The sequence below is a fragment of the Micromonospora sp. H61 genome (assembly GCF_018070325.1).
In the GTDB taxonomy this organism is placed as follows: Bacteria; Actinomycetota; Actinomycetes; order Mycobacteriales; family Micromonosporaceae; genus Micromonospora; species Micromonospora salmantinae.
Map to the genome: position 1 here is coordinate 1 of NZ_JAGPXY010000032.1, position 56,469 is coordinate 56,469.

Consider the following 56,469-nt stretch of genomic DNA (forward strand, 5'->3'; position numbering starts at 1 on the left):
CCGGCGGCTGTCGCGTCGGCGATGCGGGGGGCGTACCACGACCTGGCCGACCTCGGCGCGACGGTGCTCGCGGTGATCGCCAACCGGGTGACCGGGCCGATGACGCTGCCCGACCTGCCGGTCCCCGCGTACGCCATCCCGGAGGTGCCGAGCGTGTCCGCGCCGACGGTGGCCGAGGTGGCGGCGGCGCTCGGCGCCACCCTGCTGGCCGGGGACGACGCCGCGCTCGGTCGCGACGTGCTGGACTTCGTGGTCGGTGCGGCGCACGTGCCGACCCTGCTGGGCCACCTCACCGAGGGCGCCCTGGTGATCACCCCTGGGGACCGGGCCGACCTGCTCGTCGCCGCGAGCGCCGCGCACGTGGCCGGGCAGGTGTCGGTGGCCGGGCTGGTGCTCACCCTCGGCGAGCAGCCCGACCCCAGGGTCATGCGGTTGGTGGAGGGGCTCAACACCGGGTTGGCGGTGCTCTCCGTGCGTCTCGACAGCTACGACACGGTCGCCGCGTCCAGTCGCATCGAGGGCCGGCCCAGCGCGTCCAATCCCCGCAAGGTGGAGGCCGCGCTCGGCGCGTTCGAGCGCTGTGTGGACACCGACGACCTGGCCCGTCGACTGCGGGTCAGCCGGTCGGCACGGGTCACCCCACTGATGTTCGAGAACGAGCTGATCGATCGTGCCCGCTCGAAGCCCCGGCACGTGGTGTTGCCGGAGGGCACCGACGAGCGGATCCTGCGCGCGGCGGAGATCCTGCTACGGCGTGGGGTGGCCGAGCTGACGGTGCTTGGCCGGCCGGACGACATCGCCCGACGCACTCGGGAGCTGGGCATCGACCTCGGCGACGTGCGGGTGGTCGACCCGGGTGCCAGCGAGTGGCGCGACGACTTCGCCGCCGAGTACGCCCGGCTGCGCGCCCACCGGGGCGTCACCGCCGAGTTGGCGCACGACATCGTGGCGCAGCCCAACTACTTCGGCACGCTGATGGTGGCCACCGGCCGCGCCGACGGCATGGTCTCCGGCGCCACGCACACCACCGCCGCGACCATCCGGCCGGCGTTCGAGATCATCCGTACGCTGCCGGACGTCTCGGTGGCCTCCAGCGTCTTCTTCATGCTGCTCGCCGACCGGGTGCTGGTCTACGGCGACTGCGCTGTCAACCGCGACCCGGACGCGGCCCAGCTCGCCGACATCGCGATCTCGTCGGCCGACACCGCCGCCCGGTTCGGCATCGAACCCCGGGTGGCCATGCTGTCGTACTCGACCGGCAGCTCCGGCGCGGGCGCCGACGTGGAGAAGGTCGCCGCGGCCACCGCGCTGGTCCGGGAGCGCCGGCCCGACCTGCTGGTCGAGGGGCCCATCCAGTACGACGCGGCGATTGACCCGGCGGTGGCGGCCACGAAGCTGCCCGACAGCCCCGTCGCCGGGCACGCCACTGTCTTCATCTTCCCGGACCTGAACACCGGCAACAACACGTACAAGGCGGTGCAGCGCTCGGCCGGGGCGGTCGCCGTCGGCCCGGTCATGCAGGGCCTGCGGCGGCCGGTGAACGACCTGTCGCGGGGCGCCACGGTGCCGGACATCGTCAACACCGTGGCGATCACCGCCATCCAGGCGGCCACCGAGGAGGCGTCGTGAGTCGGGTACTGGTGCTCAACTGCGGGTCGTCGTCGGTGAAGTGGCGCCGCTACGACGGTGACCGGGCACTCGACCACGGCACCGTCGAGCGGATCGGTGAGCCCGGTGGCGGCCCGGCGGACCACGCCGAGGCGGTCCGGCAGATCCTGGACGGGCTGGACCTGGCCGGGCTGACGGCGGTCGGACACCGGGTGGTGCACGGTGGCCGGACGTTCAGCGCGCCGGTACTTGTCGACGACGCCGTGCTGGCCGCGATCAAGGATCTGGTGCCGCTCGCCCCACTGCACAACCCGGCCAACCTGGCCGGCATCGAGGTGGCCCGCGCGGCGCTGCCGGACGTCCCGCAGGTCGCCGTCTTCGACACCGCGTTCCACCACACCCTGTCGGAGGCCGCCGCGACGTACGCGATCGACCGGGAAACCGCCGAACGGTACGACATCCGCCGGTACGGCTTCCACGGCACGTCGCACGCGTACGTGTCCCGGCGCACCGCCGAGCTGCTGGGCCGCCCGTACGAGCAGATCAACGCGATCACCCTGCACCTTGGCAACGGGGCCAGCGCCTGCGCGGTGGCGGACGGTCGCAGCGTCGCCACCTCGATGGGCATGTCCCCGTTGCAGGGGCTGGTGATGGGCACCCGCAGCGGCGACGTGGACCCGACCGTGATCTTCCACCTGCGCCGGGAGGGCGGGCTGTCGGTGGACGACATCGACGACCTGCTCAACCACCGCAGCGGCCTGCTCGGGCTGACCGGAGTCAACGACATGCGCGAGGTGCTCGAACGCCGAGCCGCTGGTGACCGGGCGGCGGCGTTGGCCTTCGACGTGTACTGCCGGCGCATCACCGAGTACGTCGGGGCGTACTACGCGCTGCTCGGTCGGGTCGACGCGATCGCCTTCACCGCCGGGGTCGGCGAGCACGCCGCGCCGGTGCGGGCCGCCGCGCTGGGCGGCCTGGGCCGGCTCGGCATCACAGTGGACGACGCCCGCAACAACGGCGAGGGCGACCGGTTGATCTCTCCCGACGGCGCCGAGGTGAGCGTCTGCGTCATCCGCACCGACGAGGAGCGGGAAATCGCCCGGCAGACCCGGGACGTGGTCGGGGCGGCCTGACGCCACTGAGGCGCGCACCCCCGGGAGGCCCGAGGGTGCGCGAGTCGGTGGAGCCCGTTCGGTGCCGGAGCCAGCCAGGCGACTCGATCAGCCGGTCGCCAGCCAGGCCACGAGTGCCACCAGCACCACGACGACCACTGCCGCACCGATGATGAGCGGCAGGCGGGACGGGGCCTCCGTCGACGCCGCAGTCTCCGGCGTCTGGTTGAAGGCGCGGAACGCCTCGGTGTTGCCGCTGGGGTCCGTGTAGTTCTCAGGCATGTCGGTGACCCTAGCGAAGCTGGCCACGCGGCACCGTCCCCGGCCCGCGGCGTCCCAGGGCTGGACCCGGCCGGCGGAGGGGACCCGACCGGGTGGCGGGTGCACCCGAGCCGGACGGCGGGGCCGCTACGCCTGCCCGGGCACCTACCGCGGAACGATGGGGCGGGCCGGCTGATGGCCGTACTGGTGACAGCGCTGCTGGCCGGTTGTGCCCCGGCCACGGCGGTGGCCGGCGGGGCCATCGGGCCGGTGTCGGCGCGTCGGTCGCCCGAGGGGTCGTACGCCGTCGGCGTGCGTACCAATCCCAACGCCGCCTTCCCTCCGCGCCCGCTGGCCGACACCGCACGACGGCGACGCCCGCTCGCCGAACGTGCCGCCTGACACCGGGCGCGCGGCGCTGGGTGAGTCGACGGGCACACCGCGTCGAAGTCCACCGGGCACGTCAGCGGGGCAAGGCACAATCGGATTCATGCCACGTCGCCTCACCCCCGCCCTGCTGGCCAGCGCCGTGCTCATGGCCGGTCTGGTCGGCTGCTCGGCGGACGCCAGGAAGACCGAGGGTCAGCAGGCGCCCGTCGAACCACCACCCGCCGCCACGCCGACACCGCAGGTCCCCGCCGGCAAGGCGCCGCAGCGCGCCTTCGCGGTCGGCGTACGCCAGCTCAAGCTGAACCGGGATGGCCGGGCGCTGCCGACGACGCTCTGGTACCCGGCGGCCGGGCAGTCCGGCGGCGCGGCCAAGCGGGCGGCGACGGCGGTGGAGGGCCGGTTCCCGGTGGTGATGTTCAGTCACGGCCTGGGTGGGCGACCGGACGACTACGCCACGCTGCTGACCCGCTGGGCGGCTGCGGGTTTCGTGGTGGCCGCGCCGACGTTCCCGCACACCTCGCGGGGCGCGGACAACAACGTCCTCGACGTGCTCAACCAGCCCGCCGACGTGTCGTACGCGTTGGACCAGGTGCTGGCGTTGGACGGCAAGGCCGGCGACGCGTTGCGCGGCCGGTTGGACGGCGAGCGGGTGGCCGCGGCCGGGCACTCCGCGGGCGGGGTGACCACCATCGGCCTGTTCACAGCGAGCCGGGACGAGCGGCTGGACGCGGGTGTGGTGTTCGCGGGCACGGCGCTCGGCGTGGGCACCGCGTTCGCCGGTGCGGCCGCACCGCAGCTGTTCGTGCACGGCGAGTTGGACGAGGTGGTCGAGTACGCGGCGGGCAGGGCCGCGTACGACAAGGTGCCCTGGCCGAAGGCGATGCTGAGCCTGCCCAAGGGCGACCACGGGCGGGCGTTGCTCAGCGACGGCGCGACGTTGCGGGTCGTCTCCGACACGTCTGTTGAGTTCCTGCGCTGGTCGCTCTACGGCGACGCCGACGCCAGGAAGCGCATCCCCACCGACGCGACGCGCGGCGACATCGCCACCTTCGACGACCACCTCTGAGGCCCGCCCGCGCCGTGCGCCTTCGCCGCTCCGGCCGCCGCAAGATCGTGCAGTGACCAGGAAGTAGTGGCCTCCCACGACGCGGAGGCCACTACTTCCATGATGTTGCGCGATCTAGCGGCGTGGGGCCCAGGCCCGGCGGCGCGGCGCGGCGATGCAGCGCGCGGTGCGCGTCAGGCGGTGTGGTCGATGACGACCTTGCCGAAGGCGTCGCCGGAGTGCAGTCGGGCGAAGGCGTCCTCGACCCGGCTGAACGGGATGACGCTGTCCACCACCGGGCGCACCTCGTTGTCCGAGCAGAACGCCAGCAGCTCGTACAGCTCGCCGGGCGTGCCCATCGAGGTGCCCAGGATCTCCAGCTGCATGGCGAAGACCCGGCGCAGGTTGACCGACGGCTCGTGCCCGGCGGTCGCGCCGGAGACCACGATCCGGGCCATCGGCGCGGCCGACTTCAGCGAGTGGTCGAAGGTGGCCGCGCCGACCGTCTCGATCACCACGTCCACCCGCTCCGGCAGCCGGGCACCGGGCTCCACGGCGATGGCGCCGAGGGCCGAGATCCGGTCCCGCTTGACGGCGTCGCGGCTGGTCGCGTACACCCGCTTGCCCATCGCGACGGCGAGCGCGACGGCCGCGGTGGCCACGCCGCCGCCCGCACCCTGGACCAGCACGCTGTCGGCGTCCGCGACGCGGCCCTTGGTGGTCAGCATCCGCCACGCGGTCAGCCAGGCCGTGGGCAGGCACGCCGCGTCGGTAGCCGCCATGCCGTCGGGCAGCGGGATCAGATTCGACCGGGGTACGGCCACCCGCTCGGCGAGCGTCCCGGCAAAGTGCTCGGAGAGGATGGAAACCCCGCGCGGGTCACCCGGCGTGACGACCACCGGGTACACGACCACCGGGCGCCCCTCCGGGTCCAGCCCGACCGCGTCGCAGCCGAGGATCATCGGCAGCTGGGCCTCGGTGAGACCCACCCCACGCAGCGACCAGAGGTCGTGGTGGTTGAGCGAGGTGGCCCGCAACTGCACGGTCACCCAGTCGTCGGCCGGAGGGGTCGGCTCGGGCCGCTCGCCGACGGTGAGCGCGGCGAGCGGATCGGCGTCGTCGAAACGGGAGGCAAAGGCAGCACGCATGATCGGCACGGTAACAAGCTGAGCGCTCGTTAAGAAGCCGTGCGCGCAGGCCGACGGCGCAGCGCGCCGCCGGCCGACGCGTGCGCCTAGCGACGGGCGACGCCGTCGCGGCGGGCGGCTTCGGCGACCGCCTCGGCCACGGCCGGCGCGACGCGCGGGTCGAGCGGGGACGGAACGATCGCGTCGGCGGTCAGGGACTCGGCCACCACACCCGCGATGGCGTCCGCGGCGGCGACCTTCATCGCCTCGGTGATCCGGGTGGCACCGGCGTCCAGCGCGCCGCGGAACACACCGGGGAACGCCAGCACGTTGTTGATCTGGTTGGGGTAGTCGCTGCGCCCGGTGGCGACCACCGCGACGTGCCGGGCGGCCACCTCGGGGTGCACCTCGGGGGTCGGGTTCGCCAGCGCGAACACGATCCCGCCGGGTGCCATCCCGGCCACCGCGGCCTCGGGGATCTGCCCGCCGGAGACCCCGACCAGCACGTCCGCGTCGCGCAACGCCTCGGTGATGTCGCCCTGGCGGCCGTCGGCGTTGGTGCTCGCCGCCAGCTCGGCCTTGGTGCCGGTCAGCTCGGTGCGGTGCCGGCCGATGATCCCCTTGGAGTCACAGACCACCACCTGGTCGGGGTTGACGCCCCCGGCGATCAGCATCTTCGTCACGGCCACGCCGGCCGCGCCCGCGCCGCTCACCGCCACCCGCAGGTCACCGAGCTTGCGGTCGAGCAACATCGCGGCGTTGCGCAGCGCGGCAAGCACCACGATGGCGGTGCCGTGCTGGTCGTCGTGGAAGACCGGGATGTCCAGCGCCTCGTCGAGCCGACGCTCGATCTCGAAGCAACGCGGCGCGCTGATGTCCTCCAGGTTGATCCCACCGAACGAGGGCGCCAGCGCCCGCACCACCGCGACGATCTCGTCCACGTCCTGGGTGTCCAGGCACACCGGCACCGCGTCCACCCCGGCGAACTGCTTGAACAGCACCGCCTTGCCCTCCATCACCGGCAGCGCGGCCCGGGGACCGATGTTGCCCAGCCCGAGCACCGCCGAGCCGTCGGTGACCACCGCGACCGTGTGCGACACCCAGGTGTAGTCGTCCACCAGGGCCGGGTCGGCGGCGATCGCCTCACACACCCGGGCCACCCCCGGGGTGTACGCCAGGGAGAGGTCCTCCCGGCTGGTGAGCGGCACGGTCGAGGTGACGGCCATCTTGCCGCCCCGGTGCAGTAGGAAGACGGGATCAGCGGGGTCCACGGTGGACGAAGACATGGTGGTGACTCCAGGATCTGTCGAGCAGATGTGAGGCGGCCGGCCCCGCCGCAAGGTGGGCGGCGAGCGGTGGCACGCGGTGCGGGGGGTCACCCGGGCACTTTCCGAGCATAGTGTCGGCACCACCCCTCGGATGTGAGCAGGGTCATAACTGACGACGAGGCACCCGTCCGGGGCGCGGCCAGTAGCGGGCCACCACCCGTCCTCGTACGTCGGCCACCCCGTACGCCCGGGAGTCATCGGTGATCAGGTCATTGTCGCCACGCAGCCACCAGCCGCCGTCCTGCGGCCGGACCGCACGCTTCACCACCAGCAGATCGGGCCGGGTCCGGAAGACCGCGACCACCACGTCGCCGGCGCGGATCGGGCGGCCACCGGGACGAACCAGCACCGCGTCACCGTGCCGCAGGGTCGGCGCCATGGACGGGCCGGTCACCAGAACGGCGGTCAGCGGCCCGCGCAACCGCGGCACCTCAGCCGGGTGATCGGCGGCCACTGGTTTCACCTCCACCCCGTTCGGGGAGCATTCCCAGGAGTAATGTCGCCTTTGATCATCGCAAACTTCCCATGGAGGATCCCGATGCGACTTCCGCGCATCCTTGCGCCCCGCGTCACCGCGAGCGCTCACTGCGACCTGCCGTGCGGTGTCTACGACCCGGCTCAGGCCCGGATCGAGGCCGAATCGGTCAAAATGATCTGCGAGAAGTACCAGGCGAACACCGACCCGGAGTTCCGCACCCGCGCCGTCATCATCAAGGAGCAGCGCGCCGAGCTGGTCAAGCACCACCTCTGGGTGCTGTGGACGGACTACTTCAAGCCGCCGCACTTCGAGAAGTACCCGAACCTGCACAGCCTGTTCAACGAGGCCACCAAGCTCGCCGGCGCCGGTGGCGTCAAGGGCAGCCTCGACCCGGCCACCGCCGACAAGCTGCTCGCGAAGATCGACGAGATCTCGAAGATCTTCTGGGAGACCAAGAAGGCGTGACCTCCCCGGTCATCCCGACGATCCGGCCGGCACGTCCCGAGGACGTGCCGGCCGTCGTCGCCATGGTGCACGAGTTGGCCGAGTACGAGCGTGCCGCGGAGCAGTGCCACCTCACCACCGAGCAACTGACCTCGGCGCTATTTGCGAGTGCTCCAGGTCGCGGCGTGGCGTCAGACGCGCCGAGCTGGAGCAGTCGTCCGTCCGCTCCAGCGCTCTTCGGTCACGTCGCGGTGGACGCGCACGACGAGCCGGTCGGCTTCGCGCTGTGGTTCCTCAACTTCTCCACCTGGGCCGGCGTGCACGGCATCCACCTGGAGGACCTCTACGTCCGGCCGGCCGCCCGGGGCACCGGAGCCGGTCGGCTGCTGCTCGCCGCGCTGGCCGACATCTGCGTACGACGCGGCTACCAGCGGCTGGAGTGGTGGATGATCGACTGGAATCCGGCCGCCGGCTTCTACGCCTCGATCGGCGCCGAACAGATGAGCGAGTGGGTTCCCTACCGACTCAGCGGCCCCGCGCTCCGCGAGTTGGCCGAGCACGCCACCACCGCCGGCACGCGTACGGACGACTGACCGGGTAGAGTCCCCGACCGGGGGGATGAGGCGTGACTCAACTGACTGGCCAGCCAGCGACCGACGACGACGTGGTGCACCTCACGGTGCCTGCCGACGGCGGTTACCTCGGCGTGCTCCGCACCGCCACCGCCGGTCTCGCTGCCCGGCTGCAGTTCGCGCTCGACGAGATCGAGGATCTACGGATCGCTGTCGACGAGGCGTGCGCCATGCTGCTCGCCATCGCCACCCGCGACGCCGAGTTGGAGTGCCGCTTCGCGGTCACCGAGGACGCGCTGACCGTCGAGGTGACGGTGCCGACCGTGCGCGGTGCCACCCTGCCCGGCGAGTCGTCCTTCGCCTGGAAGGTGCTCACCGCGCTGACCACCTCGGCGTCCGCCACCTCCGCCGACGATCGGGCCACTATCGCGCTGCTCACCCGCCGCTCCGGCGGCTACTGACCGGTTCGACGCACCAGGGCGGTCACTCGAAGCCGAGGGCCCGGGTCGTCGGAGGGCAGATCAGCAGCCAGGCCACGCCCAGGCCGAGCGCCATCAGCGGCACGCCCAGCCAGCCCAGGCCGGCCTGGATCATGAACCACCCGATCGGCAGCAGCATCAGCTGAAGCACGATCGCGGGGGCTCGTGCGCCCGCCTGGCGGCGCAGCAGCGCGCGACCCAGGGCCCAGAGCGCGACGGCCGCCCCGATGGCGAACACTGTCACCAGCAATGCCGCCAGCAGGTCGGTGCGGGTGGCCGTGAGGTCGGCCCAGACCAGCCAGACGGCGATCAGCCCGACGACGGCCGCCTCCGCCCACAGCAGCCGGACCGCCCAGCGGAGCGTGACGGGGATCGGGTCCGAGTCGATGGTCACGCGCGCCACGATACCCGGGCTGCCGGAAGGTACAGTGCCGCCCATGCGGGCCGTCCTGGTGGTCAATCCAAAGGCCACCACCACCAGCGAACGCAGCCGGGACGTGCTCGTCCGGGCGCTGCGCAGCGAAGTCGATCTCAGCGTGCGCTACACCCGTCGGCGTGGACACGCCGTGGCGCTGGCCCGGGAGGCAGCCGCTGAGGGCGTCGACCTGGTCGTCACCCTGGGTGGCGATGGCACTGTGAACGAGGTGGTGAACGGCCTGATGACGGCCGAACCGCCGACTCGCACCGGCGACGCGCCGATGGCCGAGCGACTGCCCGCGCTGGCGACCGTTCCCGGTGGCTCGACAAACGTGTTCGCCCGCGCGGTGGGTCTGCCCCGGGAGTGGCCGGAGGCGACCAGCATGATCCTGGAGGGGCTGCGGCTGGGCCGGAGCCGGACGGTGGGGCTGGGCCTCGCCGACGACCGCTACTTCACCTTCTGCGCCGGCTTCGGCCTGGACGCCGCGGTGATCCACCGGGTGGAGCAGGCCCGGCGGAAGGGGCGGGTCTCCACGCCGTCGCTCTATCTGCGTTCGATCATGAATCAGTACTTCTTCGCCTCGGACCGGCGGCACCCGGCGATCGTCCTGGAGCGGCCGGGCGAGCCGGCGGAGGCCGAGCTGGCCACCGTCATCATCCAGAACACGGCACCGTGGACGTACCTGGGCGACCGGGAGGTCAACCCGAACCCGGCGGCGTCGTTCGATCTCGGGCTGGATGTGCTGGCGTTGCGTCAGCTCCGGGTGGCTAGCACAACACGGACAGTGACGCAATTCCTGTCCCGGCAACCGGATCCGCGCGGCCGGCAGGTGTTACGACTCCATGACACGGCGGAGTTCACGCTGGTCTCCAGCCGTCCGCAGGCGTTCCAGCTGGACGGGGACTATCTCGGCGAGCGGGAGAAAGTCAGATTCACCTCCGTTCCGGCCGCACTGAGAGTAATCTGCTAGGTCTCGGGTACTGCCCTTGGTCGACACGGTGGCCACAACCGATCGACTTGGTCGCCGCCACACCGAGGGGCAGGTGCCGGAAATGTCAGCAATGTCACGCGGACTGTACTATATTGATCCTCGACTGTGGCACGGCGGGTAACCAGGAAAGCGCTGGAACCCGGACAAATGGGTTGTGGGCTTGCTCACCGCCCGGAGTTTTTCCGAGCGTCACCCTTGACATCGCGACTGTTCGTGAAAGTATTCACAAGCGGACTTGAGTTACCGGGACATTGCCTGGATATGCTCGTCAGGTTGAGCTGTTCCAGCAGGTCCCCGGCGCTGAACGCCTGCTCACGCACTGCCGAATGGACGGACGCTAACTGTCACCATCGGCACTGCGGATGCATATAGGAAAAGCACGACAAGCAATTGTTCGCCACCCATCCAGAATGAGGAGTGTTGCCGCCATGGACTGGCGTCACCATAGTGTCTGCCGCGACGAGGACCCGGAGCTGTTCTTCCCGATCGGGACGTCTGGACCGGCTCTGCTGCAGGTCGAGCAGGCCAAGGCCGTCTGCAGGCGCTGCTCCGTGACCGACCAGTGCCTTCAGTGGGCACTCGAGTCTGGTCAGGACGCCGGCGTCTGGGGCGGAATGAGCGAGGAGGAGCGGCGCGCCGTCAAGCGGCGCGGCGGTCTCCGGGTGCTGCGCGCTCACTCCGCCTGATCCCCCACACACAGCTGTACGCCCCGGTGGGTTCGCCCACCGGGGCGTTCTGCTGTCCGGCACCGATCGCGCAGTGTCGGCACGGGTCAGCCCGTAGACGCCAGCACCGGCCGGTCGTCGACCCGACGCAGCACCAACTCGACCAACTCCGGTGCGTCGGTCAGCGGCGCGGCGACCGCCACCGCACCCGCCGCCCCGGCCGCTTCGGTCACCGCGTCGTGGAACAGCCCCGGCGCGAGGAAGTACGCGGACACCGCGACCCGACGCGCGCCGGACGCCCGCAGTCGGGACACCGCCACACCGGCCGCCGGTGGAGCCGCCGACGCGTACGCCACCCGGCAGGGCACCCCGAACTCCACGCCGAGCGCATCGGCGACCCGGCCCACCGACCGCCGCGCCCGCGCGTCCCGGGTGCCCGCCGCGGCCAGCACCAACGCGTCGAAGCGGCCCGGACGCGTCTCACCCAGCCGCCGGCACAGCCCGGCCAGCAGCCCAGGATCGGGCGTGTCGTCCGCCGGGCCGAGCACGTCGGTCACCCGTACCGACAGCGGTGGCCCGGATCGCGCCGCCGCGGCGACCGCCGCCGGAATGTCCACCCGATTGTGGTACGCGGCGGTCAGCAGCAGCGGCACCAGCACCGCCCGGCGATGACCGGCAACGGCCAGGTCGCGCAGCACCTCGGTAGGCCCCGGCTCGGTGTGGTCCAGCCAACTCGCCCACACCGGTGTGCCCGGCCGGGCCGCCGACACCGCCCGAGCCAGCGCCCGGGTGGCATCGGCGGCTCGTGGGTCACGGCTGCCGTGTGCGACAAGCACCACCGGGTCCGCCCCGCCAGCCGCACCGAGGCCGGTCAGGGGCGCCGCCGGGGAGGTCAGACGTGCAGCCCGCACTCGGTCTTCTCGAACATGGCCCACCGGCCGGCCCGCGCGTCCTCGCCGGCCTTCGTACGGCGGGTGCACGGCCAGCAGCCGATCGACCCGTAACCCTGCTTGAACAGCTCGTTGACCGGCACGTTGAAACGGGCGATGTAGGAGTCCACATCCTTCTGCGACCAGGCCGCGATCGGATTGACCTTGACCTTGCCCCGACGCGCGTCGAAGGTCACCACAGGAGTGTTGGCCCGGCTCGGCGACTCGTCGCGGCGCAGACCGGCAGCCCAGGCGTCGTACCCGGTCAGCGCCCGTTCCAGCGGCTCCACCTTGCGCAACTGGCAGCAGTCGTCCGGCGACTTGTTGAACAGCCGGGGGCCGTACTGGCCGTCCTGCTGGCCGACGGTGAGCCGGGGCCGGATCGACCTGACGTTCACCGGCAGCGTCCGGGCAACCTCGTCGCGTACCCGCAGCGTCTCGGGGAAGTGCAGGCCGGTGTCGAGGAAGACCACGTCCACCCCGGGGGCCACCCGGGAGACCAGGTGCGCCAGCACGGCGTCGGCCATCGAGCTGGTCACGCAGAACCGCTCACCGAAGGTCTGCGCCGCCCAGCGGGCGATCTCCAGTGCCGGGGCGCCCTCCAGGTCCCGAGCGGCCTGCTCGGCCAGGGCCCGCAGCTCGTCCGGGTCGCGCCGGGCCGGGTCGGCCGACGTCGAGCCGCCCGGGCCCACCAGGCGCAGGCTCGCGGCCGAGACGAGACTCATGAGGTCACCGCCCGACTCAGCAACCCGGTGAACTTCACCGAGAAGACCCGGGTGCAGGCGTGGCACTCCCAGGCGCCGTGACCCGCCTCGTGCGGCCGTAGGTCCTCCTCGCCGCAGTACGGGCAGTACAGAGGTGCCGCTCGGTTCTCGCTGCTCACCGCAGTTCCTCCTCGTCGACTCTGATCACCCAGTTGGCGAACGTCTCGCCCTCGCTCCGACCGGCCAGGTAGCGACGGGCCAGCCGTTCCACGTAATCCGGAAGTTCGTCGGCGGTGGTCTTCAGGCCGCGAAGCTTGCGGCCGAAACCGGCGGTCTGCCCCTGGGCCATGCCCAGCCCGCCGCCCAGGTGCACCTGGAAACCCTCGACCTGCCGGCCGTCCGGGCCGACCACCAGTTGACCCTTGAGCCCGATGTCGGCCACCTGGGTGCGTGCGCACGCGTTCGGGCAGCCGTTGATGTGGATCGAGATGTCCGCGTCGAAGTCGCGCAGCCGCTGCTCCAGCCGGGCCACCAACTCCTCGCCGCGGGCCTTCGTCTCGACGATGGCGAGCTTGCAGTACTCGATGCCGGTGCACGCCATCGTGCCGCGCCGCCAGGCCGACGGCCGGGCCTCCAGACCGATCCCACGCAGCGCGTCGATCAGCGACTCCGTCCGCTCCGACGGCACGTCGAGCACCAGCAGCTTCTGGTACGGGGTGAGCCGCACCCGGTCGCTGCCGTGCGCCTCGACCACGTCGGCCAACTGGCTGAGCTGCGCGCCGGAGACCCGCCCGACCACCGGAGCGGCGCCCACGTAGTGCCGCCCGTCGGCCTGCTCGTGCACCCCCACGTGGTCGACCGGCTTCGACGGCAGGACCGGCGCCGGGCCGTCGAGCAGCGTACGTCCGAGGTAGTCCTTCTCCAGGACCTCGCGGAAGCGCTCCACGCCCCAGTCGGCCACCAGAAACTTCAACCGGGCCCGGTTGCGCAGTCGGCGGTAGCCGTAGTCGCGGAAGATCCCGACCACCCCGGCCCACACGTCCGGCACCTCGGCCAGCGGCACCCAGACGCCGAGCCGCTTGGCGAGCATCGGGTTGGTGGAGAGGCCCCCGCCGACCCAGACGTCGAAGCCGGGCCCGTGCTCCGGGTGGTCGACACCGAGGAAGGCGATGTCGTTCGACTCGTACGGGGTGTCCACCAACCAGGAGATCGACGTCTTGAACTTGCGGGGCAGGTTGGAGAACTGCTTGTCGCCGACGTACCGGGAGACGATCTCGTCGATCGCCGGGGTCGGGTCGAGCAGCTCGTCGCGGGCCACCCCGGCGACCGGGCTGCCCAGCACGATCCGCGGGCAGTCGCCGCACGCCTCGGTGGTCTGCAAACCGACCGACTCCAGCCGACGCCAGATCTCCGGCATGTCCTCGACCCGGATCCAGTGGTACTGGATGTTCTGCCGGTCGGTGATGTCGGCGGTGTCCCGTGCGAACTCCCGGGAGATGTCCGCGATCACCCGCAGCTGGGCAAGGCTGAGCTGCCCGCCGTCGATGCGGACCCGGAGCATGAAGAACTCGTCCTCCAGCTCGTGCGGCTCCAGCACCGCGGTGCGCCCGCCGTCGATGCCCGCCTTGCGCTGGGTGTAGAGGCCCCACCAGCGGAACCGGCCCCGCAGGTCCTGCGGATCGATCGAGGCGAAGCCACGATGCGCGTAGATGGTCTCGATGCGGGCCCGGACGTTGAGCGGGTCGTCGTCCTTCTTGATCCGCTCGTTGGGGTTGAGCGGCTCGCGGTGGCCGAGCGCCCACTGCCCCTCACCCCGTGGCCGGCGCGGCGCTCGGGTCGGGCGAGCCGTCGGGTCCTCGGAACGGGCCGGGATGCTGCTGACCGCCATCGCGGCGTCCTCCGTTGTCTGCTGTGCCTCGGGATACGCGGGGCGCGGCGGCCGGCCCGGCGAAGCGGGCGGGACAACGGTGTCTTCAGACAGCCGGCGCGGAGCGCGCCCGAGACAGAATGATCGGGCGTCGTCAGTAGGCCGGACAGATCGCGCTGCGCACGCGGCCGTAATCGACGTGGCGACGTGCCACGAAGCGGCGGACGACTGCGGCGGTCATGCGCCCATGCTGCCACACCCCATGGGGGCCGGCCAATGTCCACGTGCTGGATCCCACATCACGGGCCGAACCTCAGCCGACCAGCTGGTCACCAAGGACAGTTCGGGCATGACAGGGAGAGCGCCGGCTGACGCCCACGGAGCGGGTGGCCGTGGCAGGCTCGGCCCGTGGGGCAATTGTCCGAGAGGTCGGCCGGGACGGCGTGGGAGCACCTGCGCCGCCTGCCGGTCTGGCTCCCCCCGGCGCTGTTGACCCTGGCGGTGACAGTGACCGGGCTGGGCTCCGCCCAGCTCTGGCGCGACGAGCTGGCGACGTGGAGCGCTGCCACCCGGTCGCCCGGCGACCTGGCCCGACTGGCCGGCACCATCGACGCCGCCACCGGGCCGTACTACCTGCTGATGCACCTCTGGACGCGGATCTTCGGCGACTCCACGATCGCCCTGCGCGTACCGGCCGTGTTGGCGATGACAGTGACAGCCGGGCTGCTCGCCGTGCTCGGCGCGCGGCTCGTCGATCGACGCGGCGGCCTCTTCGCCGGGCTGCTGTTCGCGGTGCTTCCCGGCACCTCCCGCTACGGGCAGGAGGCTCGCCCGTACGCGCTGGCCACAATGCTCGCCGTGCTCGCCACAGTGCTGCTGGTGACCGCGCTGCGTCGACCGAGCTGGGCCCGCTGGGCCGGTTACGCCGCCACCGTCGCCGCTCTCGGGCTCATCCACCTGATAGCGCTCACACTGCTCGCCGCCCACGCGCTGGTCGTCCTCGTCGCCTGGTGGCGCGGCCCGACCCCGGCCGGCATCGCCACAGCGGCCCAGCCCGACGCCGAGCGGGACCGGCGGGTGTGGCGTTGGCTGGTCGCCGTGGTGCCGGTCGCGTTGCTGGCCGGCCCGCTGCTGGTCAAGGCCCGGACCCAGCAGTCCCGGCAGTTGAACTGGGTCCACCTGGCCCGGCTGGACGACCTGACCGCGCTGCCCGGCGGTGTGGCCCAGAGCAGTGTGGTCGGTGGCCTGCTGGTCGGGGTCGCCGCGCTGGGCGCGGCCCGGCTCGGGCGGCGCGCCCTGCTGCCGGTCAGCGCGGTGCTGCTGCCGGTACTGCTGCTCTTCGCCGCCGGCGCTGTCGTACCGCTGTGGGTGCCCCGGTACCTGGTCTTCGTGGTGCCCTTCGCGTGCCTCCTGGCGGGAGCGGCGCTGGCCGCCGTGGCCGCTCCGGCCGCGCTCGTCGTGGTGGTCCTGGCCGGGCTACTCGGCCTGCCCGACCAGGCCGCGCTGCGACGGACCCACGACTGGCCGCGCAGCGCGCCGGTGGACTATGCGGGGGCGGCCCATGTGATCGCCGACGGCCAACGCCCGGGGGACGCGGTGGTCTACTCGCCCCGGCACAGTTGGCTCTTCCTCGATCTCGGCATCGAGTACCACCTCAGCGACCCACCACGCGACGTGCTGGTCACCGAGGACGAGGTCCGCCGCGGCGACCTGTGGGCCGCCGAGTGCCAGCAGCCAGCACCGTGCCTCGCCGGTACGACACGGGTGTGGCTCGTCGTGTCCGGCCGGCACGCCGAGCCGCTGGCCGCCGTGCCGGGCGCCAAGGGCGACGCGCTACGCGCGCAGTTCACCGTCACCCAGGTCTGGCAGCGACCCGGCCTGACCGTCGCCCTGCTGACCACCCGCCCCGACCGCTGATCGGCACAACGCGGAAGGGGGCTGGGCGGCACGGCGGTCAGGTCTGCGAGCGGCCGTCGTGGGTGTTGCGGGCCAGCGGGACGACCAGCATGGCCTCGGTGCCACCGTTGGCGCCGGCGCGCAGTTCGATGGTGCCGCGCAACTCCCCGGTGATCAGGGCTCGGACGATCTGGAGGCCGAGCCGGCTGCCGCGTTCGGCGTCGAAGTCCGGGGGCAGGCCGCGCCCGTTGTCGGTCACCGAGACGTGCAGCATCTTGCGGAACCGGTGCGCGGAGACCACCACCTCGGGCCGCAGGGACGGGTCCACCTCGGGAGCGGCGACCGGCACCATGCCAGAGGCGGAGGCCACCAGGGCCTCCTCCGCCTCGTCGGCCGGCGGGAAGCCGTGCTCGACGGCGTTGAGCAGCAACTCGTTGAGGACCATCACCAGCGAGGTGGCGATCTCCGCCGGCAGGACGCCGAAGCTGCCCCGCCGACGCATGCCGACGCTCACCTCGGTCGCCGCCACCTCGGTCGCCGCGCTCGCCACCCGGTCGACGATGCCGTCGAACTCCACCGCCTCGTCGCTGGACATCGAGAGTGTCTCGTGCACCAGGGCGATCGAGGCGACCCGACGGACCGATTCCTCAAGCGCGACCCGGGCCTCCGGCATCGCCACCCGGCGGGCCTGCAAGCGCAGCAGCGCGGCCACCGTCTGAAGATTGTTCTTCACCCGGTGGTGGATCTCCCGGATGGTGGCGTCCTTGGTGATCAGCGCCCGGTCCCGGCGACGGACCTCGGTGATGTCCCGGACCAGCACCAACGCTCCGATCGGCACCCCCGCCGGCATCAGCGGCAGCGCCCGGGTGAGCATCGTGGCACCTCGTGCGTCGATCTCCCGGCGGGGTGGCGCCTCACCGCGCAGCGCGGCCAGGATGCCGTTCGAGGCCTCCGTGCCGTCCAGCGGGTCACCGGCCAACCGGCGGTGCAACGCGGCCAGGTCCTCCCCCACCAGGTGCGAGGCGTAGCCCAGTCGGCGGTACGCGGACTGCGCGTTCGGGCTGGCGTAGGTGACCTTGCCGCCGGCGTCGAGCCGGACCAGGCCGTCGCCGACGCGGGGCGCCGAGGTGGTCTCGCCCGGATGCCGCGGCGGCGGGAAGGTGCCGTCCGCGATCATCTGCGCCAGGTCGTCGGCGGTGGTGAGGTAGTTGAGCTCCAGCTGGCTGGGCGTACGCGCGGTGGAGAGGTTGGTGTCCCGCCCCACCACGGCGATCACCTCGCCGGCCTCCCCCTCGGCGGTACGCAGCCGAACCGGGATCGCCTCGTGCCGGGCCGGCACGTCGCCGTACCAGACCGGGTCGCCCTCGCGCCAGATCCGGCCCTGGGAGTACGCCACCCCCAGGTGGGCCACCTCCGGCCCGCCGACGATCCGACCCACCTGGTCGTCCTGGTAGGCGGTCGGTGCGGTGGTCGGGCGCACCTGGGCGACGCAGAGGAACGTGCCGTCGGCGTCGACCGGCACCCAGAGCAGCAGGTCGGCGAAGGACAGATCGGAGAGCAGTTGCCAGTCGCCGGCGATCCGGTGCAGGTGGTCGATGTCGGCCGGACGGAGATGGGTGTGCTCCTCGGCGAGGTCGCGCAGCGTGGACACGGTGACCAGGGTGCCACGCCGCGCCTCACATCGTCGCGGTGACCTTCTTCAACCCGCGCGGCGCGTCCGGGTCCTCGCCTCGGGTGAGCGCCAGGGCCAGCGCCAACCGCTGCATCGGCAGGATGTCCAGCAGCGGGGCGTACCGCTCGTCGACCTCGGGGACGGCCAGCCGGGTGGCGCCCGGCACGTCGGCGGAGCCGACCACCACGACGTCGGCGCGGCGTTCGCCGAGGCGGGGCAGCACCTCACCCATCGACCGGCCGCCGGGGCCGGAGCCGACCACGGCGAGCACCGGGACCTCCGGGTCGGTCATCGCGAGCGGGCCGTGCAGCAGGTCGGCGCCGGAGAAGGCGAGCGCCGGCAGGTACGAGGTCTCCATCAGCTTCAGCGCGGCCTCCCGGGCGGTGGGATAGGCGTACCCCCGGCCGGTGGTGACCAGCTGACGGGCGAACCGGTAGCGCGGGGCGAGCTGGGCCGGGGTGCCGTCGGCCAGGGTGCGGGCGGCCAGCTCGGGCAGTGCGTCGAGCGCCTCCCGTTCGTCCTTCGGAAGCACGCCGTCGCCGGCCCGGATCCCCTCCACCAGCATCAGCAGGGCGAGCAGCTCCGCCGTGTACGTCTTGGTGGCGGCCACCGCCCGTTCGTGCCCGGCGGCGATGTCGACGCTCAGCTCGGCCACGTCGACCAGCGGCGAGTCTGGGGCGTTTGTCACCGCCAGGGTCAGCGCGCCGGAGGCTCGGGCCGCGCGCAGCACCTCGGCCAGGTCGGGCGAGCCGCCACTCTGGCTGACCCCGACGACCAGCGCGTCGGAGAGGTCGGGGCGGGCCCCGAACAGGGTGACGACGCTGGGCGAGGCCAGCCCGGCGGGCAGGCCGAGCCGGATCTCGGTCAGGTAGGCCCCGTAGAGCGCCGCGTGATCGGAGGTGCCCCGCGCGGTGAAGACCACGTGCCGTGGCCGACGTTCGGCGATGACCGCCGCCACCCGGGCGATCTCGGCGGCGTTGGCAGCGGAGAGCAAGCGCGCGTAGCCAGCCGGCTGCTCGTCGATGTCGGCGGCCATTCCAGCCCCTGCACGTGTCACGGAAACCCCTCCCCCTGCGCGGTTGCCGCGCGATTCTTGCTCAGTCTTGCACTTTTGAGCGTATCTCAGCAATCGAACGAGCAGGATTGCGCAGGTGATCACCAGTTGATCTCAATATCAACTAAGCTTTACCCGTTGCACCCGGTCTAACTGCCACGAGAGGACGACGTGCCCGAGGGAACGGACGATCCCGCGCTCTCCGCGACGGAGGAGCTGGCGCTGGCCCGGCTGGCACTCGACGAGGGCGACCTGCACCACGCCGCCGGCCACCTCGCCGGCGCGTTGGCGCGGGCCCCCACCCTGCCGGAGGTGCACGAGACGCTGGCCCGGCTCGCCGTGTCGAGCGGCGGCGGCCTCGACCTCTTCCCGATCAACCACCACACCTTCGTCGGTGCCGTCGTCGCCCGCGCCCACCTCCTCGCTACCGCCGGCCGCCCCGCCGAAGGGCTGGAGCTGCTGGCCGCGGCGACGTCGTACGCGCCCGGCACCGAGTGGGCCGGCGTGCCCTGGGTCACCGCGCCCGAGCTGGCCGAACGACTGGAGCCGGAGCACATCGCCCGCGTCCTCATGCAGGTCTGCGCCGCACTGCCCGACCCGGTGCCGCGGATCGGCCGGGCCCCGCTGACCCCGTACCTCACGCTCGCCCGCAACGCGGCCACAGTGCACCCCGAACACGGCCTGCTGCTGGGCGCGGCGTCCGCGCTGGCCCGGCGCCTCGGCGAGGTCGAGCTGGCGGTCCGCTGGGCCACCCGAGGGGTACGCGCACAGCCCTCGAAGATGGGCGAGGTGTGGCTCGGGTACGCGTACCGCAGCTCGGGCCGGACCCGCGACGGCCTCGCGGCTCTCGGTCGGGCCGTCGAGCTGGACCCCGACGACCTGGCGATCTACGCGGACATCGCCGGCACCCTGGCCGAGATCGGCCGGCTGGACGAGGCGTTGGAGTGGACCGAGCGGGCGCTGGCGCGCGACCCGTCGTTCGATTGCGCGGTGCACACCGCCCACCGCCTGCGGCACCTGCGCGACGGTGACCTCGCCCACCTGGTCGCGCTCGCCGACTTCGTGCGGGACCACCCGGACGACAGCCACGAGCACGGCGACCTGGCCCAGTGCTGCCGAGGTCGGCCCTGGCTCGGCCAACTCACCCCGGCCGGTGGGCCCCTGGTCGACGCGATGCGCCAGGCGGTGGCCGATGACGAACTTGGTCTCGGCGGTGCCGTACGCCTACCCGCCGCCGCCCCGCCGAGCGCGGTCGGGACGGCGATCTCCACCGCCCCCGGGCTGCGGATCGAGGTCGTCGGCGCGCCGGAGCCCGACCCGCGCGAGCCCCGGCGGGAGTCCGCTCAGCGGTTGTGGCACTACGCGGACGCCGTCCCCACGCCCGCGCTGGCGGCGCCCTCGGCGACGGCTGTCGAACGGATCGGGCAGATCGCCCACCCGGCGTGGGCACACCCACCGGCGGCGTACGACGCGGCGGTGGGCCTGGCCGGCCTCGACCTGGGTGACCTGCTCGGTCTGCTGGTGCACCCGCCGGCGGCGCCGGCCAACGCGGTGGGTCGGCTGCTGGCGGCCCACGACCCGTCGGTCTGGGTTCGTGGGGTGCAGGTGTGGGCCTGTCTGGGGTTGCTGCACCACCGCACCGACGAGCCGTGGGAGGGCTCGACCCGGCGCCGGGTGCTGCTCGATCTGATCTGGGGCGTCGAGGACTGGGTCACCGAGGCGGCGCTGTTCGCCCTGGTCACCGCCGCCTGGGTGGACCCCTCGGTGCGGTCGGACGTGGCTCGGGTGGTGGCGGAGCGGCTGGCCGACGCGGCTGCCGTGGCGCGGAGCCGACCGGTCCCGATCGCCGCCTCGCTGGCTCACCTGGCACTCGCCGCCCCGCAGTTGGATCCGGCGACGGCGGCACTGGCCACCGAACTGCTGGCCGCCCACTCCCCCCGGCTTCCCCGCCCCCGCAACCCATTGCGCCGCCTCTGGCAACGCCTGCTCCGCCGCTGACTCCCACCACCCCGCGATCTTGCACTTACTGTCGCCGTTCTGTCGGAAACAGTGCTTATGCACGCGCACAAAGTGCAAGATCGCGGAGGTTCGGGGTCAGGCGACCGGGGCCTTGCCGAGGGCGACCTCGGCGTCCTCCTCCGGGGTGGCCTGCGGCGGCGCCTCGTTCGCGGTGCGCAGCGGGATCTCCTTGATGAACCAGGCGAGCACCGGGATCACGATGGTGAACAGCACCGCCCAGAGGAAGACGTGCGAGATGGCGCCGGAGAGACCACCGAGCACCGCCTCGCGCGCCTGGGCGGGCAGTTCCTTGAGCTTCTCCAGGTCCATCCCGGCACCGGCCTCGCCGCCACCGAAGGCCCGACCGCCCTCGGAGCTGGCCAGCCGGCTGGCGAAGATCGCGCCGAACAGCGAGATGCCGAACGAACCGCCGATCGACCGGAAGAAGGTGGCCGCGCCACTGGCCGCGCCGAGGTCCTTCTGCTCCACGCTGTTCTGCGCGATCAGCATCGACGTCTGCATGAGGAAGCCCATGCCGACGCCGAGCACGATCATGTAGAGCGAGGACATCAGCTTGCTGGTGTCGGTGTCGAGCATGGACAGCAGCGCCATGCCCGCGGTCATCATCACGCCACCGATGATCGGGTACGCCCGGTACCTGCCGTTGCGGGTGATCGCCCGGCCGATGACCAGCGAGACGACCAGCATGCCGAACATCAGGGGCAGCAGCAGCAGGCCACTGTTGGTGGCCGACGCACCCTGCACTGTCTGCTGGTAGAGCGGCAGGAAGTTCATCGCGCCGAACATCGCGAAGCCGAGCAGGAAGCCGATCACCGAGATCAGCGCGAAGTTGCGGTTGGCGAAGAGCGCCAGCGGCAGGATCGGCTCCTGGACGTGATACTCCACCACGGCGAACGCCGCCAACGAGAGGAGGGCCAGCAGGGCCAGGCCGAGGATCGGCAGTGACACCCAGTCGTACTCGTTGCCACCCCAGGTGGTGATGAGCACGATCGCGGTGATGCCGACCGAGAGCAGCCCGGCGCCGAGCCAGTCGATCCGGTGCTCGGTGCGGTACTTCGGCAGGTGCATTGTGGTGATCAGCACGAGCAGCGCGATTCCGCCCAGCGGCAGGTTCACGTAGAACGCCCAGCGCCAGGAGAGGTGGTCGGTGATGAATCCGCCGGCCAGCGGGCCGGCGACCATGGCGATGGCCATGATGCCGGCGATCATGCCCTGGTAGCGCCCGCGCTCGCGGGGCGGGACCAGGTCACCGATGATCGCCATCACGCCGACCATGAGGCCGCCGGCGCCGAGGCCCTGCACGGCCCGGAAGGCGATGAGCTGGACCATGCCGTCCTCTGGGCCGCCGAGCATCCCGGAGCCGGCCATGCCACAGAGGGCGGAGCCGACCAGGAAGACGACGACCGAGGTCAGGAAGACCGACTTGCGGCCGTAGAGGTCACCGAGCTTGCCCCAGATCGGGGTGGAGACGGTGGTGCCCAGGACGTACGCGGTAACCACCCAGGTGAAGTGGTTGAGCCCGCCGAACTCGCCGACGATCCGCGGTAACGCGGTGCTGACGATCATATTGTCGAGCATCGCGAGCATCATCGCGATCATCAGCCCGAACAGCACGACCCGAATGTTGTTGGGTCGCGTGCCGGCCTGGGTTGCCTGAGTCATGGGTAAGCTCCCCCCGAAGATTGCCGTACTTACTTGCCGCCCGGCTAGTCACCTTACTAGCCGCACGGTAAGTTGGGTACAAGCAACGGTCAAGCCATTTGGAGGGTGTGCGTGAGCGAGAGCACAGGCGGCGGAACGCGGGAACGGATCAAGGCCGTCGCGCTCGAGCTCTTCACCGAGCAGGGGTACGAGAAGACCTCGCTCCGGGAGATCGCCGAGCGCCTCAACGTCACCAAGGCCGCGCTCTACTACCACTTCAAGAGCAAGGACGACATCGTCGCCAGCTTCGTCGAGGACCGGCTGGAGGGGATGGACGCACTGATCGCCTGGGCCGCCACCCAGCCCGCCACCCTGGCCACCCGGCGCGAGCTGATCTCCCGGTACGCCGACACGATGTTCGACGGCACTCAGCCGTCGGTGATGCGCTTCTTCGAGCAGAACCAGACCGCGCTCAAGAGCCTCTCCTCCGGGCAGAAGATGCGCGGGCGGATGTTGGAGCTGGCCGACGCGCTCTGCCGGGGCGACGACTCCCCCGCCGCCCAACTGCGCGCCGCGCTGTCAATCTTTGCGGTGCACACGAGCTGGTTCGCGGTCCGCGCGCCGCACATCAGCGACGACGAACGCCGCAAGCTCGCCCTGGAGGTGGCCGACGAACTGCTGGCCGCCATCGGCACGCAGCCCGACGCCTGACCGGGCGTGATCGTGGCGGCCCGGGCTCGTCGGTCGCCGGCTCAGCCGCGCGTCAGCTCCAGCCGAAGGCCGAGCAGGTCCACACCAGGCAGCGGTGACCAGTCCTTTTCCGGCGAACGGACGAAGCCGCGCCGCGAGTAGAGCCGGTGCGCCTGATCGGCCATCCCGGCCCGGACGCAGATCACCACCGCCGTGCAACCCAACCCGGTTGCCCGGTCGACACACGCCTCGACCAGTGCGGCGCCCACACCCCGCCCCTGAGCGCCCGGGTCGACCGCGAGCATCCGGAACTCCGCCTCGCCCGGCCCGGCCAGCTCGGCGAACGGGGTGCCCGGCAGCACGAACGTGACCGAGCCGAGCACCGCCCCGGTCACCTCGTCGACAGCGACCAGCACCTCGCCGCTGGCGGCTCGGGTCGACACGTCGGCCAGCACCTCGCCGTACCCGTGTTCGCCCTTGAGCTGGCCGTCCGCCTCGTACGCGGCCACTGTCACCCGGGCCACCGCCGGGAAATCGGCCGACTCGGCCGAACGGACCCGCAACCCGGTCAAGCGATCACGGCGATCAGGTCACCGTCCTGCACGACGTCGCCCTCGTTGACGACGAGTTGCTGGAGCACACCGTCGGACTCGGCGACGACCGGGATCTCCATCTTCATCGACTCGAGGATCACCAGGGTGTCGCCCTCGGTCACCGTGTCACCCGCCGTGGCGACGACCTTCCAGACGTTGGCCACCATCTCGGCGCGGATCTCCTCGGCCATGTCCAGGCCCTCCCTCTTCGCGACGTGCCTGCCGATGTATCCAATCATGTGTCGACCGGCGATGGGCGGGCAGCGGCGCAGCCGGGATGACAGGCCCGCCCTGGGGAAGGCGGCGGGTGTCGACCGCACTACCATCAGCGGGTCGGACCCGACGCCGGACCGCCGGTGGCCGCATCCGCGCCGAGGTCGTGCGCAGGACGGATCCGACCCATCACGAGGAGGTCAGCATGGCGAAGAAGTCCCGGAAGAAGAAGGCTCGTAAGAAGAGCGCCGCGAACCACGGCAAGCGTCCCAACTCCTGAACGGGTCGACGGGCCGACTGCCCGTCGCCGCTCAGCCGGCCGAGGCCGGGTACACCGGTGGCCCGGGTCGACATCGACCCGGGCCACCGGTCTTGCCAGCTGGTGCCGACGCTCAATCGGCCAGCTCAGACGCTCAGTCGGCCAGCTCACGGGAGTCGCTGGTCTCGAAGACCACCAGCTCGGTGAGCTTGACCCGCAGCCGCTCACGCAGCTGATCCGGCGCGGTCTCGTTGCCGCAGCAACGCGCCACCAGCGCCCGCACCTCCTGCTCCAGCCCGTACTCGCGCAGGCAGGGCCCGCACTCGTCCAGGTGGTGCCGGATCAGCGAGCGACGCTCGTCGGCGCACTCCAGATCCAGGTAGAGATACACCTCCGCGAGCACTTCGCGGCAGTCCGTCTCGTGCGGCTCCCCACAGCTCACGTCACACCTCCCGGCCGGCAGCGGCGGTCGAGCCCTTCGCCGAACGGGCCGCACTGAAGCCCCGCTCGCCGGCGTAACGCTCGAGCAGCTTGCGCAGATTACGACGGCCCCGGTGCAGACGCGACATCACGGTGCCGATCGGCGTGCCCATGATGTCCGCGACCTCCTTGTAGGAGAAGCCCTCGACATCGGTGAGGTAGACGGCCAGGCGGAACTCCTCCGGCAACTGCTGGAGCGCCTCCTTGACGTCACTGTCCGGCAGCCGGTCCAGTGCCTCGGTCTCGGCCGAACGCAACCCGCTGGAGGTGTGCGACTCGGCCTCGGCGAGCTGCCAGTCGGTGATCTCCTCGGTGGGCGCCTGGATCGGCTGGCGCTGCCGCTTGCGGTAGGAGTTGATGTAGGTGTTGGTCAGGATCCGGTAGAGCCAGGCCTTGAGGTTCGTGCCCTGCTCAAACTGGTGGAAGGCCGCGTACGCCTTCAGGTACGTCTCCTGGACCAGGTCCTCGGCATCCGCCGGGTTGCGTGTCATTCGCAGCCCAGCAGCGTAGAGCTGATCGACGAATGGCATCGCGTCCCGCTCGAATCGGGCCCTGCGCTCGTCCGTCTTCTCGGTGGTCAACCGCACATCCCCTCGCGTCGGATGCTTTCCCGCCGAGGATACGCGCACGGACCTGCCCGCAGATTCACTTCCGGCCGGTGTGCCCGTGCTCACCGCACCCACCACGCCCGGTCCCGCCGTCGCGGGCCACTCCGGACCGTCCAGCAGCCGCTTCAGCTGCCGGGCGTCCCGCTCGTCCCGTTCCAGGCTTCGTGTCTCGGTTGGCACCGGTCACCCCCCTCGCAGAAAAGTCGTCCGGGGTTAGTAACGCGAGATGACCACTGGGGCATTCCGGCCGGTCCTCCCCGTTCCTGGTCCCGGCCCCGACGGCGGCCGGCGCTGGGACCAGGAAGGGCCTGGGAGGACTGGTGTCACCGGCCCTGCTTGGGCCGGCGGCACCAACGGATGCAACGACCCGTTCCCGCGCCGGAAACGGTCGCCCCGGCGAGCCGGCCGCGACGGGTCAGCTGGCCGCCCAGCCCTGGGCGGACAGCCAGTCCCGCACGGCGGCGGCGGTACCGGCCGGATCGCGGCGCAGGTCGTGCGTCTCACCGGGACGGCTCACCACCTGCACGGCCGGTCCCGGCTCCGGCGTCCCGAACGGATCCCGGTCGCCGTTGACGACCAACGTCGGCAGGCCGGTGCCCAGTTCGGCGGCGCGCGAGCGTTCCGGCCGGCCGGGCGGGTGCAATGGAAAGGCCAAGGCGACCACGCCCACCGCGCCCACCGCGCGGGCCGTCCGACAGGCCACCCGTGCGCCACTGGACCGCCCACCGACCACCACCGTCGGCACGTCGGCGTGCCGGTCGCGCAGCTCGGCGAGCACCGCCGTCCAGGCCTCGTCGAGGTGACCTGCCGGTGCCGGCGCGCGTCGACCGGCGACCCGGTAGGGCTGCGTCACCCGGACCACCGCCAGGCCGGCCGCCACCGACGCGTCCCGGACCGCGAGCAGGTCGGGCGCGTCGACGCTGCCGCCCGCGCCGTGCCCGAGGACGAGCAGGGCGGTGGCCGGGCGGATCGGCAGGTCGGTGTCGATCCACGCCGGACCGCGCGGGGTGGCGATCTCGTTGCTGGCTGGCACCGGCCTATTCTGCGCCGCCGGACGGGCGTCGGGTGCGAACCGGGCCGCCGATCAGCTCAGCGGGACCAGGGCCAGCAGGCGATCGCGCACCGGCGGGCCCGCGTCGTCGATGGCGTCCGGATCGGGTTCGACCTCGCCGCGCCAGGCGACCAGCATCGCCCGTCGTTCCCGCGGCGTGGTGCCGCCCCACACGCCGTGGCAGTCACCGACGTCGAGGGCCCAGGCCAGGCAGGACCCCTGCACGTCACAACTGCGACACAGCGCGACGGCGGCGTCCGCCGGCTCGTTCGGTGCCGGAAAGAATGTCTCCGGATCGACGCTCTGGCAGGTTCCTCTGGTGCGCCATGCGTCGTCCTGTCGCCGTTCTCGCACGGCCCGCAGCAGTCGCGGATCTCGCCGCGCCGCCGCCACCTCGTGCGGGCGCGGCATACGTGCCCGTGTCATCCACCCACCTCCCCCGTGGGACCGGCAAGAGCTGTGGACGTCGTCCGCCCCGTGCGGACCGACAGCCACTACCGGCGCTGTGTTCTATCGCACTTCACAACACCGGGACAAGGGTCTGCCGGGAACATGACTGAACAGCCAGGAGACGAATCGCGCGGAACCCTGGCAAATCGGCGGCCGACGATGCGCGGCGCCCGTCAGAACAGGGTCAGCTCCTGCGGTGGCACCGTCGGCGCCACCGCCACCCGCGCGGTCAGCTGTGGCCCGTCGTTACGAACGTCTCCCACCGCCGCACCCACCGGGCGGATCTCCAACCCCGCCAACTGCTCCGCCGACGCCGGAGTGAGCAGCCGCCCCGGCTCGTCCGTCGGCGCGAGCCACGACGACCAACGCTCCGGCGGCAGCAGCACCGGCATCCGGTCGTGCACCTCGGCCAGGTCGCCGAGCGCCGCGGTGGTCAGCACGCTGAAGGTGAGCCGGGTCTCTGCGTCGGACTTCCAGAGCGACCAGATGCCGGCCAGCGCGAGCACCGAGCCGTCCCGGGGGGTCATGAAGTACGCCTGTCGCCCGCCGTCGGGCAGCCGGACCCACTCGTACCAGCCGTCGGCCGGGACCAGGCAACGGCGACGGGAGAAGGAACCGGCGTACGCCCGGCTGGTGGCCACGGTCTCCGCCCGCGCGTTGATCATCCGGGCGGCTCCCGAGGCCGACCGGGACCAGTGCGGCAACAGACCCCAGCGACCGACGCAGAGGCTGCGGTGCCCCTCCGGGCTGACCCGGACCAGCGGCACCGGGTCGGTCGGCGCGACGTTGTGGTCCGCCCGCACCAGGCCGTCGGAGTCGTCGGACGACTCGAACAGCGCGCTCAGCTCGCCGGAACTCCGGGTCGTCGCGTACCTGCCGCACATGGGGCACACGCTAACGCGTCGGAGGCCCCGTCGGCTGTCCCGCCAACCGGGAGTACGAGTGCCGGGCCCCGCCGCCCGCCCGCCGACACGGCAGAATGTAACCGTGGGCAACCTGACCGCGACCCGGCCGCCGCAGCCGTGGACCGCACCGACCGCATCCGACCCGGTGGCGGCGACGCTGCGCCTGCCCGGTTCCAAATCGATGACCGCCCGGGCCCTGGTGCTCAGCGCGCTGGCCGCCGGCCCGTCGACGCTGGCCCGGCCACTGCGCGCCCGCGACACCGAGTTGATGGCCGCCGGCCTGCGGGCGATGGGCGCGCACGTCTCGATCAGCGACGACGAGCGCTGGCTGGTCCGACCGCACCCGCTGGCCGGCCCCGCCCACGTCGACGTCGGGCTGGCCGGCACCGTGATGCGGTTCGTGCCACCGGTGGCGGGCCTGGCCGACGGGCAGGTCACCTTCGACGGTGACCCGTACGTGCGCACCCGCCCACTCGGCCCGTTGGTCGGCGCGCTGCGCTCGCTGGGCGTCCGGATCGACGTCACCGGCACCGGCAGCCTGCCGCTGACAGTGCTCGGCACCGGCCGGGTCACCGGCGGCGAGGTCGTGATCGACGCGTCCGCCTCAAGTCAACTCGTCTCCGGGCTGTTGCTGGCCGCCCCGCGCTTCGACAGGGGCGTCGTGGTGCGCCACGTCGGCCCCCCGGTCCCCTCCGCGCCGCACCTGCGGATGACGGTGCGGATGCTGCGGGCCGCCGGCGCGGCGGTCGACGACAGCACCCCCGACGTCTGGGCCGTCGAGCCCGGCCCACTCACCGGGCGCGGCTGGGACATCGAACCGGACCTCTCCGGCGCAGTGCCGTTCTTCGCCGCCGCGATGGTCACCGGCGGCGAGGTCACCTTGCAGGGTTGGCCGCACAGCAGCGCGCAGCCGGTCGAGAAACTCCGCTCGCTGCTACAGCGGATGGGCGGCGAGGTCACCCTCTCCACCAACGGGTTGACCGTCCGTGGCACCGGCGTGGTGCACGGTCTGAGCGCCGACCTCTCCGACGTCGGCGAGCTGACCCTCGTGCTGACCGCGCTGGCCATGCTGGCCGATTCGCCGTCGGTGTTCACCGGCGTCGGGCACATCCGTGGCCACGAGACCGACCGGCTAGCCGCGCTCGCGCGCGAGTTCGGCGGGCTCGGGGCGGACATCACCGAAACACCGGACGGGTTGGAGATCCGGCCCCGACCCCTGCGGGGCGGCATCTTCCGCACCTACCACGACCACCGGATGGCGCACGCCGCCGCGGTGGCCGGGCTGGCGGTTCCGGGCATCGAGGTGGACGACGTGGGGTGTACCTCCAAGACCATGCCCGAGTTCCCGGCACTATGGTCAGCGATGGTGACCGGCAAGAGCTGACGCGAGAAGAGGACAGGTCCTGGCGACCAAACGGCGGGAGTACGACGAGGACGACGTGCGGGTCCGGCCCGGAAAATCGTCGCGCCCGCGTACGCGCACCCGCCCCCAGCACGCCGACGCGGTCGACGGGTTCGTCATCGCCGTCGACCGGGGGCGCTACACCTGCGTGCTCTCCGGGGCCGAACGCGGCGTCGTCGGCGCCGAGCTGCCCACTGTCACCGCCATGCGGGCCCGCGAGTTGGGCCGCAAGTCGGTGGTGGTCGGTGACCGGGTCAGCCTGGTCGGCGACACGTCCGGCGCGGAGGGCGCGCTCGCCCGCATCGTCCGGATCGCCGAACGTCGCTCGGTGCTGCGTCGCACCGCCGACGACGACGAGACCACCGCCGAGGGTCGGCTGGAACGGGTCGTGGTGGCCAACGCGGACCAGTTGGTGATCGTCAGCGCGTTGGCCGACCCACCGCCGCGCACCGGGTTCATCGACCGCTGCCTGGTGGCCGCGTACGACGCGGACGTCGAGCCGCTGCTCTGCCTCACGAAGGCCGACCTGGCCGGGCCGGAGGAGGTGCTCGGCTACTACACCGAGCTGGAGCTGCCGTACGTGCTCAACCGCCCCGACTCCGACCTCGACGCGCTCCGTGCGCTGCTCAGCGGCAAGGTGTCGGTGCTGGTCGGGCACTCCGGCGTGGGCAAGTCGACGCTGGTCAACCGCCTCGTTCCGGACGCGCTGCGCGCGGTCGGCGTGGTCAGCGCGATCGGCCGGGGCCGGCACACCTCGACCAGCGCGGTGGCACTGCGGCTGCCACCGGTGCCCGGGATCGACACCGATCCGGGCTGGATCATCGACACCCCCGGCATCCGCAGCTTCGGGTTGGCGCACGTCTCGGCCGACAGCCTGTTGCACGGCTTTCCGGACCTGGTCGAGGGCACCGTCGACTGCCCACCGAACTGCCCTCACACTGCCGACGAGGCCGACTGTGGGCTGGACGCCTGGGTGGCCGCCGGTAAGGCCGACCCGCGCCGGCTGGCCTCGTACCGTCGGTTGCTCGCCTCCCGGGCCGGCGAGGGTGACTCGCGCGGCGACAGCGACCAGCGCGGCCCCGGCGAGGGTGACCGGCGCGGCCCCGACGAGTGACCCGAAGGGCGTGGGCTAGGTTGCCGGCATGACCGGGTACGCCGACGACCTCGCCCTCGCCCACCTGCTCGCCGACCGGGCCGACGCCATTGCCACGGCCCGGTTCCGCGCGCTCGACCTGCGCGTCGAGGCGAAGCCCGACCTGACCCCGGTCTCCGACGCGGACACCGCGGTGGAGCGGGAGATCCGTGCCCTGCTGGCCGAGCACCGACCGGCCGACGGGCTGCTCGGTGAGGAGTACGGCGCGCAGTCGTCCGCCGACCCGAACGGTCGCCGGTGGATCATCGATCCGATCGACGGCACCAAGAACTTCGTCCGTGGCGTGCCGATCTGGGCCACCCTGATCGCGCTCTACGACGGCGACCGGCCGGCGGTCGGCGTGGTGTCCGCGCCGGCGCTCGGACGACGCTGGTGGGCCAGCGCGGGTGCGGGCGCGTACGCCGGGCCGGGCCCCGCGGCCGGCGAGCGGATCGGCGTGTCAGCGGTGCGGGGGATCGCGGACGCCAGCTTCTGCTACTCGTCGCTGAACGGGTGGGAGGAAGCCGGGCGGCTCGACGCGGTGCTCGACCTCATGCGGGACAGCTGGCGCAACCGGGCGTACGGCGACTTCTACGGCTACATGCTGTTGGCCGAGGGGGCACTGGACGTGATGGCCGAGCCGGAGTTGTCGCTGTGGGACGTGGCGGCGCTGGTTCCGATCGTCACGGAGGCGGGTGGCACGGTCACGGATCTGGCCGGACAACCGGCCCCCACCGGCGCTCCGGGCACCGACAGCAGCGTGGTGGCCACCAACGGTGTGCTGCACGCCGACATCCTCGCCCGCCTCAATCGACCAGCCGAGCGCTGACCCCCGGCAACCTCTATCCTCGCCAGGTGGTCTCCTCCGGTTGGTGCTTTCTCGCGGCGATGATCGTCGCGTACGGCTTCGCCAACCTGCTCCAGTCGGTGGCGGCGGCCCGCACCACTGTCCACCACACCTTCGATCCGGGCCTGCTGCTGCGCCTCGCCGGGCACCGGACGTACCTGGTCGGCCTCGGCTGTCAGATCGGCGGTTTCGTGCTCGCCTTCCTGGCTCGGCGGGACCTGCCGCTGTTCCTCGTGCAGGCCAGCGTGGCCGCCGGGCTCGGGGTGACCGCCATCCTCGGGGTGCTGGTGCTGAAGTGGCGGCTGCCGGCGGCGGAGGTGGTGCTGCTGGCGCTGCTCTTCGCGGGGATCACCGCGCTGGTGCTGTCCGCCCGGCCGGCGCCGTCGAAGCAGCTCGGCACCGCCGGCTCGATCGCCCTGCTGGTGGCGCTGGGCGTGATCGCGGTGCTCGGTTTCTTCGCCGTCCGGCTGCACGGGGCGCCGGGTTCGGTGGCCCTCGGCTCACTGGCCGGGCTGGCGTTCAGCTCGGCCGCGGTCGCCGCCCGACCACTGGCGTCCGCGCCGTCCGCCGAGGCGTTCCTCGCCGACCCGCTGTTCTACCTGCTGATCGCCCACTCGATAGTGGGTCAGCTGCTGCTCGGTCTGGCCATGCAGCGCGGCTCGACGACCGCCGCTGTCGCCGCGATGGACGCCGCCGGCGCGGTGCCGGCCGCGATCGTCGGCCTGCTGCTGCTCAACGACAAGATCTGGCCGGGGCGGGAGTGGCTGGCCGCTGTCGGCTTTCTGGTCACCCTGGCCGCGGTGATCGGCCTGACCCGGTACGCCGAACCGCAGCAACACCGTTCGGTGGCACGCCGTCGGGACCCCGCGATGGTCGGTGCCGGCCGGCCGGGCTGACCGTCCGGCACCGCGCCACTGCAGAGGTGTCGCGGCACCGCCGACTCAGGCCTCGACCGGCTTGCGGCGGCTCACCACCCGTTCGTAGAGGCGCTCCAACGCACCGGCGGTCCGCTCCCAGGTGTAGCTGCTGCGCACCCGGTCCACCGCGGCGTGCCCGTACGCGAACCGGCCGGCGTTGTCGGCGAGCAGCCGGCGCATCGACACTCCGAGTGCCCGTACGTCACCTGGGGGAACCAGGCGGCCGGTGACCTCGTCGACGACGGCGTCCGCCAGGCCGCCCATCGCGTAGCCGATCACCGGCACCCCGCAGGCCATCGCCTCCAGCGAGACCCGCCCGGCCGAGGAGTAGTGCGGCGTGCAGGCGACCACGTCCGCCGACCGGTACCAGGTGGCCATCTGGTCGTGCGGCACCGCTCCGACGAGCCGTACCTGGTCGACGACGCCGAGCTGTTCGGCCAGCTCGCGCAGCCGTCGCGCCTCGGCGTGGTTGGCCAACTGGTCGGCCGACGGCCCACCGGCGATCACCAGCTCGGCGTCACCGACCAACCGCATCGCCCGGATCAGGTCCTCCTGGCCGTGCCCGGCGGACAGCGAGCCCACCGAGAGGATGCGGGGCCGCTGCTCGCGGGGTGCTGCCTCGCCGTCGGGGTGGAACAGGTCGATGTCGACGCCGGCCGGCACCAACGCGACAGAGCTGCGTTGCAGACCCATCCGGGTCAGCTCGTCGACCTCGTCGTTGGACTGGGCCACGGCGATGTCGACCGCCCGGGTCAACGCGCGCTCCAGCGTGATCCGCTGGCCCGGCCCGTCGTAGTGGCCTCCCAGGTGACGCAGCTGCTCGATGCCGAGCGAGTGGAACGTCTGCACCACCGGTATGTCGGTCTCCCGAACGGCGTGCGCGGCGGCCAGCCCACCGACCCAGTAGTGCCCGTGCACCACCTCGGGCCGCCAGGAACCCGACCACTCGTCGGCCAGCCAGCGGCCGACCTCCGTCACGTGCGGGATCAGCTCGACGGTGGGTAGTGGGGCGGGCGGGCCGGCGGGCACCTGGTGCACCTGGTAGCCGTCGACGTTCATCGTCGCCGGTAGCGTCGGGTCGTCCCGGCGCACGTAGAGCCGGACGTCATGGCCTCGCTCGGCCAGTTCGGCGGCGACCCTCGCGGTGTGCTGTCGGGTGCCGACCGGCGGGCCGTCGGCGTGGCGGTAGGAACTGGCGTGCGCGCAGACGAGGCCGACGCGCATGGGTCACCTCCCTGCGATCTTTCCTCGGCGGTGGTCCTCCCGGTCAGAGCGTCCCATTAACCCCGCGACGCTGAGCCGAAACCTGGCAGATCAGGAAGAGTCAGCGCAGGTGCCACCGACACTTGCGCCACGGCAAGCACAGGCGACACGCGACAGCACGGTTCGACGATGATCGACAAGCCGTCGTCGGTGTGACCAGGCCCGGCCGGGGGTACCGCTCAGGAATGCCGCTGACCCGCAGTCTCGACGATTCGACCGTGGTGATCACCGGCGCGTCCAGCGGGATCGGCACGGCGACCGCGTACGCACTGGCCCGCCGGGGTGCCGCCGTCGTGCTGGCCGCCCGCAGCGAGCCGGCCCTGCTACAGGTCGCGCAGCGCTGCCGGGAGTTGGGCGGGCGCGCTCTGGTCGTACCGACCGACGTCACCGAGTTGGAGTCGGTGCGGCGGCTGGCCGAGCAGGCGGCGGCCGAGTTCGGCCGGATCGACGCCTGGGTGAACAACGCCGCGGTGAGCGCCGTGGGGCTGTTCGACGAGATCCCGGTCGCCGAGTTCCGCCGGGTGCTGGAGGTCAACCTGCTCGGGGCGGTACACGGCATCAAGGCGGCCCTGCCCTACCTGGGCGCCGCCGGTGGTGGTGTGCTGGTCAACAACGCCTCGGTGCTGGCCGAGGTGGCCATGCCGTACCAGTCGGCGTACAACGCCACCAAGCACGGCATCCGCGGGCTGGCCGACACCGTCCGACAGGAGCTGCGGGTCACCGGTCGCGGTCACATCTCCGTCTGCACAGTGCTGCCGGCCACTATCGACACCCCCTTCTTCCGGCACACCGGCAACCACAGCGGCCGGGAACTGGTGCCGCCTCCTCCGATCTACCCGCCGGAGGTGGTCGCCGAGACCATCGTCCGGCTGCTGCGCCGGCCCCGCCGCGAGGCGTACGCCGGCGGCGCGGCCCGGCTGATCGGCCTGCAGTGGCGGCTGGCACCCGCGCTGGTCGAGCGCACCCTCGGCTGGTACGCCCACCGCACCCAGTTCGGCCCGGGCGCCCGGGTGGACAGCAGCGGTAACGTGTTCCACCCCGATGCCCAGGCGCGTCAGGACGGTGGCTGGCACGGTCGGCGGCGACAGTTGGTGCGGATGACCGCCGCGTTCGGTCTGGCCGCCGCCGGCACCGCTGTCGGCACCCTGGCGGCCATCAACCGCCGCTCCCGGTCGGACCGCTGATGGCCGATGTCGAGCGCCCGAATGCGCTGACCGTCACCGGCGCGCACAATGGGGCGATCATGCCGAGCTGTCTCGTGGAAATCGACGAGTCGTCAGCGGTGGTCCGGCTGACCGGTGTGCTCGATGCCGCCGGCGCCGAGGCGGTACGCGGCGCGCTGCTCGCCCGTCTGCTGGCCCGGCCCGGCCCGGTGGTGGCCGACGTGACCGGCCTGCGGGTCGTCGACCCGGCCGGGCGCGGCGTCTTCGCCGACGTACGCCGGGAGGTCGCCGACTGGCCCGCCGCGGACCTGCTGCTGTGTGACCCGGCGGTCGACGGGCCCGCCCGCCCGGACGCCGCGCTCGCCGGGGTGCCGGCCTGGCCGACGCTCGACGGGGCGCTGGCCGCTGTGGCGGCGACACCCCTGGCGGCGGTGCTCACCGCCGAACTGGCTCCGGCGGTGGGAGCGGCCCGGCAGGCGCGCGAGCTGGTCGCCACCGGTTGCGAGCGCTGGGGCATGCCGACGCTCACCGACCCGGCGTGCATCGCGATCACCGAGATGGTCAACAACGTGGTGGCGCACGCCCGGACCCCGATGACGGTTCGGCTGGCGCCTCAGGAGGCCACCCTGCACCTGGCGGTTCGCGACCACTCCCCGCGTCAGCCGACCTTCGCCGGGATCTCCCCGCCGAACCGTGCCGGCGGCCGGGGCCTGCTGCTGATCGACACGGTGACCCGTCGTTGGGGCAGCAGCGCCGTACCGGACGGCAAGGTCGTCTGGTGTGTGCTGCATCCCGACGACGAGGCCGCCTGACGGGGGCTTTCGCCATCGGCGCCCGGTTCGGCGACGTACCGCCGGAGGCCGCCCGGTTATGGCGGCAGGGCAGCGGGTAGTGATCAGACATGCGCGACAACGAGTACCCGACCCCCCTGTCCGACACCGAGGCGCAAGGGCTGCCCGACACCGCCGATGACGACTCGACCGCCAACGACGACGTCCTCACCGGGCGCGAGGCGGACGGCCCGGACCCGGCCCAACTGCCCGGCGATCGGACGCCGGTGGCGGTGGACCGGTTCGGAACGACCGCCGAGGAGCAGCTCGACGGTGAGTCGTTGGACTACAAGCTCGACCGCGAGGTCTACGAGCGCCCGGCGGACGACCCGCTGGCCGGCACCATCGACCCGAAGATCGCCTTCGAGGCGGACAACCTGGAAGCCGCGGCGGAGGCTCAGCTGGACGCCGACGTGATGGATCCCGGGCCGACCTCGGACCCGAACTCACCGGTCTCCCTCTACGACCACGGTCAGCTCGGCACGGTGGCCGACGCCACTGTGGGCCGACTGGTGGAACCGGACGAGGGGTCGCACACCGACCAGGAGACCGACTCGGTGGCGTACGACGCCGGATCGGCCGGGGGCGGAGCGACAGCCGAGGAGTTGGCCATCCACGAGACAGAGCCGCCGCGCTCGGTCTGACGTCCGCTCAGTCGTCCAGACCGCGTTCGATGGCGTACCGGGTCAGCTCGACCCGGTTGTGCAGTTGCAGCTTGCCCAGGGTGTTCTGCACGTGGTTCTGCACCGTGCGGTGCGACAGGCCGAGCCGCTGGGCGATCTGCTTGTACGACATCCCCTTCGCCACCAGCCGCAGCACCTCCGTCTCCCGTTCGGTGAGCTGGGGCGTCGCGGGTTCGGCAGCGCCGGCCGGGCCGGTCCCCCGCCCCGGTCCGGCGGCCAGCCGGCGGTACTCGCCGAGCACCAGCCCGGCCAGGCCGGGGGTGAAGACCGCGTCGCCGGCCGCGGTGCGGTGCACCGCTTCCAGGAACTCGGCGGGCGCTGTCGACTTCACCAGGTAACCGGTGGCCCCGGCCTTCACCGCGTCCAGCACGCTCTGCTGTTCGCCGCTGGCGCTGAGCATCAGCACCCGTACGGCGGGCAGTGCCGCGCGCAACCCCAGGATCACCTCGACGCCGGAGATGTCGGGTAGTTGCAGGTCGAGGACGACGACGTCGGGCCGGGCGGCGGCGGCCACCCGGATGGCCTGTCGTCCCTCGCCGCTGGTCGCCACCACCAGGAAACCGGCCTCGGTCAGGTCGCGGGCCACGCCCTCCCGCCACATCGGATGGTCGTCCACCACCATCACCCGGATCGGGTTCACCGCGGTGACCTCGGCACGCTCAGCTCGATCTCGGTGCCCGCCTCGGGGCCGGACACGATCCGGACAGTGCCGCCCACGTCGGCCACCCGGCCCCGGATCGACTGGGTCACGCCGAGCCGACCCTGGGCGGCCGCCTCGTCCAGCCGACCGTCCGGGATGCCCGGCCCCTCGTCGCGGATCGACACGGTCACCGTCGCCCCCTCGTCCTCGATCAGCACCCAGGCCCGTCCGCCGGCGTGCCGCCCCACGTTGTCCAGGGCCGCGCCGGTCGCGGCGGCCAACTCTCCGGCCACCCGGCGGGGCAGCGGCACCGGGGTGGCCGGGGCGGAGAGCGCCACCGCCCCCGAGGCGTACCGGCCGAGCAGGGTCCGCAGGTCCACCGCCTCGCCGCCGTCCGGGAGGCTCGCGGCGGCCGGGCCGGCGCCGGCGATCAGCGCCCGCAGGGCAACCTCCTGCTCGCCGGCCAGCCGGGCCAGCTCGCCGGCCTCACCGGGCAGGTCGGCGCCGCGCCGCTGCACCAGCGCCAGCACCTGGAGCACCGAGTCGTGAATGTCCCGGGCCAGCCGCTCCCGCTCCCTGGTGGCGGCCTCCAGCTCCACCGCGCGCTGCAACCGCTCCTCGGCGCTCACCGCGAGCCGGGCAACGTGCCCGACCACCACTCCGGCGAGCAGCATCAGGATCACCCCGGTGAACGAGGACTGGCCGATCCGCTCCCGGGTGGCCAGGTCCGCGCCGGCGACCAGCAGCGCGGCGACAGTGCCCCGCCGCCGGCCACCGGAGACGGCCCAGGCCAGCACCGGGCCGGCCATCCAGGCCACCCCCAGGGTGGGTACGCCTTGGGTGAGCGCCGTCCGGCCGACAGCCCATGGGGTGGCCAGCACGATGGCCACTACCACCCCGAGGTCGGCCAGCAGCAGCGGCCAGCGCCGCCAGGCCGGTCGGGCGTACCCAATCGCTGTCGCGCCGGTCCAGGCGATCATCAGAAGGATCAGGGCGCCGACGGCGTACGGGTGGGCGTACCGGTCGGCGTCGCGCACCGCGAGCGCGCAGACGTACGCCAGGGAGGCCAGCCTGAACACGGTGAGCGCACGCCACAGCGGCACCTCGAACCCACCCGGCGGCGACGGCATGGCGGTCAGGATGCCACAACCGGGCCGGTACACGGCGAGCAGCGAGTGCGGTTCGGGAAACCCTGACGTACGGTGGAAAAGCCGCGAAATACTCCGAGATGCGCCGCCGGGACGGGCCCATGACGAACGCAGATCCGCACGCACCGCGTACGGTTGTGCCCATCGAACCTGCCCTCCTGATCGCCGAAGCCTTTGACCAGGCCCAGGTGACCGAGATTCGACACTCGGTCACCTCCTGCGCGCACGCCTCGGGCCTCAGCGGCCAACGGCTGGACGACTTCGTGCTCGCGATCAATGAATTGATCACCAACGCGGTGCGACACGGCGGCGGGCGCGGCTGGCTGCGGCTCTGGCACGAGTCCGGTGTGCTGGTCTGCGAGGTCGCCGATCACGGGCACGGGATCAGCCCGCAACGGTTGGGCGACCGCACTCGGCCCACCCCGGACACCGCTGGCGGCTGGGGCCTCTGGCTGGCCCGCGAGTTGACCGACGCGATGGAGGTCGTCACCGGCACCGCCGGCACCACCGTCCGCATCACGACGGGCCTAACCACCCAAAACCACACCCCGCGCTAACCCCCACTCAGCCTCGCCCTCGCCCGTCGCCCGTCGCTCCGGCGATCTTGCGATTCCTGTTGTCAAGATGAGTGGAATATCCCTTTCGTCGCGACAGAAACCGCAAGATCGCGCGGGCGCGGGGTGACGGGGCGGGAGGGGGCGGGAGGGCGCGGGGGCGGGTCAGGCGAAGAGGGCGGAGACGGATTCTCCGTTGTGGATTCGGCGGGTCGCCTCGGCCAGGGCGGGGGCCACCGACAGGACCTGCAACTTGGGGACGCGCTTTTCGGCCGGGATGGGCACCGTGTTGGTGCAGACGATCTCCAGGACGCCGTCCTGGTCGCTGAGCCGCTGCAACGCGTCGCCGGAGAAGAGCCCGTGCGTGCAGGCGAGCCGGATCGACCGGACCTTCAGGCCGCGCAGATGCTCCATCAGCTCGACCACGGTGCTGCCCTTGGCGATCTCGTCGTCCAGCACGATGACATCCCGGTCGGTCACGTCGCCGATCACCGCGCTGATCTTGACCAGGTCGTCGCTGAACCGCTGCTTCGCCCCGGCCGCGACCGGCGTGCCGAGCAGCCGGGCGAAGGCAGCGGCCTCCTTGGCGTTGCCCAGGTCGGGCGAGACCACCACTGTGTTGCTGAGGTCGTAGCGCCGAAAGTGGGTGGCCAGCTCCCGCAGCGCGTGCAGGTGATCCACCGGGACGCTGAAGAAGCCGTGCACCTGCGGCGAGTGCAGGGTCATCGCGAGCACCCGGTCCGCCCCGGCCGAGGTGAGCAGGTCGGCGACGAGCCGCGCGCCTATCGAGATCCGTGGCGCGTCCTTCTTGTCCGACCGGGCGTACGCGTAGTGCGGCAGCACCACGGTGATCCGACCGGCGGAGGCGCCCCGGGCGGCGTCGATCATCAGCAGCAGCTCGACCAGGTGCTCCTGCACCGGCGGCACCAACGGCTGGATCAGGAAGACGTCCCGCTCCCGGCAGTTGGCCTGCAACTGGACTTCCAGACAGTCGTTGGCGAACCGGGAGACCCGCACCGGGTGCAGCGGCACCCCCAGGTGGGCGCAGATCTCGGCAGCCAGGTCGGGATGGGCGGTTCCACTGAAAACTGCGATGTCGCGCACGTTCGCACATCGTAGGGGAAGCGGACGGCCGCCGACGGCGGCGGGCCGGAACCCGCCGTGACGCCTGTCGCGCCGCGCCGCCGTCCGGGTACGGTGCTGCGGTGACCCCCCAGTACGTCGCCGCCATCGACCAGGGCACCACCTCCTCGCGGTGCATCGTCTTCGACCGGGCCGGGGACATCGTCGCCGTGGCCCAGCGCGAGCACCGGCAGATCTTCCCCCGACCGGGGTGGGTGGAGCACGACGCCGAGGAGATCTGGGACAACGTCGAGCAGGTGGTCGCCGAGGCGCTGCGGGCCGCCGGCACCGACGCGTCCGGGCTGGCCGCAGTCGGCGTCACCAACCAGCGGGAGACCACAGTCGTCTGGGATCGGGCCACCGGGCGCCCGGTGGCCAACGCCATCGTCTGGCAGGACACCCGGACCGGGCCGCTGCTGTGCGAGCTTGCGTCGGCGTACGGCGAGGAGCGGTTCCGGGCCCGCACGGGCCTGCCGCTGGCCACCTACTTCGCCGGGCCGAAGCTGCGCTGGCTGCTCGACGAGGTCGACGGCCTGCGCGGGCGCGCCGAGCGCGGCGAGGTGCTCTTCGGCACCATGGACAGCTGGCTGATCTGGAAGCTGACCGGCGAGCACGTCACCGACGTGACAAACGCCAGCCGGACCATGCTGATGGACCTCACGACCCTGGACTGGGCCCCGGAGCTGCTGGACGCGATGGGTGTTCCGGCGGCGATGCTGCCGGAGATCCGCTGCTCCGCCGAGGTGTACGGCACTGCCGGCGGGGTGCTCGCCGGGGTGCCGGTGGCCAGTGCGCTCGGCGACCAGCAGGCCGCCCTGTTCGGGCAGACCTGCTTCCAGCCGGGTGAGGCGAAGTGCACCTACGGCACCGGCAGCTTCCTGCTGCTCAACACCGGCGCCAGCCCGGTCCCGTCGACGCACGGCCTGCTCACCACTGTCGCCTACCGGATCAAGGACCAACCACCGGCGTACGCCCTCGAAGGCGCCATCGCGGTCACCGGCTCGCTGGTGCAGTGGCTGCGTGACAACCTCGGGCTGATCTCCACGGCCGCCGAGGTGGAAGAGTTGGCCAGCACGGTGGACGACAACGGCGGCTGCTACGTGGTGCCGGCGTTCTCGGGGCTGTTCGCCCCGCACTGGCGCAGCGACGCCCGCGGGGTGATCGCCGGCCTGACCGGTTACATCACCAAGGGGCACCTGGCGCGGGCGGTGCTGGAGGCGTCGGCGTGGCAGACCCGCGAGGTGGTCGACGCGATGAACGCCGACTCGGACGTGGCGCTGCGCCGTCTCCGGGTGGACGGCGGGATGACAGCGAACGGCCTGCTCATGCAGTTCCTCGCCGACGTGCTCGACGTGCCGGTGGTCCGTTCCCGGATCACCGAGACCACCTGCCTGGGCGCCGCGTACGCGGCCGGTCTGGCGGTCGGCTTCTGGCCGGACCTGGCCACCCTGCGGGCGCAGTGGCGCTCCGACGCCCAGTGGGAGCCGGCCATGGCCGCGGACCTGCGCGAGAAGGAGCTGCGCCAGTGGCGCAAGGCCGTGCAGCGCACCCTCGACTGGGTGGAGTGACGCCGGTCCGGCGGTCACTCACTCCCAGCGGTTGCCGGTGAGCTTCTCGTAGACGTCGATGTAGCGAGCCCGGGTCGCCTCGACCACCTCGGCCGGCATGTCCGGGGCGGGGGCCTGCTTGTTCCAGCCGCTGCCGGTGGCCCAGTCCCGCACGTACTGCTTGTCGTAGGAGAACTGCACCCGGCCCGGCTGGTACGACTCGGCCGGCCAGAACCGCGACGAGTCGGAGGTGAGCAGTTCGTCGGCGAGGACCAGGGTGCCGTCCGGCGCCCAACCCAGCTCGATCTTGGTGTCGGCGACCAGGATGCCCCGGTCGGCGGCCAACTCGGCGCCGCGCCGGTAGATGTCGACGGTGATCTGCCGCAGCCGCTCGGCGGTGGCCTGACCCACCTTGTCCACCACGTCGTCGTACGTGATCGGCTCGTCGTGCTCGCCCGCCGGGGCCTTGCTCGACGGCGTGAAGATCGGCTCGGGCAGGATCGACGCCTCGCCGAGCCCTCGCGGCAGTGGCACGCCGGAGACCGCGCCGGTCTGCTCGTACTCCCGCAGGCCGCCGCCGGTCAGGTAACCGCGGGCGACGCACTCGACCGGGACCATGTCCAGCCGCTGGCAGCGGATGGCCCGCCCGGCGAACTCGGCGGGCACGTCGGTGGCCGAGATGACGTGGTTGGGCACGAGGTCGGCGAGCTGCTCGAACCACCACAGCGAGAGCGCGGTGAGCAGACGACCCTTGTCCGGGATCGGCGTCGGCAGCGCCACGTCGTAGATCGAGATGCGATCCGAGGCCACCAGGATCAGGTCGTCGCCGTCGGCGTAGACGTCCCGGACCTTGCCCGAGTGCAGAAGTTCCACGCGCCCTAGTACACCACGCGACATGGGAAGGGCCTGATTCGACCACCCGGCCGAGGGTGACCGGACGGACGTTGACACCTTCGTGTGCTGCCTGCGTGAATGGTCCGACCGCCACCCCCGTAGGTCCAGGAGAGCACCGTGCCCGTTGTTCGACCCCCGCTCGACCGCCTCGGCGCCGACCCGGGCCGGCGCCGACTGCTCGGCGCGCTGCTCGGCGCACCTCTGCTCGCGTCCGGCGGGCTGGCGGGGTGCAGCGACGGCGCGGCCACCTCGACCCAGGACGGGCCCGTCGAGCTGTCGGTCTTCTGGTGGGGTGGCACCAAGCGGGCCGAGCTCACCGAGAAGGCGCTACGGCTCTACTCGGATCGCAACCCCAGGGTCACCTTCCGGGTCACCTGGCAGGGCGCCGACGGCTACTACGACCGGCTGGCCACCCAGGCGGGCGGCGGGAACGTACCGGACCTGATCCAGATCGACGACGCCATGCTGACCGAGTACACCCAACGTCAGGTCATCCTCGACCTCACCGACCACCACCTGGATCTTCGGGGCCTGCCGGAAGGTCTGATCCGCTACGGCACTGTGCAGGGGCGGACGATGGCGGTGGCCGCCGGGCAGACCCACGCCGTGGTGGTGTTCAACCGGGACCTGCTGCGGGAGCTGGAGATGCCGGAGCCCCGCGCCGGGATGACCTGGGCCGACTACATCTCCTGGGCCACGCAGGTCACCGAGGCCAGCGACCGCCGGGTGGCCGGCACCATGGACGGGTCGGGCGACTACCGGGCGCTCTGGCTCTGGTTGCGGTCGCAGGGCGGCGAGTTCTACCGGGGCAACCAGCTCGGCTTCGGCGCGGACGAGCTGATCGCGTGGTTCGAGTTGTGGCAGCGGGCCCGCCGGGGCCGAGCCACACCGAGCGCGGCCCTGGTCGAGCAGGCCGACAGCGGCGAGCCGGCCCGGCAACTGGTGGTGAACGGGGTGACGGCGGCGTCCTTCGCCTGGTCGCACCAGCTCCCGGAGCTGCAACGACTCACCGAGTCCGAGTTGGGCATCGTCGGCATTCCCGGCCCGCCGGGGGCTCAGTGGGCGCGAGCGTCGATGTACTGGGCGGGCTTCCGAGGCACCCGCCACCCGGACGCGGTCGCCGACGTGATCAACTTTCTGACCACAAATGGTGAGGTCGGCGCCGTTCTCGGCCACGAACGTGGGCTGAACGCCAGTGCCCAGGTCCGCCGCTACGCAGAGGGCAGCATCACCGACCCGGCGCAGCGACGTGCCGCCGAGTTCGGCGCCAGCATCGCCGACCTGCTCGGGCCGGCGCCGGCGCCGCCGCCCAAGGGGCACGCCAAGGTGCGCACCCTGCTGGTCACCGCCGCCGAGCGCATCCGCGTCAAGCGCGACGGCACCCGTGAGGCCACCGCGCGCTTCCTGTCCCAGGCCATCGCGGCTCTGGCGGTGTGAGCACCGGCGGTCGGCCCGGAGCCGGCCGCTGGTGATCCGCCGACGCCTCGGGCCCGGTCAGCGCGGCGGGCCACCCCGGCGGTTGCGCATCAGCCGCAGCACCAGGAACACGACGATCGCGACCACCACCAGGCAGCAGAGCAGCGGGAGCACCCCGAAGCCGCTGCGGCCTCGCCGCCGGGCGGCCTCCACCACGAGTTCGCCGGTGCCCGTGGACGCCCAGGCCGCGACGGGTACGAAGACCGCCAGTACGACCGCACCGAAGACCGCGCTCAGGCGGCCCCACCACTTACCGAATGAAGACATGTGCCCATCCTCGCCGAAGCGCGCAACCTCGGCACGTCGGTCCACGCCGAATCACGGGACCGGATGGTCCGCAAGCTCTCCGTGCGGGGCGCAACGCGCTCGCAACGTCCCGGCAAAGATGATGATCTTTACATGAATCTCTCGAGGTGATCGGATTCGCCTCATGCTCAACTCTGTAGACAGTGCGCGGATCTCTCGCACCCGAAGATCTGCGGCGGCAGCGGTCGGCGTCACCCTCGTCGCCGCCCTCCTCACCCCCACGGCGGCGCACGGCGCCCCGCCACCCCCACCGCCGCCGACCAAACCCGCTCCGAGCGGCAACGCGGACCGCGCACCCGTCACGGTCACGCTGATCACCGGCGACCGGGTGACCGTGACCCCGGGCGTCCACGGCGCAACCCCAACGGTGGATGTCAAGCGCGCCCCGGGCGCCACCGGCTCCGTACGCGTCTCCACTGAGGGTCGGGACACCTACGTGTACCCGGACGAGGCGATGCCGTACCTCGCCACCGGTCGACTCGACAAGCAACTGTTCGACGTCACCCAGCTCATCGCCCAGGGCTACGACGACGCGCGGACCGCCGAACTCCCCCTGATCGTCACCCGCACGACGGGTACGGCGAAGCTCAGGACCGGCACCGCGCTGCCCGGCGCGCGGACCACGCTGGAGCTTCCCTCCGTCCGCGGCGAGGCGATCCGCACCCGCCGATCGCAGGCCGCTGACTTCTGGTCGGCCCTCACCGATGGACAGTCGCCGACCGGTCGCAGCGCTGCCACCCCGGCACCCTCCTTCGCGGCCGGCGTCGACAAGGTGTGGCTCGACGGCAAGGCGAAGGCCACCCTGGCCGACACCACCGCCCAGATCGGCGCGCCCGCGGCGTGGGCCGCGGGTGGCACCGGCAGCGGTGTCCGGGTCGCCGTCCTGGACAGCGGGGTGGACACCACCCACCCGGATCTCGCCGACCAGGTGGTGGCCTCGCGGAGCTTCATCCCCGGCCAGGACGTGATCGACCGGAACGGGCACGGCACCCACACCGCCTCCACCGTCGCCGGGACGGGCGCCGCCTCCGGAGGCAGGGAACGGGGCGTGGCCCCCGACGCCGACCTGGTGATCGGCAAGGTCCTCGACGAGTACGGCAGCGGGTCCATCTCGGGGATCATCGCGGGCATGGAGTGGGCGGCGCGGGCCGAGCACGCCAAAGTGATCAACATGAGTCTCGGCGTGAGCGCCTGGCACACCCAGGACGACCCGCTGAGCCAGGCCGTCAACCAGCTGACCGCCGAGACGGGTGCCCTCTTCGTCGTGGCCGCCGGCAACAGCGGACCAGATCCGTACACCCTCGGTGCGCCGGGCACCGCGGACGCCGCGCTGACCATCGGGGCGGTGGACACCTCCGACCACCTGGCGGGCTTCTCCAGCGTCGGACCCCGGCTGAACGACGAGGCCCTCAAGCCCGACATGACCGCTCCCGGGGTGGACGTGCTGGCGGCACGCTCGCAGCACATCTCCTGGGGTGAGGGCTACTACTACGCCGACAGTGGCACCTCGATGGCAGCGCCGCACGTCGCCGGGGCGGCCGCCCTGCTGGTCCAGAAGCACCCGACCTGGAGCGCGCGGCAGATCAAGGACGCGCTGATGAGCACCAGCGTCCGCACGCCCGACTACGACGCCTACCAGGCCGGTAGCGGTCGGTTGAACGTCGCCGCCGCGTACCACCAGGACCAGGTCGTCGCGTCCGGGTCGGTGGACGCCGGACTCGTCGGCTGGGGCACCGCGCCACAGCCCATCAAGCGGACGATCACCTACACCAACACCACTGACAGCCCGATCGCGTTGGCGCTCTCCGTCGACAACGGCTCCGCCCCCGCGCAGACGTTCACGGCAACCGCCGACAGCGTCACGGTGCCCGCTCGGGCCAGCGCGACTGTCGACGTCGTGGTGGCCCCGGCGGGCCTTCCCGCCGGCAGGTACTCAGCCCAGGTCACGGCCCGCTTCGCCGCCGGCGAGGTGCACACGGCCGTCGGGGTCGCCGTCGAGTCCAAGAAGTACGACCTCACCATCCACCTGAAGGACCGCGCCGGCCGGCCCATGAGCGGCGAGGTCGAGGTCGTCAACGCCGAGACCGGCTCCGCCTTCATGTGGGTGCCCGACGGAAAGCTCACCGCCCGCCTGGCACCTGGCTCCTACACTGTCGTCACGGCGGCGGACGTGGAGGGTCTGCACGGGCCCCGCTCCCTCGGGCTCGCGATGCTGACCGCTCCCGAGGTCGACCTGACGACCAACCGGGTAGTGGAACTCGACGCCGCGCGGGCCCGCCAGGTGAAGGTGGCGACACCCCAGCCGACCGCCGTCGTCAACAGCAGAATCGACGTCTACCGCTCCTTCACCTCGAGCGAGCCGACACCCACCGACTGGAGCGCCCTCCGCGAGACGTTCTGGCCGGGCGCCGCCTACGACAGCCTGTGGGCCCTGCCGACCAGGGACAAGGTGCGCAAGGGCAGCTTCGTCTTCACCACCCGGATCCGCGCCGCGCAGACGCCACTGGCGATCAGCTACCACGGCCGGCACCTCAGCCACCCGCTCGCGCAGCCCGGTTCCCCACCGCTGCCCGACGGCACCTCGCGCCTGGACGCCGTCTTCGCGGGCGACGGCGGCACCGCCGACTACGCCGGCGTCTCCGCCCGCGGCAAGGCAGTGGTCGTCCGCGGCAACGACGCGGTGACCCCCACGGACCAGGCAGCGGCGGCGCACACCGCCGGTGCGGCGATGCTCGTCGTGGTCAACGACCGCGCCGGTCGCAAGAGCGACTGGTACGGCAACCCCGACGCGGTGACGCCCGGACCGGTCCCGGTGGCCTCGGTGACCATGGACGAGGGCGAGGCGTTGATCCAGAAGATCACCGTCGCGGGCCGCAACCCGGTACGACTGGTAGTGGTCGCCCACCCCAGGGCGAAGTACCTGTACGACCTGGTGGACTACCACAGCGGCGGGGTGCCGAAGGACCCGTCCGCCAAGACGGACCCGCGCAACCTCGCCCGGATCGATCTCACCTTCTCCCCGCCCCCGGGGAAGCAGTCCAGCGAGACCCGGATGGACTTCCCACCGTACGAGTACGCGGCGGCACGGCCGTTCCCGTTCGAGCCGGTAGCGCCGGGGCCGCGTACCGACTGGGTCTCCGCAGGCGGCGGCATCAAGTGGATGCAGTACGCCGACGTCGCCGACTGGGCGCGGTCCAACACGGAGGCCATCGCGTACCGGCCGGGCAGCGTCCAGAAGGACCGCTGGTTCGGGCCGATCACCCGGCCACGGCTGCTCAGCACCGAGATCCCGTTCCGTGGTGAGACGGCCATGAGCGCCTACATCCAGGGGTTCGGCGACGCGGGCGCCGCCCACAGCGGCGGGGCCAGCATGTCGCAGATCGCCACGTTCTATCAGGGCGACAAGCAGCTGACCCGGTTCGACGGCTGGCCGGAGGTCGGCGCTGGTGACCTGTCGCCGGAGAAGCTGCCGTACCGACTGGTCGTCGAGACCACTGGCAAGCCCGAGTTCAGCCCGTACTCGACCGCCACGCACACCGAGTGGAGCTTCGTCTCCGGCGGCAGCACTGAGGTGCAGGCCATCCCGCTGGTCCAACTGGACTACGGAACTGACGTGGACTTCGCGGGTCGGACGAAGCGCCGAACCGACTTCTCGATCACGCCCGTGGTGGTGGGCAGCACAGCGGCTCGGGACGCCGTGTCGTCACTTGAGTTGGAGATCTCCTACGACGACGGGGCGACCTGGCAGCGGCAGGACCTGCGGGAGAAGAAGGGCACCTGGCAGGCGTCGCTGAACGCGCCGCACCGGGCCGACTTCGTGTCGATCCGGGTCACCGCCAAGCAGCGCAACGGTGGCGGCGTCACCCAGACCGTCACCCGGGCCTTCGGCCTGCGGTAGAACCCGCCGGGGGGCCGGCACCGACGAGGTGCCGGCCCGTCCGGGCCCCTCAGTTCTGACAGCGGCACCAAACAAGTCCGGCCCCCACACTGTGGGGGCCGGACTCGTATCACTTTCAGTGGTAGCGGGGACAGGATTTGAACCTGCGACCTCTGGGTTATGAGCCCAGCGAGCTACCGAGCTGCTCCACCCCGCGTCGACTGGTTAAGACTAACTCACCCGTTCCGAGCGATGATCACCGGGGTCACCAACCGCTGCGGGCGCCCGTACTCGACGATGCCCAACGTGCCGGACAATGCCGAAAGCCCGCCCCGGCGTTTCCCGGGACGGGCTTTCTCTCGTAGCGGGGACAGGATTTGAACCTGCGACCTCTGGGTTATGAGCCCAGCGAGCTACCGAGCTGCTCCACCCCGCGTCGGCTCGATAACCGTAGCGCACCGACCCGGGACACCGCAAAGCGACGCCGATACCGCACTCGCCGACACCCCTGACCTGGGCCGTTGTCAGTCGAGCCAGTTCTCGATCGCCGCGACCGCCCGTCGACTGTCCGCATCGACCTGGGACCGAACGGCCGCCGTGTGCTCCCAACCCTGCTCCCAGAGCACCGTCACCACGTCGCCGACCCGGACCGCCCGGACCAGCCGAACCTCCTCCGTACCCGGCTCGCCCATCCCGTCCGGCATCGGGGCCCGCATCTCGAACAGCACCGACCCGTCCCCGTACGCCCCCGAGGCCAGCAGCCGCTGCCGCCACGTCCTGTTGTCGTCGGACAGCTTCTGGTCGGGGCAGCCGCGCACGGCCTGCCGCAGCTCCCGCAACGCGTCGTCGGCGCGGCCTGCCCGGTAGATGGTGATGGTGTGCCGGTAGCTGCCGTCCGGGACGTGCCCCGTCGGCGTCTCCGGCAACTTGTAGGCCAGGTAGCGACCACGGCGTTGGACCATTGCCGAGTCGCTGGGCAGGCGCGTCCCGCACAGCGTCGGCAGTGCCGGCCCCTCCCCCGAGGATTCCAGTCCGGTCCGATTCGGGGCCGCCAGCACGAAGAAGGCGCGGTCGGGGATCGAGGTGGGCGGTCGAGGTGCCGCCGGTCCGGTGGCCGGCTGCGACGGCGTACCGCTCGGGGTGGTCCGCGACGGCGGCGGGGACGAGGGTGTCGACGCCGGAGTCGGTGTCGTCGACGGCAGGGGGGTCGCAGTCGCCCCGGTCGGCAGCGGGCCAGGGGTGTCGGCGGGCGGCGGCAGCGGTGCGGCGCCGTCCGCCGGGTACGCCAGTCGGCCACCGACGGCAACCCCGCCGACGAGCAGCGCCACCGCGAGCGTCGAACCGGCTACCCGGGCCCGGGCCCGCCGGTCGGCGAACCGTCGAAGCGACTCGGGATGGGTCAGCTCGTACCCGTCCGCGACGGTGCTGAGCGACCGGTACAGGGCAGAGAGTTCAACTGACATCGTTCGCCTCCAACTCCAGGGTGCAGAGGTCGGGCAGCAGCGCGGCCAGCCGGGACCGGCCTCGGGACAGCCAGGACTTCACGGTGCCGACCGGGACGTCGGTCTCCCGGGCGATCTCCTCGACGGACATGTCGAAGAGGTAGTGCAGGGCCAGCGCCTGCCGGTGCGTGGCGGGCAACTGCCGGAGCGCTCCGACCAGGAGCACCCCGTCCTCGCTGGGCGGGGGTGCGACAGCCGGTGGTCCGGTACGGCTCAGCACCACCCGCCAACGGTGCAGGCGCCGCCAGCGGTCGGTGGCCAGCCGGGCCACCACGAGCCGCAGCCACGCCTCCGGCGCCGGATGCGACGACAGTCGCCCCCACTGCCGCCAGGCCCGGGTGTACGCCTCCTGCACCAGGTCCTGGGCCTCGCTGTGGTCGCCAGCGATCGCATAGCCGTACCGCACCATCCGCCGAGCGGTGCTGCGGTAGAAGTCATCGAAGCTCTGCGCGTCCCGCACGACTGTTCCCCCTCGTCCCCACCCCGTTGCATTGAGGACGGCGGACCGGCGTCGCAGGTTGCGGAGGTGGAGGGTGCTGTCGGTGACGTGACAGATACGCACAGATCACGACAACGGCCGAGCCCCCGCCGTTCGGACCTGATGCGGTCCGAACGACGGGGGCTCGGGGAGGAACTGCGTGCGGTGGCGGGTCAGCCTCCGGCACTCGGGCTGGCACCCGGCGCACCAGCGGCCTGCTGCGCCTGCTGGAACGCCGTGAGCGCCTCGTCGAGGGCCTTCAGCGCACGCCCGTACCGCTCGAAGTCGCCGGACGTCTGCGCGGCCCGGACCTCGGTGATAGCGGTCTGCACCCGGTCCGCGGCGGCAGCCAGGTCACCGGTCGGCGGTGGGGTGCCGGGGCTCGGGGTCGCCGTCGGCGCCGGCGTCGCCGTGCCCGAAGGCGTCGGCGTGGGCGTCGTCGGGTTGCCCCCGGTCGTCGGCGGCGGCGACGTGCCCTGCCCGGCCTTCTTGCCCTGCTCGACCAACTGCTTGATGCCGTCGTTGATGTTGTCGGCGAGCGCCACGAAGGAGCCGCCGTCACCGTACGAGAGCAGCACCTTCTGCAACAGCGGGTAGGCGTCCTGCTGGTTGCTCTTCACGTAGACCGGCTCGACGTAGAGCATCCCGTCGGCGAAGGGCAACGAGAGCAGGTTGCCGTAGTGCACCTGGGCCTGGTTGCTGGAGAGCAGGTTGAGCTGCTGACGGATGTTCGCGTTGTTGGTCATCTGCTGGTGCACCTGAACCGGACCGGAGATCCGGGTCTGGTCCGGCAACTCCAGCACCTCCAGGCGGGGCTTCCCCTCGACGTACGACCCGGAGATCAGCGCGGCGAGGTTCTGCCGGCCGTTCGGGGTGACCGCCGAGGTGAGCTGGAACCGGGGGCTCTCCTGCCCCGGGAACTGGGTGAACAGGTAGTACGGAGGCTGCTTCTGGCCGCTGTCCGGAGCGTCCGGCACGTTTGGCACCTGCCAGAAGTCCTGGGCCGAGTAGAAGTCACCCGGGTTGGTCACGTGGAACTTGGTCAACAGGTTGCGCTGCACCTTGAACATGTCCGCCGGGTAGCGCAGGTGCTCGGTCAGCTCGACCGGGATCTCCGCCTTCGGCAGCACCAGGTCACCACCGAACGCCTTGTTCCACGCCTTGAGCACCGGATCGGTGTCGTCGTACTCGTAGAGCTTGACGGTGCCGTCGTACGCGTCGACGGTGGCCTTCACCGAGTTGCGCATGTAGTTGACGTCTTCGCGGGCCAGCTGGAAGGTGCCCCGGTTGGTCAACTCGTCGGTGGTCTCGGTCTGCAGGTTGACCTTCTCCGCGTACGGATAGGTGGCCGCCGTGGTGTAACCGTCGACGATCCACTGCACCCGGCCGTCCACCACCGCCGGGTACGGGTCGCCGTCCAACGTGAGGAACGGCGCGACCTTCTCCACCCGGTCGCGCGGGTTACGCACATAGAGCAGCTTGGAGTCCTTGTTGACCGCCTCGGAGAGCAGGAAGTTCGACTCCTGCTCCTTGATGGCGTACAGCAGCCGCCGGGTGAAGGAGCCGATCTCGACGCCGCCCTCACCGGTGTAGGTGTAGGACTCGCCGCCACCGTCGCCGACCGGCCTGTCGAACTCGGCCTTCCTGTTCGGGTCGGCCTGGCCGACGATCGCGTAGTCGTCGGCCGCCATCCGCTCGCCGAAGTAGATGCGCGGCTGCTTGGCCGGGATCTGCTCGGTCTGCGAGGAGCACGCCTCCTGGGTCTTCTCGCCGAGGAAGCCGGAGACGAAGAACGGCTGCCCGCCGCAGACCACCTGGTTGGCCGGGGCAGCCACCAGCCCGTACCCGTGGGTGTAGACGGTGTGCCTGTTGATCCAGGTGTTCTGCTGGTCGGTCAACTCGCCGTAGTTGATCTCCCGGACGCCGACCACGTAGTCGGAGACCTTTCCGTTCACCCCGTACCTGTCGATGTCCAGCTTGGGGCCGAAGTCGTAGAAGCCACGCACCTGCTGGAGCTGGGTGTACGTCTCGCTGACCAGTTGCGGGTCGAGCAGTCGCACGTTCGACACCACCGAGGTGTCGGTGGCCAGGTTCGCCGGTGGGGTGAGGTTGTTCGCCGCGTACGGGGTCGTCTCGGTGGCCCCCAACCCGAACGCTGCCCGCGTCGCGTCGATGCTGCGCTGGATGTACGGCGCTTCCTTGTCCTTGGCGCTCGGCTTGACCTCGAAGGTCTGCACCGCCCAGGGGTAGATGCCGCCGATGGCCACCGCGGACACGCCGAGCAGCGCCAGCGAGATCCCCGGCCAGACCAGGTTCCGCATCCAGGCGTTGGAGAACACGAGGATCGCGATCGCCACAACAATCGAGATGTAGGCGAGGATCTCCTTCGCCGGCAGCAACGCGTTGACGTCGGCGTAGCCGGCGCCGTACAACTTGGCGCCCTCGTTGTACTCCAGCAGCATGGCCCGCCGGTCCAGCACGTACGCGATCGCCTTCAACAGCACGAAGACCGCGACCAGGGTGCTCAGGTGCGCGCGGGCCGCGTTGCTCATCCGGTCGCCGACGCCCTGCAGGCGGACCCCGCCGAAGAGGTAGTGCACCGCCAGCGCGCCGATCACGGCCAGCACCACAGCGGTGAAGGCGACCCCGAGCAGGTAACGCCAGAACGGCAGTTGGAAGACGTAGAAGCCGATGTCGACCCCGAACTCCGGGTCCTTGATGCCGAAGTCACCGCCGTTGCGGAAGAGCAGCCACTGGTTCCACCGGTTCTGCGCGGAGAGGCCGGCGAAGAGCCCGACCACCGCGGCGGTCAGCGAGATCCAGGTGCCGAGACGCGGGCCGAGCACCATCCGGTAGCGCTCCAGGGTCGCCTGCTCCACCGAGTGCGGACGCAGTCGCGGGCGCAACCGGTAGGCCAGCCACAGGTTGCCGCCGACGATCACCGCCATGCCGAGGCCGATGGCGAGGAAGAGCACCAGCCGGGTGAGCAGGACGCCGGTGAAGACCTCGGTGTAGCGGACCTCGTCGAACCAGAGCCAGTCGGTCCAGGCCTGGACACCCCAGCCGAGCAGGGTGAAGAGCACGAACACCCCGACCAGGACCGCGATGGTGACGCGCCCGCGCCGGCTCATCCTCGGGAGGGGGCTGCTGCTTCGCATGACCACTGTTGGCTCCGCACGCTCGATATGATCGGCTCCGACCAGGCACCCAGAGTACGGGGTGTTCCTGAGCGTGTCGGGGCACGGTCACATCGGTCAGCAACGCGTCGGCTGACCACCCGCGCGCAACGTCTCCAGAGCGGTCATCGCCTCGTCCAACGAACCCACCCGCAACAGCGGCAGATCGGGCTGCGGATTGCGGACCGCCTCGGCGCAGTTGTCCGCCGGCACCAGGAAGACCTTCGCCCCGGCGCGCTTGGCGCCGACCAGCTTCTGGGCGATCCCGCCGATCGGGCCGACGGCGCCCTCGTCGTCGATGGTGCCGGTGCCGGCGATGATCTGGCCGCCGGTGAGGTCGGCCGGGGTCAACTTGTCCACGATCCCCAGGGCGAACATCAGACCGGCGCTCGGCCCACCGATGTCTCCCAGGTCGATGCCGAGGGTGAACGGGTGTGGCTGCTGCTGATCGATCTCGACACCGATTCGCGGTCGGCCGTCCTGCTCCTGACTGGTCACCGTCGCGGTGGCCGGCACGCCGTCACGGGTGTAGCCGATGGTCAACGCCGTGCCCGCCGGCTTGGCCCGGACCAGCTCGGTGACCTTCGCGGCCACCGGCACCGGCTGGCCGTCGACCGACGTGATCACATCGCCGGCCTTCAGCGCCCCGGCCGCCGGGCCGTCCCCGGCCACCGTCTTGATGACCACCTGCACCGGAAAGCCCAGCTCCCGCAGCGCGGCGGTCTCCGCGCTGGTCTGCGACGCCTTGAAGTCCTCGGCGTTGCGCTGCTCGACCTGCTCCGTCGACTCCCCCGGCGGGTAAACCAGCTCCCGCGGCACCACCGCCTCGTCGTCGGAGAACCAGCCAGCGATCGCCCCCCGCAACCGCACACTGGGTTGCACCCCCACCGTGGTCAGCCGCAACTGACCGGCCGAGGTCGAGGTCTCCCGACCGGAGACCTGGATGACCTCCTTACCGTCGGTCGTACCGAGGGTGTTGACCGTCGGCCCTGGGCCCAGCACCACGTACGGAATCGGCACCCGGAGCACCCCGATGCTCAGCAGGGCGGTGAACAGGGCACCGAGCAGGACCGTCAGGCCACGACGTCTCATGCCGCAGAGCGTACCGACCGGCTGCGGGTCACCCGCCGGATGCGGTGCGCGACTTCGCCCTCAGCGCAACGCCAGCGGCGGCTACCTGGGGCGCGGTCCGCGTACCGTAGATGTCGTGCCTGATATTCCGTTCGGTTTCGCGCTCCCGGGTGGGCAACCACCAGACCCCAACGATCCCGCGCAGATGCAGCAGTTCATGTCGCAGTTGCAGCACCTGCTCTCGGCGCCGGGCAGCGGGCCGGTCAACTGGGACCTGGCCCGGCAGGTAGCAGCCAGCCAGCTCGCGGCCGCCGGTGACCCGGCGGTGTCGATGTACGAGCGCAACGCGGTCGAGGAGGCGCTGCGCCTCGCCGACCTGTGGTTGGAGCCCGCCTCGGCGTGGCCCTCCGGCATCCAGAACCCCGTTGCGTGGAACCGCAATGAGTGGATCTTCAAGACGCTGGACGTGTGGCGCAAGCTGTGCGACCCCGTCGCCAGCCGGATGGTCGGTGCGATGGGCGACCTGGTGCCACCCGAGGCGCGCGCCCAGCTCGGCCCGATGCAGTCGATGGTGGCCTCCCTCGGTGGCGCGCTGTTCGGCGGTCAGCTGGGCCAGGCCCTCGGCTCGCTCGCCGCGGAGGTGCTCTCCGCCGGCGACATCGGGCTGCCGCTCGGCCCGGCCGGCACGGCCGCGTTGATCCCGGCCAACATCCGGGCGTACGGCGAGGGCCTGGAGTTGCCCGAGGACGAGGTCCGCCTCTACGTGGCGCTGCGCGAGGCCGCCCACCAGCGGTTGTTCCAGCACGTCCCGTGGCTGCGTGGGCATGTGCTCAGCGCTGTCGAGATGTACGCCTCGGGCATCCGGGTCAACCGGGAGGCGATCGAGGAGGCGATGGGCCGGGTCGACCCGACCGACCCCGAGTCGATGCAGGCGATCGCCCTGGAGGGCATCTTCACCCCGGAGGACACTCCGGCGCAGAAGGCCTCGCTGGCCCGCCTGGAGACCGCACTCGCCCTGGTCGAGGGCTGGGTGTGCCACGTCGTCGACAGCGCCGCCAGCGACCGGCTGCCCAACGTCGTCCGGCTGGGCGAGGCGTTCCGCCGTCGCCGGGCCGCAGGCGGTCCCGCCGAGCAGACCTTCGCCGCGCTGGTCGGTCTGGAACTGCGCCCCCGCCGACTGCGCGAGGCCGCGGCGCTCTGGGCCGCGCTCACCCAGCACCGTGGCATCGAGGGCCGCGACGCCGTCTGGGGCCACCCGGACCTGCTCCCGTCGGACGACGACTTCGCCGACCCGGTCGCCTTCGCGATGAACGACATGGACCTCAGCGAGCTGGACAGCTTCGACTTCACCGCCCCCAGCGGGGTGGAGGAGAAGGCCCCTGGCCAGTCTGATCAGCCCGGTCCGTCGGGTCAGTCGGGTCAGCCCGGTCCGTCGGGTCAGTCGGGTCAGCCCGGTCCGTCCGACGAGACCGACGGCGAGGGCGACACCAGGTCCTGACGCCCACGCGTCGACGGCCTGCGCTCCGGGTGCCCGCGTCATCGACAGCGGGCACCCGGGCGCGTTCGTCAGGTGCGGCGGTTCAGGTGGGTCGGCCCGACCCGGAGAGCAGGGCGCGGGTCGCTTCCCAACCCTCGAAGGCCGGGTCCAGCGTGGCCAGGTCAGCCGGGCCGCGCAGTCGTCGCCAGCCGGTGGTGACGGCCACGTCACCCGGGCGCGGGGCGTTGGCGCGCGCCTCAGCCGGCGTCGCGGTGTCCAGCTCCAGCGTCGGCAGCCAGTCCGGCGCGGGCAGTCGTACCGCGACCCCGAGCAGACCCGGGCCGCCGCCCTCGACCGGGGCCACCGCGACCGGCCGGCTGGTGAGTGGGCGGAGCAGCTTGCCGACGGTCAGGGCGGGCAGGTCGGGCACGTCACTGACCAGCACTGCCGCTTGGTCGTACCCCGTCAGCGTGGCGAACACGGCGTTCGGCGTCGGCTCGGCCACCTCGTACACCGCCGTACCGGGCCACACCAGCGCATCGGCCAGGGCCCGGTCGGCCGGAGTCACCGCGACCGCGACCTCCACCTCGTTGAGCGTGGCGAACAGGTCGATGACGTCTTCCGCGAGCGCCGCTCGCCACTGCGCCAGGTCGACGCCGGGCGGCGACCAGTGCACCGGCCCGAGCAACGCCACCACCACCCGTCGCGCCATCCCCCGACCCTAGCGCCCGCCACCCCACCCATCCCGAACCACGTCGACGAGCGGGGCTCGGCTGCATGATCGACTCGGTTTTCATTGAAGTCGCGGCGTCCCGGAGACCTGGATAGCGCGGCACCCAGGAAGGCGAGTGGATCTCGGCGCGCGGCGTCCAGAGACTCGGGGCGGGGTGTGGATCAGGTGGGAAGCGGCGCGCAGGAGGAGGCGGCGGCGACCCCTTCGAGGTAGCCGCGGGCGCGTTCCGCCTTGGGGTAGCGACCGACCAGCGCCCAGAACCGGGCGTTGTGGCTGGGCACG

At 71.9% G+C, this 56,469-nt stretch carries 56 protein-coding genes and 2 tRNA genes (1 of these 58 only partly in view); 25 read left to right on the plus strand and 33 right to left on the minus strand.

Going from position 1 to position 56,469, the window contains the following annotated elements; genetic code table 11:
* A partial coding sequence (pta, locus tag KBX08_RS17760; protein WP_210784595.1) for a phosphate acetyltransferase occupies positions 1-1,629 on the plus strand: 1,629 nt, incomplete at its 5' end.
* Positions 1,626-2,741, plus strand: a complete 1,116-nt coding sequence (locus tag KBX08_RS17765; protein WP_210784596.1) for an acetate/propionate family kinase — start codon at positions 1,626-1,628, stop codon at positions 2,739-2,741. The genes pta and KBX08_RS17765, both read left to right, overlap by 4 nt.
* A gap of 87 nt (positions 2,742-2,828) precedes the next feature.
* Here KBX08_RS17765 and KBX08_RS17770 read toward each other — a convergent pair whose 3' ends face one another.
* On the minus strand, positions 2,829-3,002 hold the full coding sequence (locus tag KBX08_RS17770; protein ID WP_210784597.1) for a hypothetical protein: 174 nt from the start codon (positions 3,000-3,002) through the stop codon (positions 2,829-2,831).
* Positions 3,003-3,176: 174 nt separating this feature from the next.
* On the opposite strand from KBX08_RS17770, the gene KBX08_RS17775 reads away from it, so the two are divergent.
* Both KBX08_RS17775 and KBX08_RS17780 read left to right on the plus strand, forming a co-directional pair.
* Positions 3,177-3,383: a hypothetical protein gene (locus KBX08_RS17775; protein ID WP_210784598.1), complete on the plus strand. Its 207-nt coding sequence runs from the start codon at positions 3,177-3,179 to the stop codon at positions 3,381-3,383.
* An 88-nt stretch (positions 3,384-3,471) separates the two neighbouring features.
* The gene (locus tag KBX08_RS17780) at positions 3,472-4,437 is read left to right on the plus strand and encodes a dienelactone hydrolase family protein (RefSeq protein WP_210784599.1); all 966 of its coding nucleotides are present in this window, start codon (positions 3,472-3,474) and stop codon (positions 4,435-4,437) included.
* Positions 4,438-4,610: 173 nt separating this feature from the next.
* Here KBX08_RS17780 and KBX08_RS17785 read toward each other — a convergent pair whose 3' ends face one another.
* The 3 genes from KBX08_RS17785 to KBX08_RS17795 form a co-directional block, all read right to left on the minus strand.
* The gene (locus KBX08_RS17785; RefSeq protein ID WP_112583659.1) at positions 4,611-5,573 is read right to left on the minus strand and encodes a zinc-binding dehydrogenase; all 963 of its coding nucleotides are present in this window, start codon (positions 5,571-5,573) and stop codon (positions 4,611-4,613) included.
* 77 nt (positions 5,574-5,650) lie between these two features.
* Positions 5,651-6,829 carry an NADP-dependent malic enzyme gene (locus KBX08_RS17790; protein WP_210784600.1) on the minus strand — a complete coding sequence of 393 codons (1,179 nt, stop codon included), beginning with the start codon at positions 6,827-6,829 and terminating at the stop codon, positions 5,651-5,653.
* A 145-nt stretch (positions 6,830-6,974) separates the two neighbouring features.
* On the minus strand, positions 6,975-7,325 hold the full coding sequence (locus tag KBX08_RS17795; RefSeq protein WP_238687480.1) for a S24/S26 family peptidase: 351 nt from the start codon (positions 7,323-7,325) through the stop codon (positions 6,975-6,977).
* Positions 7,326-7,409: 84 nt separating this feature from the next.
* Here KBX08_RS17795 and sodN point away from each other — a divergent pair, with 84 nt between their 5' ends.
* Genes sodN through KBX08_RS17810 form a run of 3 tightly spaced genes read left to right on the plus strand, consistent with a single transcriptional unit; the run spans position 7,410 to position 8,826 of the window.
* Complete coding sequence (gene sodN / locus KBX08_RS17800) at positions 7,410-7,814, plus strand: superoxide dismutase, Ni (RefSeq protein WP_088987805.1); 405 nt, start codon at positions 7,410-7,412, stop codon at positions 7,812-7,814.
* On the plus strand, positions 7,811-8,386 hold the full coding sequence (locus KBX08_RS17805; RefSeq protein ID WP_210784601.1) for a GNAT family N-acetyltransferase: 576 nt from the start codon (positions 7,811-7,813) through the stop codon (positions 8,384-8,386). Before sodN ends, KBX08_RS17805 begins: the two co-directional genes overlap by 4 nt.
* 32 nt (positions 8,387-8,418) lie before the next feature.
* On the plus strand, positions 8,419-8,826 hold the full coding sequence (locus tag KBX08_RS17810) for an ATP-binding protein (RefSeq protein WP_210784602.1): 408 nt from the start codon (positions 8,419-8,421) through the stop codon (positions 8,824-8,826).
* 22 nt (positions 8,827-8,848) lie between these two features.
* On the opposite strand, the gene KBX08_RS17815 is transcribed toward KBX08_RS17810, so the two are convergent.
* A complete protein-coding gene (locus tag KBX08_RS17815) occupies positions 8,849-9,238 on the minus strand; it encodes a hypothetical protein (RefSeq protein WP_124853891.1) in 390 nt (129 codons plus the stop codon).
* Positions 9,239-9,281: 43 nt separating this feature from the next.
* Between KBX08_RS17815 and KBX08_RS17820 the strand changes: the two genes are divergently transcribed.
* The gene (locus KBX08_RS17820) at positions 9,282-10,232 is read left to right on the plus strand and encodes a diacylglycerol kinase family protein (protein WP_210784603.1); all 951 of its coding nucleotides are present in this window, start codon (positions 9,282-9,284) and stop codon (positions 10,230-10,232) included.
* Between the two features lie 449 nt (positions 10,233-10,681).
* The gene (locus KBX08_RS17825) at positions 10,682-10,939 is read left to right on the plus strand and encodes a WhiB family transcriptional regulator (RefSeq protein ID WP_088950012.1); all 258 of its coding nucleotides are present in this window, start codon (positions 10,682-10,684) and stop codon (positions 10,937-10,939) included.
* 86 nt (positions 10,940-11,025) lie between these two features.
* Here KBX08_RS17825 and KBX08_RS17830 read toward each other — a convergent pair whose 3' ends face one another.
* Genes KBX08_RS17830 through KBX08_RS17845 form a run of 4 tightly spaced genes read right to left on the minus strand, consistent with a single transcriptional unit; the run spans position 11,026 to position 14,439 of the window.
* On the minus strand, positions 11,026-11,793 hold the full coding sequence (locus KBX08_RS17830; RefSeq protein ID WP_247669592.1) for a sirohydrochlorin chelatase: 768 nt from the start codon (positions 11,791-11,793) through the stop codon (positions 11,026-11,028).
* Positions 11,794-11,810: 17 nt separating this feature from the next.
* On the minus strand, positions 11,811-12,572 hold the full coding sequence (locus tag KBX08_RS17835) for a phosphoadenylyl-sulfate reductase (RefSeq protein WP_210784604.1): 762 nt from the start codon (positions 12,570-12,572) through the stop codon (positions 11,811-11,813).
* Positions 12,569-12,730, minus strand: a complete 162-nt coding sequence (locus KBX08_RS17840; RefSeq protein WP_165435836.1) for a hypothetical protein — start codon at positions 12,728-12,730, stop codon at positions 12,569-12,571. Before KBX08_RS17840 ends, KBX08_RS17835 begins: the two co-directional genes overlap by 4 nt.
* A complete protein-coding gene (locus KBX08_RS17845; RefSeq protein WP_210784605.1) occupies positions 12,727-14,439 on the minus strand; it encodes a nitrite/sulfite reductase in 1,713 nt (570 codons plus the stop codon). Before KBX08_RS17845 ends, KBX08_RS17840 begins: the two co-directional genes overlap by 4 nt.
* A 387-nt stretch (positions 14,440-14,826) precedes the next feature.
* On the opposite strand from KBX08_RS17845, the gene KBX08_RS17850 reads away from it, so the two are divergent.
* On the plus strand, positions 14,827-16,335 hold the full coding sequence (locus tag KBX08_RS17850) for a glycosyltransferase family 39 protein (protein WP_210784606.1): 1,509 nt from the start codon (positions 14,827-14,829) through the stop codon (positions 16,333-16,335).
* 37 nt (positions 16,336-16,372) lie between these two features.
* Here KBX08_RS17850 and KBX08_RS17855 read toward each other — a convergent pair whose 3' ends face one another.
* A complete protein-coding gene (locus KBX08_RS17855; protein WP_210784607.1) occupies positions 16,373-17,965 on the minus strand; it encodes a PAS domain-containing sensor histidine kinase in 1,593 nt (530 codons plus the stop codon).
* 25 nt (positions 17,966-17,990) lie between these two features.
* Positions 17,991-19,022: an SIS domain-containing protein gene (locus KBX08_RS17860; RefSeq protein WP_210784645.1), complete on the minus strand. Its 1,032-nt coding sequence runs from the start codon at positions 19,020-19,022 to the stop codon at positions 17,991-17,993.
* Positions 19,023-19,211: 189 nt separating this feature from the next.
* On the opposite strand from KBX08_RS17860, the gene KBX08_RS17865 reads away from it, so the two are divergent.
* A complete protein-coding gene (locus tag KBX08_RS17865) occupies positions 19,212-21,038 on the plus strand; it encodes a tetratricopeptide repeat protein (protein WP_210784608.1) in 1,827 nt (608 codons plus the stop codon).
* A gap of 96 nt (positions 21,039-21,134) precedes the next feature.
* Here KBX08_RS17865 and KBX08_RS17870 read toward each other — a convergent pair whose 3' ends face one another.
* The gene (locus KBX08_RS17870; RefSeq protein WP_210784609.1) at positions 21,135-22,721 is read right to left on the minus strand and encodes an MDR family MFS transporter; all 1,587 of its coding nucleotides are present in this window, start codon (positions 22,719-22,721) and stop codon (positions 21,135-21,137) included.
* 105 nt (positions 22,722-22,826) lie between these two features.
* Between KBX08_RS17870 and KBX08_RS17875 the strand changes: the two genes are divergently transcribed.
* Positions 22,827-23,411: a TetR/AcrR family transcriptional regulator gene (locus KBX08_RS17875; RefSeq protein WP_210784610.1), complete on the plus strand. Its 585-nt coding sequence runs from the start codon at positions 22,827-22,829 to the stop codon at positions 23,409-23,411.
* Between the two features lie 41 nt (positions 23,412-23,452).
* Here KBX08_RS17875 and KBX08_RS17880 read toward each other — a convergent pair whose 3' ends face one another.
* Together KBX08_RS17880 and KBX08_RS17885 are read right to left on the minus strand one after the other, a co-directional pair.
* Positions 23,453-23,962, minus strand: a complete 510-nt coding sequence (locus KBX08_RS17880) for a GNAT family N-acetyltransferase (RefSeq protein ID WP_210784611.1) — start codon at positions 23,960-23,962, stop codon at positions 23,453-23,455.
* Positions 23,959-24,180, minus strand: a complete 222-nt coding sequence (locus tag KBX08_RS17885; protein ID WP_181518367.1) for a biotin/lipoyl-binding carrier protein — start codon at positions 24,178-24,180, stop codon at positions 23,959-23,961. The genes KBX08_RS17880 and KBX08_RS17885 overlap by 4 nt, the downstream gene beginning before the upstream one ends.
* A gap of 221 nt (positions 24,181-24,401) precedes the next feature.
* Here KBX08_RS17885 and KBX08_RS34915 point away from each other — a divergent pair, with 221 nt between their 5' ends.
* Positions 24,402-24,476, plus strand: a complete 75-nt coding sequence (locus KBX08_RS34915) for a 50S ribosomal protein bL37 (protein ID WP_369814844.1) — start codon at positions 24,402-24,404, stop codon at positions 24,474-24,476.
* A 133-nt stretch (positions 24,477-24,609) separates the two neighbouring features.
* Here the strand turns inward: KBX08_RS34915 and rsrA are convergent, their stop codons facing one another.
* The 5 genes from rsrA to KBX08_RS17915 all read right to left on the minus strand — a co-directional run bounded on the left by rsrA (position 24,610) and on the right by KBX08_RS17915 (position 27,928).
* Positions 24,610-24,897 carry a mycothiol system anti-sigma-R factor gene (gene rsrA, locus KBX08_RS17895; protein WP_030490399.1) on the minus strand — a complete coding sequence of 96 codons (288 nt, stop codon included), beginning with the start codon at positions 24,895-24,897 and terminating at the stop codon, positions 24,610-24,612.
* A 1-nt stretch (position 24,898) separates the two neighbouring features.
* Positions 24,899-25,723 (minus strand): sigma-70 family RNA polymerase sigma factor, encoded by an 825-nt coding sequence (locus tag KBX08_RS17900; protein WP_210784612.1) that lies wholly within the window; start codon positions 25,721-25,723, stop codon positions 24,899-24,901.
* A gap of 235 nt (positions 25,724-25,958) precedes the next feature.
* Positions 25,959-26,576 (minus strand): alpha/beta family hydrolase, encoded by a 618-nt coding sequence (locus KBX08_RS17905; protein WP_210784613.1) that lies wholly within the window; start codon positions 26,574-26,576, stop codon positions 25,959-25,961.
* A 51-nt stretch (positions 26,577-26,627) separates the two neighbouring features.
* Positions 26,628-27,020: a WhiB family transcriptional regulator gene (locus KBX08_RS17910; RefSeq protein WP_091406097.1), complete on the minus strand. Its 393-nt coding sequence runs from the start codon at positions 27,018-27,020 to the stop codon at positions 26,628-26,630.
* A 197-nt stretch (positions 27,021-27,217) separates the two neighbouring features.
* Positions 27,218-27,928 (minus strand): SOS response-associated peptidase, encoded by a 711-nt coding sequence (locus KBX08_RS17915; protein WP_210784614.1) that lies wholly within the window; start codon positions 27,926-27,928, stop codon positions 27,218-27,220.
* A 103-nt stretch (positions 27,929-28,031) separates the two neighbouring features.
* Here KBX08_RS17915 and aroA point away from each other — a divergent pair, with 103 nt between their 5' ends.
* The 4 genes from aroA to KBX08_RS17935 are packed head-to-tail and all read left to right on the plus strand — an operon-like array spanning position 28,032 to position 32,226.
* A complete protein-coding gene (gene aroA, locus KBX08_RS17920; protein ID WP_210784615.1) occupies positions 28,032-29,333 on the plus strand; it encodes a 3-phosphoshikimate 1-carboxyvinyltransferase in 1,302 nt (433 codons plus the stop codon).
* Between the two features lie 55 nt (positions 29,334-29,388).
* A complete protein-coding gene (gene rsgA / locus KBX08_RS17925; protein ID WP_210784616.1) occupies positions 29,389-30,465 on the plus strand; it encodes a ribosome small subunit-dependent GTPase A in 1,077 nt (358 codons plus the stop codon).
* A 28-nt stretch (positions 30,466-30,493) separates the two neighbouring features.
* The gene (hisN, locus tag KBX08_RS17930; RefSeq protein WP_210784617.1) at positions 30,494-31,312 is read left to right on the plus strand and encodes a histidinol-phosphatase; all 819 of its coding nucleotides are present in this window, start codon (positions 30,494-30,496) and stop codon (positions 31,310-31,312) included.
* 59 nt (positions 31,313-31,371) lie between these two features.
* Positions 31,372-32,226: a hypothetical protein gene (locus tag KBX08_RS17935; RefSeq protein WP_238688493.1), complete on the plus strand. Its 855-nt coding sequence runs from the start codon at positions 31,372-31,374 to the stop codon at positions 32,224-32,226.
* A 45-nt stretch (positions 32,227-32,271) separates the two neighbouring features.
* Here the strand turns inward: KBX08_RS17935 and KBX08_RS17940 are convergent, their stop codons facing one another.
* The gene (locus KBX08_RS17940) at positions 32,272-33,471 is read right to left on the minus strand and encodes a glycosyltransferase (protein WP_210784619.1); all 1,200 of its coding nucleotides are present in this window, start codon (positions 33,469-33,471) and stop codon (positions 32,272-32,274) included.
* A gap of 224 nt (positions 33,472-33,695) precedes the next feature.
* Between KBX08_RS17940 and KBX08_RS17945 the strand changes: the two genes are divergently transcribed.
* The 3 genes from KBX08_RS17945 (at position 33,696) to KBX08_RS17955 (ending at position 36,147) form a co-directional block, all read left to right on the plus strand.
* Positions 33,696-34,694 carry an SDR family oxidoreductase gene (locus KBX08_RS17945; RefSeq protein ID WP_210784620.1) on the plus strand — a complete coding sequence of 333 codons (999 nt, stop codon included), beginning with the start codon at positions 33,696-33,698 and terminating at the stop codon, positions 34,692-34,694.
* Positions 34,694-35,485 (plus strand): ATP-binding protein, encoded by a 792-nt coding sequence (locus KBX08_RS17950; protein WP_210784621.1) that lies wholly within the window; start codon positions 34,694-34,696, stop codon positions 35,483-35,485. The genes KBX08_RS17945 and KBX08_RS17950 overlap by 1 nt, the downstream gene beginning before the upstream one ends.
* 89 nt (positions 35,486-35,574) lie before the next feature.
* Entirely contained in the window at positions 35,575-36,147 is a 573-nt protein-coding gene (locus KBX08_RS17955; RefSeq protein WP_091406114.1) for a DUF5709 domain-containing protein, read from the plus strand.
* Between the two features lie 7 nt (positions 36,148-36,154).
* On the opposite strand, the gene KBX08_RS17960 is transcribed toward KBX08_RS17955, so the two are convergent.
* Both KBX08_RS17960 and macS read right to left on the minus strand, forming a co-directional pair.
* Positions 36,155-36,808, minus strand: a complete 654-nt coding sequence (locus tag KBX08_RS17960) for a response regulator transcription factor (protein WP_196924633.1) — start codon at positions 36,806-36,808, stop codon at positions 36,155-36,157.
* A 14-nt stretch (positions 36,809-36,822) separates the two neighbouring features.
* The gene (gene macS / locus KBX08_RS17965; RefSeq protein ID WP_210784622.1) at positions 36,823-37,956 is read right to left on the minus strand and encodes a MacS family sensor histidine kinase; all 1,134 of its coding nucleotides are present in this window, start codon (positions 37,954-37,956) and stop codon (positions 36,823-36,825) included.
* 119 nt (positions 37,957-38,075) lie between these two features.
* Here macS and KBX08_RS17970 point away from each other — a divergent pair, with 119 nt between their 5' ends.
* The gene (locus KBX08_RS17970; protein ID WP_210784623.1) at positions 38,076-38,531 is read left to right on the plus strand and encodes an ATP-binding protein; all 456 of its coding nucleotides are present in this window, start codon (positions 38,076-38,078) and stop codon (positions 38,529-38,531) included.
* A gap of 162 nt (positions 38,532-38,693) precedes the next feature.
* On the opposite strand, the gene KBX08_RS17975 is transcribed toward KBX08_RS17970, so the two are convergent.
* A complete protein-coding gene (locus tag KBX08_RS17975; protein WP_210784624.1) occupies positions 38,694-39,632 on the minus strand; it encodes a ribose-phosphate pyrophosphokinase in 939 nt (312 codons plus the stop codon).
* 101 nt (positions 39,633-39,733) lie between these two features.
* Here KBX08_RS17975 and glpK point away from each other — a divergent pair, with 101 nt between their 5' ends.
* Complete coding sequence (gene glpK, locus KBX08_RS17980; RefSeq protein ID WP_210784625.1) at positions 39,734-41,218, plus strand: glycerol kinase GlpK; 1,485 nt, start codon at positions 39,734-39,736, stop codon at positions 41,216-41,218.
* A gap of 18 nt (positions 41,219-41,236) precedes the next feature.
* Here glpK and KBX08_RS17985 read toward each other — a convergent pair whose 3' ends face one another.
* Positions 41,237-42,070, minus strand: coding sequence for a phosphoribosylaminoimidazolesuccinocarboxamide synthase (locus KBX08_RS17985; RefSeq protein ID WP_210784626.1), 834 nt, complete (start codon positions 42,068-42,070; stop codon positions 41,237-41,239).
* A gap of 138 nt (positions 42,071-42,208) precedes the next feature.
* Between KBX08_RS17985 and KBX08_RS17990 the strand changes: the two genes are divergently transcribed.
* Positions 42,209-43,528, plus strand: a complete 1,320-nt coding sequence (locus tag KBX08_RS17990) for an ABC transporter substrate-binding protein (protein ID WP_210784627.1) — start codon at positions 42,209-42,211, stop codon at positions 43,526-43,528.
* A gap of 57 nt (positions 43,529-43,585) precedes the next feature.
* Here KBX08_RS17990 and KBX08_RS17995 read toward each other — a convergent pair whose 3' ends face one another.
* Positions 43,586-43,834 (minus strand): hypothetical protein, encoded by a 249-nt coding sequence (locus tag KBX08_RS17995; protein WP_030336617.1) that lies wholly within the window; start codon positions 43,832-43,834, stop codon positions 43,586-43,588.
* A gap of 163 nt (positions 43,835-43,997) precedes the next feature.
* On the opposite strand from KBX08_RS17995, the gene KBX08_RS18000 reads away from it, so the two are divergent.
* Positions 43,998-47,771 (plus strand): S8 family serine peptidase, encoded by a 3,774-nt coding sequence (locus KBX08_RS18000; RefSeq protein WP_210784628.1) that lies wholly within the window; start codon positions 43,998-44,000, stop codon positions 47,769-47,771.
* A gap of 119 nt (positions 47,772-47,890) precedes the next feature.
* On the opposite strand, the gene KBX08_RS18005 is transcribed toward KBX08_RS18000, so the two are convergent.
* The 6 genes from KBX08_RS18005 to KBX08_RS18030 form a co-directional block, all read right to left on the minus strand.
* Positions 47,891-47,967 (minus strand) — tRNA-Met (locus KBX08_RS18005).
* 145 nt (positions 47,968-48,112) lie between these two features.
* Positions 48,113-48,186 (minus strand) — tRNA-Met (locus tag KBX08_RS18010).
* A gap of 88 nt (positions 48,187-48,274) precedes the next feature.
* Positions 48,275-49,213, minus strand: coding sequence for a hypothetical protein (locus KBX08_RS18015; RefSeq protein ID WP_210784629.1), 939 nt, complete (start codon positions 49,211-49,213; stop codon positions 48,275-48,277).
* On the minus strand, positions 49,203-49,712 hold the full coding sequence (locus tag KBX08_RS18020; protein ID WP_210784630.1) for a SigE family RNA polymerase sigma factor: 510 nt from the start codon (positions 49,710-49,712) through the stop codon (positions 49,203-49,205). Before KBX08_RS18020 ends, KBX08_RS18015 begins: the two co-directional genes overlap by 11 nt.
* A gap of 191 nt (positions 49,713-49,903) precedes the next feature.
* Complete coding sequence (locus tag KBX08_RS18025; protein ID WP_210784631.1) at positions 49,904-52,888, minus strand: UPF0182 family protein; 2,985 nt, start codon at positions 52,886-52,888, stop codon at positions 49,904-49,906.
* Positions 52,889-52,984: 96 nt separating this feature from the next.
* Complete coding sequence (locus tag KBX08_RS18030; protein WP_210784632.1) at positions 52,985-53,998, minus strand: PDZ domain-containing protein; 1,014 nt, start codon at positions 53,996-53,998, stop codon at positions 52,985-52,987.
* Between the two features lie 115 nt (positions 53,999-54,113).
* Here KBX08_RS18030 and KBX08_RS18035 point away from each other — a divergent pair, with 115 nt between their 5' ends.
* Complete coding sequence (locus KBX08_RS18035) at positions 54,114-55,475, plus strand: zinc-dependent metalloprotease (RefSeq protein ID WP_307850574.1); 1,362 nt, start codon at positions 54,114-54,116, stop codon at positions 55,473-55,475.
* A gap of 82 nt (positions 55,476-55,557) precedes the next feature.
* Here the strand turns inward: KBX08_RS18035 and KBX08_RS18040 are convergent, their stop codons facing one another.
* Together KBX08_RS18040 and KBX08_RS18045 are read right to left on the minus strand one after the other, a co-directional pair.
* Positions 55,558-56,166 carry a hypothetical protein gene (locus KBX08_RS18040; protein WP_210784633.1) on the minus strand — a complete coding sequence of 203 codons (609 nt, stop codon included), beginning with the start codon at positions 56,164-56,166 and terminating at the stop codon, positions 55,558-55,560.
* A 182-nt stretch (positions 56,167-56,348) separates the two neighbouring features.
* Positions 56,349-56,469 carry the final stretch of a M48 family metallopeptidase gene (locus KBX08_RS18045; RefSeq protein WP_210784634.1) on the minus strand. The gene runs 413 nt beyond the window's last position, so the window shows 121 of its 534 coding nt (coding positions 414-534); its start codon lies off the right edge, out of view — the gene reads right to left on this strand; it ends in the stop codon at positions 56,349-56,351.

Bases quoted from the DNA above. Each gene is read 5' to 3' on its own strand.
- KBX08_RS17770 (WP_210784597.1), bottom strand. From the start codon at position 3,002: ATGCCTGAGAACTACACGGACCCCAGCGGCAACACCGAGGCGTTCCGC.
- KBX08_RS17775 (WP_210784598.1), top strand. From the start codon at position 3,177: ATGGCCGTACTGGTGACAGCGCTGCTGGCCGGTTGTGCCCCGGCCACG.
- KBX08_RS17780 (WP_210784599.1), top strand. From the start codon at position 3,472: ATGCCACGTCGCCTCACCCCCGCCCTGCTGGCCAGCGCCGTGCTCATG.
- KBX08_RS17790 (WP_210784600.1), bottom strand. From the start codon at position 6,829: ATGTCTTCGTCCACCGTGGACCCCGCTGATCCCGTCTTCCTACTGCAC.
- sodN (WP_088987805.1), top strand. From the start codon at position 7,410: ATGCGACTTCCGCGCATCCTTGCGCCCCGCGTCACCGCGAGCGCTCAC.
- KBX08_RS17820 (WP_210784603.1), top strand. From the start codon at position 9,282: ATGCGGGCCGTCCTGGTGGTCAATCCAAAGGCCACCACCACCAGCGAA.
- KBX08_RS17825 (WP_088950012.1), top strand. From the start codon at position 10,682: ATGGACTGGCGTCACCATAGTGTCTGCCGCGACGAGGACCCGGAGCTG.
- KBX08_RS17835 (WP_210784604.1), bottom strand. From the start codon at position 12,572: ATGAGTCTCGTCTCGGCCGCGAGCCTGCGCCTGGTGGGCCCGGGCGGC.
- KBX08_RS17845 (WP_210784605.1), bottom strand. From the start codon at position 14,439: ATGGCGGTCAGCAGCATCCCGGCCCGTTCCGAGGACCCGACGGCTCGC.
- KBX08_RS17860 (WP_210784645.1), bottom strand. From the start codon at position 19,022: ATGGCCGCCGACATCGACGAGCAGCCGGCTGGCTACGCGCGCTTGCTC.
- KBX08_RS17870 (WP_210784609.1), bottom strand. From the start codon at position 22,721: ATGACTCAGGCAACCCAGGCCGGCACGCGACCCAACAACATTCGGGTC.
- KBX08_RS17910 (WP_091406097.1), bottom strand. From the start codon at position 27,020: ATGACACGGGCACGTATGCCGCGCCCGCACGAGGTGGCGGCGGCGCGG.
- KBX08_RS17915 (WP_210784614.1), bottom strand. From the start codon at position 27,928: ATGTGCGGCAGGTACGCGACGACCCGGAGTTCCGGCGAGCTGAGCGCG.
- hisN (WP_210784617.1), top strand. From the start codon at position 30,494: ATGACCGGGTACGCCGACGACCTCGCCCTCGCCCACCTGCTCGCCGAC.
- KBX08_RS17935 (WP_238688493.1), top strand. From the start codon at position 31,372: ATGATCGTCGCGTACGGCTTCGCCAACCTGCTCCAGTCGGTGGCGGCG.
- KBX08_RS17940 (WP_210784619.1), bottom strand. From the start codon at position 33,471: ATGCGCGTCGGCCTCGTCTGCGCGCACGCCAGTTCCTACCGCCACGCC.
- KBX08_RS17945 (WP_210784620.1), top strand. From the start codon at position 33,696: ATGCCGCTGACCCGCAGTCTCGACGATTCGACCGTGGTGATCACCGGC.
- KBX08_RS17950 (WP_210784621.1), top strand. From the start codon at position 34,694: ATGGCCGATGTCGAGCGCCCGAATGCGCTGACCGTCACCGGCGCGCAC.
- KBX08_RS17955 (WP_091406114.1), top strand. From the start codon at position 35,575: ATGCGCGACAACGAGTACCCGACCCCCCTGTCCGACACCGAGGCGCAA.
- KBX08_RS17960 (WP_196924633.1), bottom strand. From the start codon at position 36,808: ATGGTGGTGGACGACCATCCGATGTGGCGGGAGGGCGTGGCCCGCGAC.
- macS (WP_210784622.1), bottom strand. From the start codon at position 37,956: ATGCCGTCGCCGCCGGGTGGGTTCGAGGTGCCGCTGTGGCGTGCGCTC.
- KBX08_RS17970 (WP_210784623.1), top strand. From the start codon at position 38,076: ATGACGAACGCAGATCCGCACGCACCGCGTACGGTTGTGCCCATCGAA.
- KBX08_RS17995 (WP_030336617.1), bottom strand. From the start codon at position 43,834: ATGTCTTCATTCGGTAAGTGGTGGGGCCGCCTGAGCGCGGTCTTCGGT.
- KBX08_RS18000 (WP_210784628.1), top strand. From the start codon at position 43,998: ATGCTCAACTCTGTAGACAGTGCGCGGATCTCTCGCACCCGAAGATCT.
- KBX08_RS18015 (WP_210784629.1), bottom strand. From the start codon at position 49,213: ATGTCAGTTGAACTCTCTGCCCTGTACCGGTCGCTCAGCACCGTCGCG.
- KBX08_RS18025 (WP_210784631.1), bottom strand. From the start codon at position 52,888: ATGCGAAGCAGCAGCCCCCTCCCGAGGATGAGCCGGCGCGGGCGCGTC.
- KBX08_RS18030 (WP_210784632.1), bottom strand. From the start codon at position 53,998: ATGAGACGTCGTGGCCTGACGGTCCTGCTCGGTGCCCTGTTCACCGCC.
- KBX08_RS18040 (WP_210784633.1), bottom strand. From the start codon at position 56,166: ATGGCGCGACGGGTGGTGGTGGCGTTGCTCGGGCCGGTGCACTGGTCG.